Raw genomic sequence first — 57,671 nt, 5'->3', positions numbered from 1 at the left:
AAATAGCTTGGTTTAATGTGTTTAGCGTAAAATAAGAAAGCCCACATCCGTGTTTCGAAACATAAAAAGTTTGCAATTGCGTTTTGTTTGAAAAGCTTGTTAATTGGCCTTGCTATAGCTATATCTGGATCGGTCTGCTGGCTTAAAGCGGACTTTATTGCCAGATACACAGTTATGAGAGCGCTGAGCTCTAAAATTACAATCAAAGCTAAAAGCCCATAACGAGCATGCTCTAAGTAATTCATTAAAAACTTGTTTTGTTCGGGAATGATGTAACTCCCGATTAAAATAGCGAGTGAGCACAATACCACTGCTTTTAAAGCCGCTTCTTTCTTATTTTTAATTAATATTAAGCAAAGTACAGGTAATACTATCAGTGCATCTAGTAGGTATAACCATTCAAAGTTTGCATTCCCAAAGTCATTCAGTGGATGATTTCCTTGGTAATAAATGCCCCAAAAAAGACTAATACTAATTAGAAAAATAAATGGAATTTTTGACTTTATTGATTTGAGCATAGCATCTTCCTTGTAGCTTCTGTCGCTCATATCTTAAACAACAATTTGTTCGTTGTCCCTTTTTATTCTTAAAGTAGTTATTACTTGAAATAAAAAAGCGCACCGGGCAGGGTGCGCTTGAGGGGATCAATCCTGTGTAGCTAAAACAGTAGGATTAATTAAAAACTTGGAGCATATCTCAGAGAAACACCCACTGAGCGACCAATCACACTATAATCACTCACGGTGTTAAAGTGGTTTGCGCCTACCTCAGGTGTTGGCGGTTCACGGTCTAATAAGTTATCGACACCAAAGTTAACAGCAAGTTCCTCATTAACTTGCCATGCAGCGGCAAAATCTAAGTAATTTTGTGCCGAGATTGTTTCTGAACGGTCGACAGCATACTCTACTTCACCGATTCTGCGCCAGCCTAGTTGGAAGTTCATGTTATCTAACTGCCAATCAATGCTTGCGCGGTGTTTATAGTCGGCTTGTAAGATACTCGCAAAGTCACCTGAACAGGCGCTGCCATAGGTTCCTTTACAGTCTACTTCGGCTACAGTGCTGTTGTTTTGGCGTGTTTGTTTAGTAACAAAGTTACCTTGGTAAGAGAATCTAAAGCGACCACCCATTTGCTCTGGCGCATCAATCACATAATTTGCTGCAACATCGATACCTTCTTGTTCGATTGCAGCTAAGTTAAAGTCATTAACGATGGCTGTGCTAATAAAACCAGTGTTTGGATCACGAAGTACCGCACCACACAATGGGTTATTCGGATTTGGATCGTCAACATAACAGCTCTGTAGTGCAGCACCAGGCTGAATTTGGCTTACTGCATCTGTTACGCGAATACTGTAGTAATCGAGTGATAAATCAAAGCCTTCTAAATAGCTAGGTGTATAAACAATACCCAAGGTGTCTGATTCGGCTTGCTCAGGTTTAATATTCGGGTTACCACCATAGGTATATTCTGCCGTGCTTGAATCAAACTCAGTGCCAACAGGTGGTGCACCAAACGCAGCACACTGGGTTGCATCTCCGGTACCTAGTAAACATGGATCGCCGTTATAACGCCCTGCTAGTCTTGGTACAAATTGATCGCTGTTTTGATCGAATAACGATAACGAAAGAGCTGTAATTGGGCTGGCAAACTCACCTAAGTTCGGCGCTCTAAATGCGGTTAAGCGGTTTGCTCGAATACGAATGTCACTGTTAATCGCCCAGTTGATCCCTAACTTGTAAGTATCTTCAGCTTCGGTATTTGAGTAATCAGAAATACGGTATGCACCTTCAAAGCTAAGCTCTTCGGCAAATGGTTGATCAACCAAAATTGGCACCAATACCTCAGCGTAGAACTCTTCTGAGCTAAAACTTGCATCCATATCAAATGCGCTAATAGAAGCAAAGCTAGTACCATTTCTGAATGCATCGCCCGGTGTTTGTTTACCGGTTTCTTTACGGTATTCATAACCGACTGCAAAGTCGATAGCACCAGCAGGTAACTCAAATAAGAACCCAGAATCACCCGATAACGTTGCTGAGATTACGCTTTGTGTACGGTCGCGGGTGGTATAAAGCAGCGGATCACTAAAGCCACTGAAGTCGTGGTTGGGATCAAAAATATCTACAGAGTTTGCAAGGGCAGCAAAGCGGCTATTACCACTGTTATCATTACGGTAAGCGTTATTGTAAATGGTTGCTACTTCGTCAGTTTTTCCGTACTGACCATATATGTCATAGTATAGGTAGTCAGTAATATCGCCTTTTAGACCCAGCTGAAATTGCATTGAATCACGCACAGCTTCGGTGTGTTGTACACCTAAGCCTAAGTTGCGCTCAACATTAACAAGGGCATTACCTTCACTGTCAAACGTTAGTTGATCACGTAATTCATCAGGAATATATGCATTGTCTTGGGTTAGGGTTACTTGCTCGTTAACAAAAATTGGGGTTTGGCCACTTGCGCCAGCACCATTAACGGTAACTTTAGAGTACATTGCGCGACCATAGGCAATGGCACTGTCGCTGACATCAACGTCGAATAATAAACCCGCAGAAAAACGGTCCATCGGTTGAGTTAAATAACGATCAGGAGTGAAATCAGCTGTTGGGCGCTCACTTGTTACAGCACCTGAATCTGCAATACCGATACTGTTGCCAGATGCAACGTCAGTATAATAACCACCGCTGTTTATCATCGCCGTTGAGTTTTCAAGTGCATAGTCACGTTCACCGGCTAATAGCTCTTTTCGTTCGGTATAGCCAATGTAGCCTGTTACATGACCACGGCCATCGGCGATATCACCGCCAAAAATAGCCTCGAAGTTAAGCTTTTCGTTACCGCCGTCGGCACTTTCATAGCTAGTTGAGAACTCGGCGCCAGTAAAATCATCGTCTAGAACAAAGTTAACAACACCGGCTACGGCATCAGCACCATAAACCGCTGCTGCACCACCTGTTAAGACATCAACGCGTTTAATTAACCCGGCAGGGATGGTATTTACGTCAACCGAATTACGAAAACTAAATGGTACGGCGCGAGTGCCGTCAATAAGTACCAATGTACGGTTTTGGCCAAGACCGCGTAAATCTATGGTTGATGAGCCAAATGAGTCACCGACTGTGGCACCTGTGCTGTTTGCACCTGCTGCAGCTTGTGGCAATTTTGCTGTAATATCTTCAACGTTTACAGCACGGTCTAGATGAATTTGTGCTTCATCAACGCTAACCACTGGGCTACTTGAGACCAGCTCGGTACGTTGAATACGTGAACCTGTAACTGTGATCACTTCAGGTTTTTTCGCCTCTGTGGCTTCTTCTGCGTGGGCATAACTTATTACTGAACTTACAGCGAGAGCTAAAGGTGAGAGCAGCAATAGTGAGCGATGCCCTGTAGATGTATTTGCTTTCATGATGATTCCCTTGCGTTTTATCATTTAAATCAACGCAGGTTAGTGTGTGACCTAGACCATTTAGTTAATTTAATGAGTCATACTTTTTGTTATGATGCTTCTGTGTTCTCCTTTTGGGGAGCTCACCGGTACAGTTTTAAAGCAATTTAAAAGTCTTTGCAATAATTATTCTTTAAATCTATTATTTTAAAATATAAACTATTCCACATCATCAACCCGCTTATTTACATCTAATAAGCTGATTTTAAGTGATTTATTTATGCATCAACATATTGAAAAACTGTATTTAAGCGCTAAGAAAGAAAAAAAATTAATAATTGGTCTAATGAGTGGTACCTCGTTAGATGGTCTTGATATTGCGCTGTGTGAAGTATCAGGGCAGGGTATGGACACTCGTGTAGAAGTATTAAAGTTTACTACGGTTGACTACGACGATGATTATAAAATGCGTGTAAAACGCGTATTCGCCAAGCGCGAGTGTGATCTTGAAGAAGTCGTCTTACTCAACCCTTGGATTGGCCAATTACATGGTGAAATGGTTGCCAAAACGTTAGCCAGCTGGGGAGTAGCAAAAGAACTTGTTGATGTGATTGCCAGCCACGGACAAACTATTTATCACTGCCCTAAAAACCAACACAAGCGACAAGAATATGGCAATGCAACTTTACAAATTGGTGATAGCGATCATTTAGCCGTGACTGCAGGCATTACCACCATAGGTGATTTTAGACAAAAACACATAGCAGCGGGTGGTGAAGGTGCGCCGCTTGCTGTATATGGTGATTATTTGTACTTCACAAGTACTAGTGAAAACCGCATATTGTTAAACATGGGCGGCATTGCCAACTTAACCTACTTACCAAAATCTGCTGATGCACGAGCGGTTTTTAGCTCTGATATTGGCCCAGGCAATACCATTATGGATGCCTATGTTCAGCGTTACTTCGCACCACTTCATTATGATAAAGATGCCGCTATTGCAACAAAAGGTACGGTAAATGAAGCTTTACTCAATGCGCTGTGTGATGATGCATTTTTTGGTTTAGGGTTTCCAAAAACCACAGGCCCAGAAGTGTTTAATCTAGACTATTTAGCAGCGGCACAAGCACGTTCAAATACGCAAGCGTTATCGCACTTTGATGTTATGGCAACTTTAGTGCAGTTTTCAGGAGTCATGATTGCCAAAGCAATTAACCAATGCAGTGAAGGCTTAACTGATGTGGCTGTATACGCCAGTGGTGGTGGGGTTCATAATCCATTATTAATGCAAGTTATTTTGGCTCATTGCCCAGAACTTACAGTAATCAATAACACTGATTCGTTGGGTATAAATCCAGATGCAAAAGAGGCTGTGTTATTTGCTATTTTAGCTAACGAATGTTTGTCGGGTGGACAACAACGATTTGGTAATACCAAGCAAGGGATCCCCGATATTACCATGGGTAAAATTAGCTTTGCTGATTAGAGCCTAGAAAAAGGCTAAAAAGCTTGCGCCAATATGACTGATGTAATGGCGTAAGCCATGGTTTTTAGCTTGCTCAGAAGTTAACAGCTCTGGTGACGTGCTCGCTGCAATGCTGACATCAAACTGGGCGCTGTCTTTAAGTGTTGCATGCATACCGTGTAGCATTAATTGCAATACAAATTCACCACTGTGAGTAACGTTTTCTAAGGTAAGCATAATAACGTGCTGTTCTAGATCGTGTTGCGTTAAAGTGTGCGCAGTAAAATACGCTGACTCACGGGCATCAGGGCGTGTTGCACTGATTGAGATCACATCACCTTCATGGGCATCATCTGGCAGCACACAACAAAATACAACACGCTTTTGCTCATTAGCCGCAAAATGCAATTGTTCATATTCCATAGTATGCGCAAGTGCAGCACATAAAGGATCTTCACTAGAGGGGAGTGCAAACGAAAGTTGCACCATGGCACTGTCCATTACTTCTTCATTACGTTAGCTGATTAAATTAGCGTCAATTATTGATCAGTTAAATTACAGAATTATGACTATTGTCATATTACGGATTATTTATTTCAAAAACAGAGAAAAGTTGAATGTTTGATTCGTTTTGTCGGATTTAAGTCTCAACATATTTGATAATGAAATTGCGTTTATTAGTCGTTATTGCGAAAAGAGGCTCTTTCAAAAGCATGTAATTATCGACCATTTAGGCTTTATAAGCCTGATAAATCGCTTTTATCAGGCTATAACTCGTGGTTAGCAAATATGGTATTCGCCACGGGGTTTGTTGCTAAACATAAACGCTTGTAACTCAGATTTAAGAACTTCGACAATGTCGGTCGTAAACGGTGTTCTGATTTCACCTGAATCTAAATATCTAAGTAAATCAATTTCATGTATGAGAGCTGACTTAATAGAGTAGCTAATTGGATAAGTGACCTTAAATTGCTTGCGAGCTATCACATTATCGTGATTTTCAATGTCAACATAGAAAGTTAATTGATCATCTTCTTCGCAAAGGTTGCTGCAAGTTCCTTGCTCACGAATGCAATCTAAGACAATATTTCTGATGAAAATATCAAATTCGTTCATATTAATCCCTCAATTTTAGCCCATCCATTGGGTACAACTAAAATTTAGCAAAAAATAGTTAAATAGCCAACTCAATTTTGGTTCTTTTAGATTAATCCTCTCTGAGTGGGTTAGTTTAAAAGTATTGGGTGAGGATGTAGGGGGTTAGTCGGTAGAGATTTATCTATAGGGGGCGGTTTTAAGGCGCGCGAAACAAGTTTCACGCCTACGTTGTAGCAGCGGCTTTATGCCGCGTCATTGATAAATTTTTACGAGAAACGAGAAACGAGAAACGAGAAACGAGAGGCGAGGTAGACTCGTACCTCAACCCTCGTAACTTTCTTCTTCCCCCTAGAAACTCGCTAACTACTCCTAGAGCTTAAAGCCTAGCCCCTAAAACCTCCCGCCTGACTATCTCTGCGCCTTTACTCAATGCACTGAGTTTGGCACTTGCTATTTGGCGAGGGAGGGGGGCCATACCGCAGTTTGTGCATGGGTAAAGCTTGTCGGCATCAACATATTTAAGGGCTCCGCGTAATGTTTGCGCAACCTCTTCAGGGGTTTCAATTTCATTGCTTGCTACATCAATGGCACCCACCATCACTTTTTTGCCACGTATCAGCGCTAATAGCTCAATGGGGACGCGTGAGTTGTGGCACTCCAACGAAATGATATCAATATTCGACTTTTGAAGTTTTGGGAATACTTCTTCGTATTGACGCCATTCACTCCCCAGTGTTTGTTTCCAATCAGTGTTTGCTTTAATACCATAGCCGTAGCAAATGTGTACGGCGGTTTCGCACTTTAAGCCTTCGATTGCTCTTTCTAGGCACTTAATGCCCCAGTCATTAACATCATCAAAGAACACATTAAACGCAGGCTCATCAAATTGAATAATATCAACACCCGCAGCTTCGAGCTCTTTCGCCTCTTGGTTGAGAATTTTGGCAAACTCCCATGCTAGTTGTTCACGGCTTTGATAGTGGGCGTCATACAAGGTGTCGATCATGGTCATAGGCCCTGGTAATGCCCACTTTATTGGTTGCTTGGTCTGCGAACGTAAAAACTTGGCGTCTTCCACAAACACCGGCTTGCTGCGAGAAACCGGGCCAATTACACTTGGTACACTTGCTTCGTAACGGTTACGAATAGTCACTGTTTTACGTTTCTCAAAATCAACGCCATTTAAGTGTTCGATAAAGGTCGTCACAAAATGCTGGCGTGTTTGCTCACCGTCGCTCACGATATCAACGCCAGCTTGATGTTGCTCTTGTAAGGCAACGCGCAGCGCGTCTTGTTTGCCGTCGATAAGTTCTGCGCCTTGCAATTTCCAAGGCGACCATAAGGTTTCAGGTTCAGCGAGCCAAGCTGGTTTTGGTAAGCTGCCTGCTGTCGATGTTGGTAATAACTTTTTCATTTTTACTCTCTTTAAATCGCGTAGTTGGCAGACCATTTCTCAAGTACAGATTGATAAGGCTTAATAAAGTGTTGCTCAGTAAATTTACCTTGTGCAATCGCCAATTGGCTGCGCTCTTTACGGTCATAAACAATTTGCGTGATAGAGTGATCGGCGTTTTTTAAATTTGGTTGATAGCAACTACCCGCCACGGCATTGGCGTTATAAATTTCTGGACGGTAGATTTTCTGGAATGTTTCCATAGTGCTAATCGTGCTGATCAACTCTAAGTTGGTGTAATCGTTCAGCAAGTCACCAAAGAAATAAAACGCCAGCGGAGCAACTGTGTTTGGTGGCATAAAATAGCGCACCTGCAAGCCCATTTTTTTAAAGTATTGCTCGGTTAATGACGACTCATTTGGTTGGTACTCAGCACCTAAAATTGGGTGTTGGTTTTCTGTACGATGGTACGTTTTGTTATCAGACACACTTAAACAAATAACCGGTGGTTTTTTAAAGTTCTGCTTGTAAGTCTCTGAGTCAATAAAGTATTTAAAGAGTTTACCGTGTAAGTCACCAAAGTTTTCGGGAATGCTAAATTCGCTTTTCTCTTTGTTATGATCTAGCAGCAGTACGCTAAAATCATAATCACGTACGTAAGATGAAAAGTTATTACCAACAATACCTTCGATGCGTTCATTAGTTTGGTGATCAATGATATTGGTTTTCAATACTTCAATTGACGGGAATGCCTCTGTGCTTTGTGCAATTTCTAAATCAACAGAGATGATCTCAAGCTCAACTGAGTAGCGGTTGCCTTGCGGGTTATCCCAGTTTGCTAGCGCATTAAAGCGGCTATCAATCATTTTTAATGCATTACGTAAATTCTGCTGGCGACTTTCACCGCGAGCTAGGTTTGCAAAGTTTGTGGTAAGTCGTGTGCTATTTGACGGATGGTAATTTTCGTCGAGGCAAATGCTTTTAATTGTAAATCTGAAATCGTTGTTCATGGCAATGTATCCAAAAGTCCTGAGATAAATGATTGCTGCTCACCTTCCTTAAATCGCTAGGTCATTAACCTTAGGTTGCTCTGCAGCGCTAATAAATTTATACGTGGTCATCACCATGAAGAAAAACGTTTTTATTTCAGGTAAAACATGAGGCAGATTCATAAATATTTGCTGTTTTAGTAAAACATTTAGGAAGGGATAGTGAAAAAATACTTTAAAGCCACTTTGGACGTCTAGATTTCTAAATTGGTTTGTTAGAGTTGCAGTAATTTCATATAAAACGTGAGTAATATTCACTACTTAACCCTACTTTTGAGAACAACCTCGTACTTTATTGTTGATATACTCGTCTCCCTAAACCAACAACACAGACAAATACCATGAATGAATTAATCGTGCTTATTATCGCTTGCGCCATACTTGGTAGCGGGGTGGGCTTTTTAGCTGGGCTATTAGGAATAGGTGGAGGCCTAGTAATTGTGCCTATATTAAGCATGATCTTGCTGCACTTTCAGGTGTTACCTGCAAAGCAAGTGGTGCTGGTGGCGATTGCTACATCGCTCGCCTCAATTCTTTTTACTTCAACGTCATCAGCTATCGCTCACCATAAAAATGGCAATGTGCCTTGGCAATTGGCCCCGTGGGTGATGAGTGGGGTTGCACTAGGCGCCCTTATCAGTGGCTTTTTGGCTTCGCTATTACCCGCAAATGTGGTGCGAATAGTGTTTGCTGTGAGTGTGGTGCTTATTGCATTAAAAATGATTTTCAGCAGTAAAAATGACAGCCAAACAACACGCTCGCTACCTAATAAAAGTCTTTTAACACTTTATACAACCATCACAGGGGGGCTTTCTGCCATGATTGGCATTGGCGGTGGGGCGGTACTTGTGCCGTTACTGACGTTTTTCTCGGTCGATATGAAAAAAGCCATTGGCTGTGCTTCGGTGTGCGGTATTGTCATTGCGTTATTTGGCTCAGTGGGTTACATCAGCTCGGGCAGTCAGTACTTTACATTAAAAGAGGGCTTTGCTGGTTTTGTTTATTTGCCAGCCTTGTTTGGCATTGTTTGTACTTCGTGGTTTACCGCGCCATTAGGTGCAAAAGCAACGCATCACCTACCTGTCTCCACAATTAAAAAAATCTTTGCAGGGCTTTTGGTAATTATGGCTGTGAATATGCTAGCTAAATAGTATTAACGTATTAATTCGACAAGACGAAAGTCGTTTGTTAATGTCAGTTAAGCAGTTTTTAGGCTGCTTAACTGCCTTTTTTCGAAAGCTGTAGGCGCTATTTAAGGACTATTTTTTAAGGAATATGCTATGGATCGTCGGTGCTCTCAAACAAGAAAAAAAACGCTAAGCTCTTTATTTGTTGCTCTATCACTAATGGCTTTGCCAGTGACTGCTGAGCCAACAAAACCTCTCGAGACTCACCATGCTTTAATGGGGCAAATTCTCAGTGCAAACCAACATCCCCCCCTTACTGGTTTTGCACTTCATGTGATTGTTGATGATGGACATGCTTTTTCAACGGCAAAGCAAAGTAAAGAAAATGCGCCGCAAGTTATTAACCCAAATAGTTTATTTAGAATTGCCAGTGTGACCAAAACCTTCACTGCGGCAACGGTGCTTCGTTTGCATGAAGAAGGTAAATTAAACCTTGATACAACGCTCGATAAATTAATTTCTGGCGACTTTTTTACGCTTCTTGAAAGCGATGGCTATGCCCTTGATAAAATGACGCTAAAACAAGTACTGAGTCATACGGCAGGGTTATACGATCATGCCCAAAGCGAGCAGTATTTAGCTGGCATAATGGCAAATCCACAGCAAGATATTTCGATGCGCGAGCAAATTAAAAGGTGTGTAGAGTGGGGTGACCCAATTGGTAAACCTGGTCAGCGTTTCTCATATTCAGATACCGGTTATGTGTTACTCGGCCATATTATTGAAAGAGTGACAGATTTACCGCTACCTGAAGCGGTTCGACAATACTTAAGTTTCGATAAAAATCATATCGAAAATGTGATCTGGGAACAGGGTGATACGGTTGCTGTGGATGAGTCTCGACGCGTGCATCAATACTTGCATGGCACCGACACCTTTAATTGGAGCCCAACTGTCGATTTATATGGTGGCGGTGGGCTTGTTGCCAGCCCAATCGGTATGGCTAAATTTTATCATGCTTTATTTTCAGGTAAGGTCTTCAAACACCCAGAAACACTTGAACTAATGCTCTCAGATAAAGGTTTACCTGCAGATAGCCCTTATCGTTTAGGTATATTTGCAAAAGAATATAACGACACGCTAGTTTATCAACATGGAGGCTTTTGGGGCACTTTAGTGATGTATGAGCCAACATCGCAGGTAGTGGTAGCAGGCGCGGTTACTCAGCAAAAAGACTACGGCCAGCTTGAAAAAGTGATGAGTGACTATCTCATCCTACAGACAAAATAGTCTTATAAAGCTAGTTAATGCCTCGGCTGTTAGTTTTCGTTGTAGTGAACGTTTGCTTAGTGCTAGGTCTGAGGCAATATGCTAATTTGCTCTTGCGATAAGGTTTTAAACATAACCCTCGACACCTTATCAGTAAGGCTTTGTTCGCTGATAACATCTTGCTGCTTACGTTTAAAATCACTCTCAGATCGCGCCATCATTCTTGCCAAGCGCGCCAAACTAAGAGCCTAATTTAATCTCGTGGCTTAGATTTGTATTGGTTGCGGGATAGCCATCTCATAGAGCCTAATAGAAATAGAGCAAAAGCAGCCAAGCCACTGAATAACCATGTAATACGCCCACTTAAATTAAGAAAACTGCCATCATGTATAGGGTGAAGCCAATTTAAAACTGTGTTGCTGTTGCCTTGCTCTTGGTAAGCAAACACTTTTAAAACTTCACCACTATTGGCGTCTATATAAACATAGCTATGTGGAAAGCGTTGCGATGGGTCTTCTTTTGTTTGCACTCTAATTCGATAATAAAACGGGTTACCCTTCATTGCGGGTGTTTCTATCCATGCTCCTCGAGAATTAGGTAAAACCTCAAGCGCTAAATTCAATGCTGCATTGGGTTGAATAGGGGGGTTATCTGCCAGAACACCATAGTGGTTTACAGGAGTTTCCACAGTATCTATTGGCCCTGTTATTTTTGTTAAAATTGCAGCTGACTCTTTAGGGAGTGCTAGCATAATCCCTGTCACTGTTAAAATGACTAATGGCGCTAAAAAAGTTAACCCTATTAATTTGTGCCAATCGTAAAGCATCCCAATACGAGATGAACGCTTTTTAAACTTAAGTTGTTTTTGCCACTGTCCCTGCTTAGGCCACCATGCAAATAAGCCACTAACTAACAAATATAAAATAGCTAACCCCACGTAACCTAAAAGCCAAGTTCCAGTTTGACCTAGTAGTAAAGTGAAATGCAGGTTATAGAGCCAGGTCATTAAATATTGACCCCAATAATCGCGGCGTAGAATTAAATTGCCATCACTTGAAAGCCATACCATCATCGGAGCAAATTCGAGATGTTCTGTTTCAGGAGGATTGTAATACCGAGCAGGAATTAACTTTGCCTGTGGGGTAACTTCAAAGCGCCAACTACCTTGTTTATCAGGATATTGTTTGCGTAGGGTATCCAGTGCGTTATTAAAGTTAGCAGAAGCGTTGTTTTGCAACTTAGTCGAAGAGATGTTTAAGCCTTGATCAAGTTCATCGTAAAATACTAATAACGAACCTGATAGTGCGATAACACAAAACAATAAGCCAAGGCTCAGGCCAAGCCATTTATGAATACGGCGGTGTAATTTTCGCCAGTTTAGCATTGCAGACCTCTTTAATTACTGGCTTTATTCAACACGCCAATGAATATTATTTCATAAATTGGTTGAGCTGAGCAATGCGACAAAATGTCACAGTTGATCATAAAAAGATCAGATAAGGTTTGCTTTAACAATATAACAAAATTATTATATAAAGAAATTATTATGGAATGGTCATGGAAGTTCTCTTTTTATGTACAGAAAACTCAGCGCGGTCAATTATGGCCGAAGCGTTACTCAAACATCACGGAAAAGGTGAGTTTGAGGTGTTTAGTGCTGGCACAGAACCATTTGCGGTAGACCCTCGCACTCTTGCTGCGATTGATCATTTTGGCCTTAAAACAGATGACTTACACTCAAAGCACTTAAACGATGTGGCTAACATGCATTTTGATTATGTAATTACATTGTGCGACCAAGCGGCGAAAGAGTGTGCCAATCGAGTAAATGGTAGCCAATGTCTTGCATGGGATTTTGTCGACCCTAAAACGCGCCCAGAACCACACGCATTTGAAAAAACTTTGCAAGAGCTCAATGAGCGAATCAAACAGTTCGTTCAATCCCATGGCAAAGAAAAAATCACATCAATTTCGCCAACTTTATTTTATAAAGCGCTTGCTGATGATATTCGCCTAAAAAGTTTATTACTTATTGCGGTTGAGCAAGAAGTTTGTGTATGCGAACTAATGACGGCTCTTAACGAGCATAGTCAGCCAAAGGTCTCAAGGCATTTAGCGCAACTTAAAAAACAGGGCATTTTGTCGGATAGAAAACACCAACAGTGGGTGTTTTACTCTTTAAACCCGACACTGCCTTTGTGGATGAAACAAATAATTACCTCGACAGTTGTAAACGAGCCGAATTTCATTGAAAACGAGCTAGCAAGACTAAATGCGATGGGTGATGATCGCCCAACTCGTGTTGCTCGTTGCTGTAATTAAGGACTGAAAATGGGTGTTTTTGAACGATATTTATCTGTATGGGTTGCTAGCGCAATTGCTATAGGTGTGGGGCTTGGCGTTGTATTTCCGCCTTTATTTGAACTCATAGCCAAAATAGAAATCGCGCATGTAAACATAGTTGTTGCGCTATTTATTTGGGTAATGATTTATCCAATGATGGTGCAAGTTGACTTTTCAACGATTAAAGAAGTAGGTAAAAACCCTAAAGGGTTGATTCTCACTTTAATCATTAATTGGCTAATCAAACCCTTTTCAATGGCCGCATTAGGTTGGTTATTTTTTGAAGGGTTATTTGCTGATTTCGTTAGCCCTGAAACGGCGCAAGAATATATCGCAGGGATGATTTTACTCGGTGTCGCACCTTGTACGGCTATGGTGTTTGTATGGTCACAGCTGACTAAAGGCGATGCAAATTACACACTAGTTCAAGTGTCTGTGAACGACATCATCATGATTTTTGCGTTTGCGCCCATCGCAGGTTTATTACTTGGGGTGTCTGATATTCATGTGCCTTGGTTCACATTGATGATCTCGGTTGTTTTGTATGTGTTGTTGCCACTAATAGCTGGTGTATTAACACGAAAAGCTCTCAATAATTCAGCACAAAATGAAGCTGCTGTGCAGTCATTTTTAGAGAAAATTAAACCGTACTCAGTTGTTGGCTTATTGGCCACAGTGGTCTTGCTGTTTGGGTTTCAGGCAAACACCATATTAGCCCAACCGCTGAACATTGTACTGATTGCCATCCCGCTTGTTTTGCAAACTTACGGTATTTTTGTGATCGGCTATTTTATCGCTCTAAAACTTAAGCTTAAGCACAATATTGCAGGTCCAGCATGTTTAATTGGTACTTCTAACTTTTTTGAGTTAGCTGTCGCAGTGGCTATTTCATTATTTGGTTTGCACTCGGGAGCAGCATTAGCAACCGTTGTTGGGGTGTTGGTCGAAGTACCTGTGATGTTGTCGTTGGTTGCAATCGTTAATAAAACAACACATTGGTTTAAAGAGTAATTGGGGAATCATAATGCACTCACATCCATTTGATATTTTACAGCTAGAAACTGGGGCATTTATTTTTACCCCTTGCCCTGGCACAAAAGGCGTTGGCTTATCACAGTCTGTGGCTGATTTAAAAGCGGCAGGTGCAAAAGCAATTATTACTCTGATGTACGATGAAGAGCTTATTAAAAATGGTGCACAAAAGCTTGCAAGCGAATGTGAGAAAATGGGGCTTTGCTGGTTTCAGTTACCAATTGTTGATGATGACGCTCCTAAGGAGGCGTTTAATCACGCATTTACCAAGCACCTAGACGAGATTCTTGCCATTATAAAAAATGGTGGCAGCGTGGCTGTGCATTGTAAAGGCGGCTCAGGCCGTACAGGTTTAGTTATTGGTTTATTAATGCATGAGCTTGGCTATGCTAAAAACGACATAATTAATCAAGTGCAGGCTATTCGCCCCAAATCGTTGCATAACCCTATACAACGTTCATTTTTCGACAATTTTCAAAAAGTAGGAGCTTAACAATGGCAATTAAATTAGGCATTAATGGTTTTGGCCGCATGGGTCGTTTATCGCTAAGAGCAGCGTTTGCATGGGACGACGTTGAGTTTGTGCAAATTAATGACCCTGCGGGAGATGCAGCGACATTGGCTCACTTACTAAAATATGATTCGGTACACGGTATTTGGCCGCATGAGGTTGAAAGTAACGATAATGCGGTGATCATTGATGGCCACAAAATTAACGTTACGCAAAATAGAGCGATTGCAGATACTGATTGGTCTGGTTGCGATATCGTAATTGAAGCCTCTGGCGTGATGAAAAAAACCGAGTTGCTGCAAGCCTACCTTGAACAAGGTGTGAAGAAAGTTGTTGTCACTGCTCCTGTAAAAGAAGACGGTGTGCTGAACGTTGTGATGGGTGTAAACGATGATTTATACGATGTAGAGCAACACAATATTGTTACTGCCGCATCATGCACTACCAACTGTTTAGCGCCAGTAGTTAAAGTATTGCAAGAAAAAATTGGTATCAAACATGGTTCAATGACCACTATTCACGATATCACCAATACGCAAACTATCTTAGATGCACCGCATAAAGATTTACGCCGTGCTCGCGCATGTGGCATGAGCTTAATCCCAACTACAACTGGCTCTGCAACGGCGATTACACATATTTTCCCTGAACTTAAAGGCAAATTAAACGGCCATGCGGTTCGTGTGCCTTTAGCGAATGCATCAATCACTGACTGTGTGTTTGAAGTCGAGAAGCCGACCACGGCTGAGCAAATTAACCAATGGATGCAAGAAGCCGCAGATGGTGAGCTAAAAGGCATTTTAGGCTATGAAGAAAAGCCACTTGTTTCTATTGATTACAAAACTGATCCACGCTCAAGCATTGTGGATGCATTATCAACCATGGTTGTGAACGAGACACAAGTTAAGCTGTATGTTTGGTACGATAACGAATGGGGTTATGCAAACCGTACCGCCGAACTTGCCCGTAAAGTTGCGTTATCACTGAAAGGGTAAAATGAATGACGCGTTTGGCTAACCTTCCCGCTGATATAAAGCAGTACTTAATTGTCACTGGGAATTACTGGGCATTTACGCTTACAGATGGCGCATTGAGAATGTTGGTGGTACTGCATTTTCATGCGCTTGGCTACTCACCTTTGAGTATTGCCATGCTGTTTTTATTTTATGAGATTTTTGGTGTTGTCACTAACTTAGTAGGTGGCTATTTAGGCGCAAGGCTTGGTTTAAATAAAACCATGAACATTGGCCTTGCCATACAGGTTGTAGCCTTGTTCATGCTGGCAGTCCCTCCTGAATGGCTGAGTGTTGCCTATGTGATGCTGGCGCAAGCGCTGTCGGGGATTGCCAAAGATCTCAATAAAATGAGTGCTAAAAGCTCAATTAAAATGCTGGTTGCCAGTGGCCAAGAAGGCACCTTGTTTAAATGGGTGGCGATACTTACAGGCTCTAAAAACGCATTAAAAGGTGTGGGCTTCTTTTTGGGTGGCTTACTACTGACATTGATGTCGTTTAAAGGCGCAATGCTCGCGATGGCTGCCACTTTGCTGGTGGTGTGGTGTTTTAGTCTTTATGCACTTAAAAATGATTTAGGTAAAGCCAAAAACAAACCTAAGTTTAACGAGATATTTTCAAAAAGCAGTTCAATCAATATCTTGTCGGCCGCGAGGTTGTTCTTGTTCGGTGCGCGTGATGTTTGGTTTGTAGTTGCACTTCCGGTGTTTTTATCACAAGCCTTTGATTGGGACCACTGGACTGTGGGTGCCTTCTTAGCGAGTTGGGTCATTGGCTATGGGACTGTGCAATCTTTTGCTCCCAAAATCATTAAGCTTAATAAGCAAACATCACCAAGTGCAGAAACAGTTAAGTGGGCATCACTGCTTGCTTTAGTCACCTTAGCCATTGCCCTTGCTGTTGGCTTTGGCTGGGCTGTAAAACCAATGCTGATAGGCGGACTGATGTTGTTCGGCGTGGTCTTCGCGATTAACTCATCTTTGCACAGCTACTTAATTGTTAGCATGGCTGATGCCGATGGCGTATCACTTGATGTTGGGTTTTACTATATGGCTAATGCCATGGGTCGCTTAATTGGTACTGTGTTGTCGGGCTTAGTGTTTCAGCTTTATGGCTTAGCAGCCTGTTTGGCTATCTCACTGTTATTTATTGTTATTACCGCCCTTATTTCGACTAAATTGCCAAAACAAATTTAGTTAAACCCAAGGTAAGCAAGAAAGCTTGCTTACCTTGGGTTACTTATCTTTATTAGAGCCAGCGATTAGTTAATTTCTAAGCCTTAATGAGATTGTCAAAAATTAGATGCTGAAAATAAAAACCCCTTTATCTAACAAAATTTCGCTTTAATCTTTGTTTTCTTGTAGTTTACTTGGAAACAAGAGTTGTAAGTAGGTTGTTATGTTTGAGTACGTTGCTGTTAAGCGAGGAAAAAAGCCATTTTTAATAGTGGCTCCATTATTGGTGTTAGGTGTGCTTGTATATAAATATTCTTTTCAAACAGCCGCTCCAATAACAACTAGCTCAGAACAAATAAATGCACATAGTACAAAAGCTCAATATCAGGTTGAGGAGCAAGTAAGCGTACCTGCCACGAGTTTGTTAGCTGATGAATCTGTTGAGCAAGGGAGTGAAGTTAATGACAGCCGTGAACTTATTATCAAAAATGCACCGAAATGGCGTTTTGATGGTGTGTTAATTGACCATTTTACAGAGCTAAAGCAACGCGCTGAGCAAGGTGATGTGGAGGCTAACTACCTCATCGCACAAAATCTTAAGTATTGTTTTAATGCTCCTTTAGATGCTGAGGCGCTTGAAGCAACATTAGCCGAAAGCTATGAGTTTAGCGATGCTGGTGATACGCAAAACCGTGCTTTAGAAAAATATGAGTATTGCCAAGGGGTAGATTTAGCAACGCGGCGGTCTTTTTACCGTTATTTGGTAATGGCAGCAGAAAAGGGCTCTACCTTTGCGCAGCAAACGTTTGCTGCGCTAACTCCCGAATTTTACATGAAGTCGCAATTTCCTGAGAAGTTGTCACGTGCCGAGTTCATCAAAAATCGCGATAGTTTTAAAGAGCGTAAAACCGTATTTTTAGAGCAAGCAGCGAAGCAGGGCAGTGAACAAGCGTTGATGAGTTTAGCGAGCATGTATTACAGCGAACAAGTTGGTGAGCATAGTGCAGCAAAAGCCTACGCTATAAATCGACTCATTATGGAAATCACGCAAAATAACGATATATATAATCGTTATGCGTGGTTTGAGCAAAGACAATATCCAACGCTTTCAGGTGATGAGCTGAGTATCGCGAACAATTTATTTGATCAATGGCTTTTGCAAATAAAGCAAAATGGTACGCTATACCCAAAGAATTAATAACCCAAAGCAAGGATGGCAAGTATGATTGAACCAAACTATGCAAGTTACACACTTGATGATCTGATAGATTGCAAAGCGAATATAGACGCACAAGAGTGGCCCGAGCGTCTAAAAGACATTGAGAATGCGTTAAATGTTTATGCCAGTCAATCTGCTGAGCACGAAAAGCAGTACAAACAAGCAGTGTTTAATGCATATTGTGAGACGTTACGCCACGATCTAACCATCAGTATTGATGATAATATCCTTTGGTTTTTAAGACCGTTTTCTAAGCAAGCTAAAAATATTACCCCCAGTACGTTTGCTGGCGAAGTTTGCCCTCTTTGCGCGGGAAATCTTAGTGCAACCACCTGGGCTGCTGGTTGGGAGTTGAGCTGCGAACATTGTGAAGTAACAGGGATTGTTGTTGAAAAGTTTGGCTATTAATAAAATTAGCTTATTGAGATTGCTGCGTAATTATTCGCAGCAATATATAACAATTTTGATGATGCTATCAGGCTTTTTTTACAAACTTAGCGGTTACCATCATTTCACCTACGCCATCAACTTTACAGTCTAACTCGTGGTCTTTTTTATCTAACACGCGGCGGATAACGGCTTTGGTACCAATTTTAATCACTTGTGAGCTGCCTTTAATTTTTAAATCTTTCGCAACGGTCACTTTGTCGCCATCAGCTAATAAAGTGCCATTAGCATCTTTTACATTGATCACATCATCAGTATCAACCGCATTAGGATCCCACTCATGAGCGCATTCTGGGCATACTAAATTGTTTTGATCTTCATACACGTATTCAGAGTTACATTGTGGGCAAGGAGGAAAAGGCATAAATGGCACCATGGTTGATTTTAAAAGGGTATTTTAATGGCTGAGAGCAAACTATGCGAGTACAAGGCATATATTTTATGGCTCAGACGTTTCGAGTGTTTTGGTAATAGAGAATATTCCTCTTAAATCACCAAGCCGATAGCCTGTGGCTAAATCATTTGGGTAATGCTCGCTAAGCGCTTGCTTTACTTCTGGCGCAATTGTTTGGCCATGACAATTGAGGCAAACTGGCGCGATTTTTATCGCTTTAGCAAAGCGAAATTGACCATCTTTATTGGTTGAAAAAGCCACATTGTCGATGCTTTCAGTGTTTCTGATCATATCGAGTAGCTGGGCGATTTTTTCAGCTTCCCAGTCATCAGGTTGATTATTTTGATTACGGTTTTTAGTGCTTTTGCGCGCTACAGTCCAACCGTCAGTTGATAAGCTCTCGGCAATGGCTGGGGCTTGCATTTTACACACGTTAATTCCTTCAACTAATCCGCCTTGTTTGATTGCGGCTCCCAATGCTGATTTAAGCGTAGTGGCAAACTCAGCTGCTCGCTCAGCTGCTTGAGTTTCTAGGTTAGCTGATTTTGTTTCGGCGTAAAGAGTAGGCGATAGTAACGCGGTGAAGAGGATTAATGTTCTTAAAGCAAGCATAATAAAACCTTATATTAGATATATCTAATATAGTAGTTCGTTTTTACTTTACATGCCAATGTAACCTGCAAAAATAACTATTCTTAGCACAAAGCCTACTGGAGTGTTGCTGCTAAATTGGTTATGGTGAGAAAAATATTTTGAGAACAAAAAAATGAAAAAACTAATTTATATCGCCGCTCTGTTATTTTCAGCTCTCACATTTGCAGGTACCGCTCCATACAGTGGAGAGATAAGTCGTGATGACTTACTTAAAGACTACTCTGCATTTAGTGAAGAGTACGATGAATACACACCGAGCGAGGAAGAGTTAAGCACTATAAAAGCACTGCAAGGTAAGCAGGTTTTAGTGTTTTTGGGCACTTGGTGTCATGACTCAAAACGTGAAGTGCCCCGATTTTTAAAGCTTCTCGATACTGCGAAGGTGCAGTTAGGCTCACTTAAATTAGTGGCCGTTGGCTACGACAAGCTAGACCCTGCAGGGTTAGCAAAACAGTATGACTTAATGTATACACCAACCATTATTGTCCTTGATGGCGAAAAAGAGCTTACCCGTATGATCGAAAAGCCAAAACAAAGCTTGGCTTTGGATCTTACGCAACCGGGTCAAACGCTATAAAATCATCAATAGATAAGGGCATTGAAATTAAGTAACCTTGAATATAATCAATGCCTTTATCACTCACCAACTGCCATTGCTCTGAGCTTTCGACCCCTTCTGCGGTAATCGTTAAATCGAGTTGATGGGCTAAATCACTCATTGTTTGTAAAAATAAACCATCTTTCGGGTTATCTACGCAGTTACAGATAAAAGCCCGATCAATCTTAACGTTATCCAGCGGAAACTGCTGAATCGATGACAGTGATGAATAACCCGTTCCAAAGTCATCGAGAGATAAATTAAAACCCGCTAATTTAAGCTCATGCATAAGGTTTATCGCGTACTGGGTATTTTGAAATAGGGCTGATTCGGTGATCTCAAGGTTTATTTTTTGATTTGCAGGAAATAGTTTGGCTTTTTCTTTACTTAGTCGTTTAACTAAGTGCACGTCAGAAAACTGTTTACGCGACAGGTTTATCGACACTTTAATATGAATGTCGTTATTAACCATGCGATGGCAGTCTTTAGCAACTTTAGCAACAATCCAGCGAGACAATAAATTAATGAGCTCTGATTGCTCAGCAATGGCAATAAACTCCATAGGTGACACAAAGCCTCTAACAGGGTGATGCCAACGTACAAGCGCTTCACAGCCAATTAGTGTGCCATCTAAGGTGTTTACAATCGGTTGATACACCATGCTTAGCTGTTCGTTGGCCGCAAGGGCATGACGTAAATCACTTTCAAGGTTACTTTGTGCAATGAGCTTATCTTTGAGCGATTGGCTGTAGACTGTGAATGGCTTTTGCGTGCGGGGGCATTCATTCATCGCAATAAGTGCAGTATTTATTTGCTCAGCAGCATCGATGTTTTGTAAATGCGGATAGCCCACGCCAATGTATAAATGGTAAAAATGAGCGCTGCCAGCGGTTTCAATAATGCCTCCGACCTGATGCTGAAATTTATCTAATAGGGCAGCGAGCTTGTCGTCAAAAATGGCCTCTTTTAGCAATATTAAAAAACAGCCGGGTTTTATATGCGCGCAAAACGCTTGGAGCAAGTCAGAAAATGCAATTAGCCGGTTAGCAATGGTCGTTTGTAGTTCATTTAAGTAATCTTGACCGTAAATATCTTCTAATTGACGATAGCCTTTGATCTCGGCGCACAATAAAGTAAGGCCACTAGAGTAATGATTTTCTGGGCATATGCTTGCTATATACTTTTCACTGTAACGGCGGTTAGCAAGTCCAGTGACAGGGTCAAAGTGTGCTTGCTGGTATAGTTCGTGCTGACGTTGTTTTTCTGCACTTATGTCTTCAATCGTACCAACTAAGGTGTTGGTTTTTGGGTTCCATTCAGCGTGTTCATGAAACCAGCGTTTTTCACCATTAAGTTTAATTGTGTACTCAATTTCGGTCGGACTGCTTGGCTTAGTATGAATAAAATTTAAAAATGTGTTTTTATAAAAGCTATCGATTTTTTTACAGACATTATCAATTGATTGTTCTTTGGTTTCTTCTTGAAATAATGCCACAGCTTGTGTTGATAACTGTCTAATGCTTTTATTAGGCGATAAGTGCCAACTACCCACACCACTAAGTGATTGAGCTTGTTTAAGCTCAAGCGCTTGCTCTGAGAGCTCTAAAGTTTGTTTTTGTACTAACTTTTCTAGGTTTTGTTCATGTTCTCGTAACCGGTAAGTAATGGTAATTAAATAGCTACTAACCGATGAAAATAGCAGAGCAATGAGTAATAACACTAAAAATTCAACATGCGTGCGATAAGCAAACTCGTCTTTAATGCCGACAACCCATTGTTGATTTTCAACATCGAGGTTGTAGGTTGTCCAATCGTTTTGTTGAAAAAGGTGATTATTTAAAAGAGGGGTGTAACTATCAGCTGTTTTTTGCCAAACTTCATACAAGTGAGGATGAGAAGTCGAGTCAGGTGGTAAATTTGCGATAAACTCTGGAAAGCGCAGCACCACGATTGCAAACCCCCAAAACTCATTTTGATCAAAAATTGGTAATCTTGCTACTAAGCCTTGGCCACCTTGAGCCAACTCTTTTGGCCCATCGATTTGCATTTTTTTAGTATTAATGGCTCTTTGTAATGAGTCTTGAATACTTTGTATTTTGAATAAATCGACACCAATTACAGTCTCGTGACTATTAAGTGGATAGGTATATTGAATTACACCCTTTGGTGCTAGTTGGATGGTTTGACTGCCGTCACTATGAGTTAATATCTCTGTAGCTAGGGTTTCGAATTCAGTTTCAGTGTATGCAAAGTCACGCATTGCCGCACGAACAAGGTAGGGGCCGAGGAATGCGCTATTGAGTGCTTTTTCAAGGTTGCGACTGTAACTGTTAAGTGCTGTAATTTTCTCTATTTCATGCATTTCTTGTCTATCGTAAAACACTTTAAACGTGATAACCGAAAACAAACAGAAACTAAGAAAAAAAGAAGTAAATAACGGTGAAAAATATATAATATTGCGCAATAGTATCTCTATATGAAGTAGATATTTAAGTATTAAACTTACCTTTAAAAATACTAGTTTAGGGTTATCTGGTTGTCTAGCTAAGTGTTAGGAATTAAAGATGAATTTTTAGCATGTTAGAAAAATAATTGTACCTAAATACAATAGATTGCAAACAATATTAAGATAAATGCTATGTACCAAGCCGTTATTAAAGCTATAGATGTAGCGAATGCTGCAGATCCAAATCGTGTTACACAAGACGAACAAGCGCTAGCAAAAGAGTCACTCTATGCGATGCGTATGACCGATATGCTAAACCGTTTCAACCCCCAAGCCGATGAGTTGATGCATATTGCCGCACGAGGTCAACATATTGAGCGTTGGCGCTCTCCTCGGAGCGACTTCCCTATGGGTAAGCAAGGTTATTATCAATGGCGCACTGCTTTATATGACTTTCATGCAGAGCGTGTAACAGCCCTTATGAAAAAGGCGGGTTACTCACCGGAAGAATGCGAGCGTGTATACGCAGCAGTAGCGAAAAAGAATATAAAACGAAACCCAGATAGCCAACTGATTGAGGATATCGCAAGTCTCGTGTTTATAGAACATTACATGCTGGATTTTGCAAGTAGTAAGCCTGATTACGATGAGCAAAAATGGTTGGGTATTATTCGTAAAACCTGGCAAAAAATGTCAAACGAAGCACATGATTTTGTGTTAGCTGGTAACATCAGCTTACCTGAGCCGCTTAAGCCGTTAATAACAAAAGCGCTAAATTAATTGTAAAACAAGGATGTACTATGTTCTGCCCGCGTACTAAAACAGCCCTTGAAGCTGTGAGCATTGGTGATGTTAACGTGTATTTATCAAAAAGTGGTGGGATATTTTTTGATAACCGACAAATATTTCACTTTAGCGATCCGAGTTTAAAGCCAGCGCAAGTGCTGGTGGCTCATTTACAAACCTTGCCAATAGAACAGGTTGATTTAGAAAAGCGAGTTAATTGCCCGAATTGCCCTGACGTGGTGATGATGCGACGCTTTTTCACGCCTTTAAAAGTGGTTGAAATAGACGAATGTCCAAACTGTGCGGCTATTTGGCTTGATCATGGCGAACTTGAAAAGATCCATGAAAATCATTTAACGCCAAAAGAACGTGAAATGCTGCGTATTGATATGGCCAATAATCATGGTTTTATTCAAGTTAAAATTCCTAAAAGGCGTTACTCAGTACATGCTGAAAAGCCTGAACCTAAAGCAACGTCATCATTAGAAAAACTAGCAGAACTTGCGTATTTATCGATTTTGAATGACTGATAACTTATATAAAACACCTGAAGCTGAACTTATTCGCGGATCTGTCTATCTTTCTAAACCTCGCGATTTAAAACTGTTTACAGAGTTGTGATTTATAGGCGATGACATAAACTTTAAACCTAATTAAATAAATTGAACAGGTAACCTATGCTAATAACAATAATATTGGTTTCAGTGTGGGCGCTGTTAATGCTTTATGCTGCTAGTGCTGAATATAAATACTATCAATCGGTTAAATCTTTAGAGCCTGAACTGTGGCAACAACTGGGTGCACCGCGATTTTTAAAAGTACCTATGGTGTTTGTGTCTAAAAAGGGTTTAGCACTTTTAAATTCCACAGAAAACGAAACAGTGCGAGCGAATGCAAGAAAACATCGCCAAGCTGGGATTTTGTTTCTTTCCTATGTGGGGTTGGTGCTTGTATCGGCAATCGTATTTTTTAAACTAGCTTAATAAGAAGCCTGTACCAACTAAGATACAGGCTTTATTTGCATGTTAGGTGTTAAAGCTTGACCAGCATTTTTCCTTTATTTTTACCTTCGAACAGACCAAGAAATGCATCAACGGCATTTTCAATGCCATGGTATACCGTTTCTTCAGATTTAATTTTACCTTCGCTGATCCACGCACCCATTTGTTCAATAAACTCAGGGAACTGATCAAAGTAATCAATCACGATAAAGCCTTGCATGGTGAGCTTTTTCGAGTTGATATAAAATAGGTTGCTTGGCCCTGGCTGTGCGGTGTCATTGTTGTAACCTGAGATCATGCCACATACAGGAATACGGCCGTAATCGTTCATTACATTGAGTGCAGCTTCAAGGTGATCGCCACCTACGTTTTCAAAGTACACATCAATGCCTTGTGGTGCCGCTTGTTCAAGGGCTTCTGTTAGATTTGCTACCGTTTTATAGTTAATTACAGCATCAACACCCAACGCTTTAACCATGTGTGCTTTTTCGTCAGAACCAACCGAAGCAATCACTTTACAGCCTTTTAGCTTAGCAATTTGGCAAACAACGCTACCTACAGCGCCTGATGCAGCTGAAACAAACACGGTATCGGTTTCTTTAAGATTAATTACCTTTGTTAAACCTGCCCATGCAGTTAACCCAGTCATACCCATAGTACTTAAAAATAGTTGGTCTGGTAGTGGCACGTTAGGTAGTAACGTTAAGTCGCTACCATCGCTAATGTGCATGGTACGCCAGCCACTAATATGACTTACTTTGCTTCCTACAGGAAAGTCGTTATTGCGTGATTCAATCACCTCGCCAATAGCACCGGCTTCCATCACTTCGTTTAAGTTAAATGGCGCGATATATGATTTACGATCGATCATGCGTGGGCGCATATAGGGGTCAACTGACATCCAGGTATTTTTAATTAACACTTCGCCGTCGTTTAAATTAGGAAGTGATACTTCGACCTGCGCAAAATTAGCCTGTGTTGGTACACCCGTTGGGCGTGAAACTAAATGAATTTGTTGACTTGTCGCCATATAAACCTCGAGCCTGCTAGATTGGGATTAATTAATATGTCGCACAAAATGTTTGTGCGCAAACTATTTGCGATCAATTTAATGATCTTTACAGTAAAAGGCAATAGATAATAGGAAAATAATTTGCGCGCAAACTAAATTACGGCAATAATAGGGCTGTATTTCAGTTTAGGGTAATAGCATGAGCAATAACTTATCAGACAATGTGTGTTTCACTTTATACAGTGCAACAAATGCGTTGATCAGAGCGTTTCGGCCAATTCTCGAGGCTTATGACTTAACCTATCCGCAATATATTGTGATGCATTCGCTTTGGTATAATAACCAAGTGAGTTTAAAAGAGCTTTCTAATGATACGCACCTCGATTCAGGTACCCTAACACCGATAGTTAAACGCCTAGAAACGAAAGGTTTATTAACACGCCAGGTATCAAGTGAAGATGAGCGTAAAAAAGTAATCTCGTTAACTGAGCAGGGCATGCAACTTAAAGTTGATGCCGAAGAACTAACGGCTAAGTTAATGGCGCGCTCAAACATGAGCTTAGAGCGCATAGAATTACTACGTGAATTAACCCTTGAACTTCACACTGACCTTACCAAAGACTAATCTTCTAATAAACACACTAAGGTGCCCTCAATAGCGCGAACATACGCATAATGCTGGGCATCTTTTTTAGTTGGTGGGCACAATGGTTCAGCACCAGCAAGCACGGCTTTATCATAACTTTCGACTAAATTATGGCAGCTGAATCTTAGCTCAAAACCAAGGGCGGGTTGCTTAGGATGGGCGCGAATATACCCTTGCTTGAAATATGATTGCGCATGCGGGTGGGTCGCAAAAGCAAGCTTAACAGACCCAGTAACAAGTTCACCGTATTCGGCATCGTCACTGATATGGTTGGTATTTAAACCAAATGCTTGATAGTAAAAGTCGAGTACTTCTTCTACGTTATCGACGTAAATAACCTGACTTAAAAATACCATTTATGTTGCTCTATTTATTGTTCGTTTATTAAATAAAGCATAGTTTTAGCAATAAAAAAACCTTGAAAGTCATACTCACAAGGTTTTTTTAATACTTAAAGCTTAGCTGTAGTAGCTACGACTTGTTGCGGTTTTCTTTCGCAAATGCACGAATCTTACGTTTTTGCGATAAGGTCACTTTGTTGGTGCGGCCCGCGTATGGGTTGTCGCCTTCTCTAAATTCAATTTTGATTGGCGTGCCCATAATACCTAATGCTTTACGGTAATAGTTCATTAGGTAGCGTTTGTAACTATCTGGTAAGTCATGAACTTGGTTACCGTGGATCACGATACGTGGTGGGTTATAGCCACCTGCGTGGGCATATTTAAGTTTCACACGACGACCGCGAACAAGTGGCGGTTGGTGATCGGCTTGTGCCATATCCATGATACGACGCAGCATCGCGGTGCTAATACGCTTAGTTGCTGACTCGTACGCTTCATCTACTGACTCAAATAAGTGACCTACACCTGTGCCATGTAAAGCAGAGATAAAGTGTAAACGTGCGAAATCGATAAAACCTAAACGGCGGTCAAGCTCTGACTTAATACGTTCTTTAACGTAATCATCAAGGCCATCCCATTTGTTAACAGCAACAACCAATGAACGTCCTGCGTTTAAGGCGAAACCTAATAAGCTTAAGTCTTGATCAGAAATACCTTCGCGAGCATCAACCACTAGTAATACAACGTTAGCGTCTTCAATCGCTTTAAGGGTTTTGATCACAGAGAACTTTTCTACAACATCGCTTACTTTCTTTCGCTTACGAACACCCGCGGTATCAATAAGAATGTATTCTTTGTCATTACGTGTCATCGGAATATAGATAGAGTCACGAGTTGTACCCGGCATATCGTAAACGATTACACGTTCTTCACCTAAGATACGGTTGGTAAGTGTTGACTTACCAACGTTAGGGCGGCCGATAATTGCAAGTTTTACTGGCTTGTCGGCAAAGGCTTGTTGATTGTCTTCAGCGTCTTCATCTTCGCTGTAAAGATCAACGAGTTCGTCATCACTTTCTTCAAGCTCTTCACTTTCGCCTGCAAGTTCAGCAATAACTGGCTGTAAGGTCGTTTCGAGTAGTTGCGTGATACCACGGCCGTGAGCCGCAGCAATGTGATGCACGTCACCTAAGCTTAGCTGGTAGAACTCAGCACAGTATGAGTCAGCATCAATGCCATCCACTTTGTTTGCCACAACAAAACATTTCTTCTGTTGTTTACGTAGGTGATTAGCAATTGCTTGGTCTGCGGCAGTCATACCTGCACGGGCATCAACTAGAAATAGCACGATATCCGCTTCTTCAATTGCCAGAAGCGATTGTTCAGCCATTTCGGTTTCGATACCTTGCTCAGAACCGTCAATACCACCCGTGTCTACCACGATAAATTCATAGCCATCGTAATCAGCTTGGCCATATTTTCTATCTCGTGTTAAGCCAGGGAAGTCGGCTACGAGGGCGTCACGAGTACGTGTTAAACGGTTAAATAATGTGGATTTGCCCACATTGGGTCGCCCAACAAGAGCGATCACGGGAAGCATAAACTACCTCTTAAAAAAACAACAAAAGGCTTCGCCAAGCGAAGCCTTAGAAAAATAACGTTTACTATTAGTAAGTTAGTTTGGAATTTTAACCGCGCTAACTTCACCATCTCGGGTGTATAAAATCAATTTGTCACCGGCAACAACTGGCTCAATGAAGAAACCTGAGCTGTCAAAATCTTCGCGCGATACAAGCTCGCCCGTTTCTTTGTCTAACCAGTGTAGGTTACCTTCTTGGTCACCCAATGCTAAATACTTACCAGCCACGGTAGGGCCTGTTAAGTACCAGCCGCGTAGAGCTGGTTGGCTCCAACGCTCAATACCTGATGTTTTATCTAGGCCGTAAATAACTCCATCGCTATCAACAACATAGATAGATTGACCATCCATAGATAAGTCACGGTAGCTGCTGTATTCACGTTTCCAAACAACATTACCAGAACGAATATCTACGGCCGCTAAATTACCATTATAGGCGATTGCATAAGCATACGGGCCGCTAATCAATGCTTGTGTATCTACATCAACTAAACGTTCAAACTCAGACGCACCTTTTGGAGAAGCAATTTCAGCACTCCAAGCAGAGTAACCATTTTCAGAAATTAATACGCTTAGTTTACCAGTTTCAAGACCTAGTAATACACCACCATTTGCTACTGTAGGCGAGCTTTGACCACGTAAAGTTAGTGGTGGTACTTCTTGTTCAAAGCTCCAGCGCTCTTCACCGGTATCTGGGTGTACAGCTAATAATTTACCTGAGCCTAAATTTACAAAAATTAGGCCGTCGCCGGCAGCAGGTTTTGCAAGTACTTCGCCAGGCATTGTTTTACGCCAAACTACTTCACCTGTTTCACGGTCAAGCGCGGTTAAATAGCCATGCTCAGAACCAACAAAAATTTTGCCGTAAGCTTGTAAAATACCACCCGATAACTTGGCACTTTCTGTGGTTTCCCAAGGCCAGAAGGTAGGGTTTTCACGCACATCGGTTTCCCAGAGCGTATCGCCATTTTCAAGCGATAGGGCTTCAACTTCACCTTCGCGGTTTGCTACATACACAACATCGTTATGAATAGCCGGCGTTAAGCGCGAGAAATAATGCTGAACACCATCACCAATTGATTCTTGCCAAACCACTTCTGTCTCAAATTGATTAACAATTTCAGGCAGTACCAGCTCATCTTCGTCATCACTTGACGAACACCCAGTAAGGGTTGCGATACACAGAGCAAGTGTTGCCGCTGTTAACTTCTTCATCTTAACCCCTTACGCCGCTGGGCTAGTTTGTGCTAAGTCATCAAGTTTAATTTGTAATAACGGATTGTTTTCAAGGCCGCCATTATCAGCAGCAGCTTGGTATTGGCTACGTGCTTGGTCTTTGTCGCCCTGTGCAGCATAAACATCGCCTTTTAGTTCAGCAACTGCAGCAGAAAATGATGCTGGAAGCTGTGCATTTAGCGTTGTTAGTGCTTGATCATATTGCTTTTGAGCAAGGTGAACACGAGCAAGGCGAGTTGTAGCCGTTGCTTTTAGTTCAGGGTTTTGCTCGTTGGTGATGATCCAGTTAAGCTTTTCGCTTGCAGCATCAAGGTCATTTTTATCAACCGCTTCTTTCGCCGCTACAAATGCTGTTAGCGTGCTGTAGCTTGACTCGCTGTTGTTTTTAATAAACGTATCCGCTTTTTCTAGCACGGTACCGCTCTCAACAAGTTGTGTGAAAGAGTCAGATGCTTTCTCAGCTGTGGTGATTTGGTTTTGGTTATAAGCTTTCCAACCATATAAACCACCTAAACCTGCAACAATACCAATTGCAAGTGCTAAACCATTTTCACGGAAAAAGCGTTTGATCGCTTCTTCTTGTTGTTCTTCTGTTGAATAAATTTCCATGCTTACCTCTGTTGCTAGCTGAGCTTAAATAAGTTCAGCTAGTAGCGTTTTCGCTTCTTCTAGTTTTAAGGTGACTTGTTCTTTACGCTCACGTAAATACTTAATAGTCACAACGCCTTGTTCTAATTCATCTTCGCCGATAATAACAGCTACGAGAGCATCGCTTTTATCTGCGCGTTTTAATTGTTTTTTAAAGTTGCCGCCGCCTGCGTGAACCATTACACGTAAACCTGCAACATCTTTACGTAATTGAGCGGCAATAATTGGCGCTTGAATACTGGCTTTATCGCCCATGGCTGCCAAATATACATCAGCACTACGGCGGATGTCACCTACACATTCGAGTGCTTGAAGTAATAACACTAAACGTTCAAGGCCCATTGCAAAACCAACCGCAGGTGTTGCTTTACCGCCTAGTTGTTCAACTAGACCATCGTATCGACCACCGGCACAAACGGTTCCTTGGGCGCCAAGGCTATCGGTTACCCACTCAAAAACGGTACGGTTGTAATAGTCAAGACCACGTACAAGCTTTTCATTTACCGTGTATTCGACGCCCGCAGCGTCTAAACGTTCACATAAATTTTCAAAATGTTCTTTTGATTCAGCATCTAAGTGTTCAGATAATTTTGGTGCATCAGTTAAAATGGCTTGTACATCAGGGTTTTTGCTATCTAAAACACGTAAAGGGTTTGAATGCATACGACGCTTAGAGTCCTCGTCGAGTACATCAACATGTTGCTCTAAGTAAGCAACAAGCGCATCTCGGTAATCAGCACGGGCTTCATTTGAGCCCAGAGAGTTAAGTTCAAGACGAACGTGTTCGCTGATACCAAACTCTTTCCATAATTGGGCTGTCAGCAAAATTACTTCTGCATCAATATCAGCAGTGGCAATGCCGAATGTTTCTAAGCCAAATTGGTGGAATTGACGGTAACGGCCTTTTTGCGGGCGCTCGTGACGGAACATTGGACCCATATACCATAAACGTTGTTCTTGGTTATACAGTAAACCGTTTTGATTACCAGCACGAACACATACCGCAGTACCTTCAGGGCGAAGCGTTAAGTTATCGCCATTTCGGTCTGCAAAGGTGTACATTTCTTTTTCTACAATATCAGTTACTTCACCGATAGAGCGTTTGAAAAGGTCGGTAGATTCAACAATTGGAAAACGAATTTCTTGATAACCAAACGATGAAACTGTTTCACGTAAAATGTCTTCTACTTTCTGCCAAATTTGCGTATCGCCTGGCAGACAATCGTTCATACCACGAACTGCCTGAATTTGTTTTGCCACTGATAAATCCTAAATACTGTACTTGCGTTGAAAAAACACGCATCAAGAAAAACTAAAAATTGACCCGCTATTATAACGTCTAAGCGGTAAAGGTAAACGGCAAACCCGAGGGTTTACCGACTATAATTCGAATTATTCAACGATTTTGATGTCGATTGGCGTTTCTTTCTCTTTCTTAGCGATAAAGTCACGTACATAGCCTTCGAGTTGTTCGACTATATTATCGTTATCAATACGTGCTTTTTGACGTTCACCGTTGATATATAAGCCAGAGCGGCGATTTGCACCAGCAAGGCCGATATCGCTGACAAGAGCTTCGCCAGGGCCATTTACTACACACCCAATAACAGACACTGACATAGGTTCAACCACGTCTTCTAGGCGCTCTTCTAATTGGTTCATGATGCTAACGACATCGAACTCTTGGCGTGAGCAACTGGGACATGCAATAAAGTTAATACCGCGTGAGCGAATGCGTAATGATTTTAAAATATCAAAGCCGACTTTAATCTCTTGTACTGGGTCAGCAGCAAGTGACACACGTAACGTATCACCAATGCCTTCGGCAAGTAGCATACCTAAGCCAACAGCTGATTTGACAGAACCTGAGCGCATACCACCTGCTTCGGTAATACCTAAATGCAGTGGCTGGTCGATTTCTTTCGCAAGTAATCGATATGCACCTACTGCTAAAAATACATCTGACGCTTTAACAGATACTTTAAATTGATCAAAGTCTAAACGTTGTAAGATCTCAACGTGGCGCATAGCTGATTCAAGGAGTGCCTCAGGTGTTGGCTCACCATATTTTTCCTGTAAATCTCGCTCTAATGAACCACCATTAACACCAATACGAATAGGAATGTTGTGCTCTCTTGCTGAGTCTACAACGGCACGAATACGTTCTTCGCTACCAATATTACCAGGGTTAATGCGTAAGCAATCAGCCCCGTATTGAGCTACTTTTAACGCAATACGGTAGTCAAAGTGAATATCAGTTACCAGCGGAATAGTGACTTGTTCTTTAATGCTTTTAAATGCTTCAGCTGCTTCCATAGTCGGCACTGAAACACGCACAATGTCAGCACCAGCATCTTGAATAGCTTGAATTTGTGCAACTGTAGCATCTATGTCTAAAGTATTAGTGTTCGTCATCGATTGAACGGCAATGGGGGCACCATCACCAATTGGCACATTACCTACGTTAATACGGGTCGATTTTCTTCGTTTAATAGGAGATTCTGAAAACATTGCGGTTACTCTGTTAACGGTAAAGTAAATTTAGCTAAGCGATTTTTGGCAAAATGTGAGGTATCGATGGTTTCGCCTTGAAACGTAATATCAACCACTTGATGTTTGCCTAATACAACATTAAATGGTTGGGGGCCGGTTACTTTCATGATGTAACCTGCTTTTTTAACGCCAAAAGCGATGCGATCGCCGTTGCCATCATGAATTTCTACCCAGCTATCTTCATTGAAGTGCATCACGACTTCACTGTGCTCAGGATCAGCCTTTTCAGTTTGTGGCTGAGCAGCAACTTGGCTTTGTGTTTCGTTGCTGGTTGTAGGCACATCTGCTTCAGGCTGAATGATTGTTTCTTCAGCAGGCGCTGCTACAGCTAAGTCAGGTGAAATATCACTGCTTTCAAGCTGGTTTGGCATCACCGTCGTTACCGGCTTCTCGATATTCTGGTTGCTATTTTGCCACCACCAAAACACAGATGAGCCAATGATCACCGCTAAGATAAAGTAGCTAAACAGCATTAAGCGGCTGTCATTAGCTTCTTTTTCAGTACGGCGAGAAAAGCTCTGCATTTTAGATTTCTTTGCAGGTTCAACGTGCTCTGGTAATAATTCGAGCATCGCTTGGCTATCGATTTTAAGCTCACGACAATAACTTTTGATATAGCCTTTCACAAAAGTTGCAGGGCCTAGTAGTTCATGCTCGTCATTCTCTAATCGTTGTAACTGTAAAACTGATAACTTTAATGCTCCAGCAAGTTGCTCAAGGCTCATGCCTGTGTCTTCGCGGCGCTTTTTTAGTGCTTGGCCGAGCGTTTCTTGCGGTTGTTCTAAATTGTTTTCTTCATTCATAATGCGTATGAGTCTGGATCTACCAATAAGAGTCTATGCCCAGGTTTTAGGGCTACATCTGGGCTCAATTTGTTCCAGCGCATTAACTGATCGATTAATACGCTATGCTGTGTGGCTATGCTATAAAGTGTGTCGCCATCACTGATATTGTGATAAATATTCGGATTGTTTAGAAAAATGCGAGTACCGTTTTGGACTCGGTCTGATTCTTTTAAGCCATTCCACTGCAAAATCTTCTGTAGTTTAACATTGTATCGCACCGAAATACTAAACAGGTTTTCACCATTTTCAATAATATGATACGGGATATTCAGCGCCGGTACATTTGCGTTTAGCATTGGTAAATTAAGCGGCTGATCCGTCACGCTAAAGTCAGTGTTATCTGCTGAAGAACTGCTATATTGACTGCCACTAAATACGTTTGCGTCTTTTTCTGCCTCATAAAACACCACAGTACCAGCATTTTTATTAGTGCTTGGTGTGCTTGCTGGCGTTTGTTGAGCGTTAGGCGTTTGCGGCGCACCAAATGACACGATGGTCACTTCATCACTACTTTGCGCTGTTGTTTGTTTTTGTTGCTTTGCATTAACAGGGGATTGTTTAACTTTACGAGAGGTAACTGTTTGGAAGCCTTCGTCAGTTTGTTCAGTGAGCGTCTTTGGCGTTGTATTGAGCGGTTGTGTTGAGGCTAATGCTTTGGTTGATGGCTTTTCTTCGCTGTCTGAGTTTACCTCAGCTGCTACCTGTTCATTGCTTCTGGCTACGAGTTGTGACTCTTGCTCAGCAGCAGCCACTGACGCCTCAGCAACAAGGGTTTGATTATCAGGAGCTTTTCTTTTCACTATGCGAATTTTTGGCTGATCTTTACTGACGATGCTGCTGTCGCTAGAAATTTTAAGCTCTTCTAACAGCGTTTGACGATATTTTTCACGTAGTATTTCAAATTCAGAACGTTTAGTTTGCCCAGAAGAAATGGCCTTTGCTTCTACTGAACCTGGGTAGGTTTGTAAAATGATTGCTGCGGTTGTTTCGGCTTTTTCAATATGGCCCATACGTTGCTGAATAAGGTAGCTGAGCATGAGTGCACGAGGGGTAACTCGACCAGTTGATTCGTATTTTTCAATCACCTCTTCAGCTTTATGAAGGTCGCTTTTAGCGTAATATAAACCGGCTAGGCTAATCATTGAAGAAGGGCGCTGCGAGCTGTGGTTTAGCGCTGATTTTAGGTATTTTTCTGCATTTTCAAAGTCATCAAATTCAATCGCACATAAGGCTAAGTTTTCGTAACTTTCAGCTACACGGATATAGCTAGGAACTGCGATCGCCTTAAGAAGTTCTTCTGCTGCACGGTCGTATTTGCCAATGCCACATAAAAAGACACCATAGTTATTTAAGGTGTTTGGATCATTTGGGGCGATTTTTAAGGCGCGTTGATAGGCTTTATCTGCTAGATCTGGCTCATCAACTTGTTGATAGTAATAGGCTAAAGAGTAGTGAACTTCAGGAAGGTCAGGTGCAAAGTCTGCGGCACGTTCTAGATTATATTTTGCTTGCGAGTTGTTGCCCGTTTTTAAGTACTGTAACGCAAGAGCGATACGAGTACGAGCAGCACCGGTATTATTAATCTTTTTTTCTACAACGGGTCTGTCGCTTCCGTCGTAGCTGTTTTCTGTAACACACCCTGTTAATGCGAATGCACTAACAGTAATGGCAAGTATAGAACGCATTACCTAATCTCTTCTTTGATTCCGTATGCCTATCTTACCGAAAAGCCTTTGTGTTGCATCTATTATTTTAAAATAACGTGTTTATCACAAAGGCTTATCTTTAAATATTCTGTTTATGCTTGATGAATATTTACCGCAATTGCGTTATCTTCGCGCATTTTCTTTTTCGCTAAACGCTTAGTACGGTCGACAACATCACCCACTAATTGACCACAAGCAGCATCAATATCATCACCTCGCGTACGACGAACAATACAGGTAATACCCGCTGCTTGTAATACTTTAGAGAAGCGGTCGATACGGCTATTGCTAGAACGGCCATATTCGTTACCCGGGAATGGGTTAAACGGGATCAGGTTTACTTTTGAAGGTGTCCCTTTCAAAGTTTTAACCAATTCATGAGCTTGATCTGTGCTGTCGTTAACACCTTGCAACATAACGTATTCGATAGTCACATCTTTGTTTGCTTTAGAGCCATCAATATAACGACGACACGCCGCTAAAAACTCTTCGATTGGGTACTTTTTATTAATAGGTACAAGTACGTCACGCAGCTCATTGTTTGGCGCATGTAATGAAATAGCGAGTGCTACGTCGATTTTCTCTTTTAATAAATCAAGAGCAGGTACCACACCTGATGTACTCAATGTCACGCGACGCTTTGATAAGCCAAAACCCCAATCATCCATCATTAGTTCCATCGCTGGCACTACATTTTTAAGATTAAGCAGAGGCTCACCCATACCCATCATTACCACGTTAGTAACTGGGCGTTTAGTGCTGTCGCCGTTTAAACCAATGTCTTTTGCAACACGCCAAACCTGACCGATGATCTCAGACACAGATAAGTTACGGTTAAAGCCTTGTTGTGCTGTTGAGCAGAAGGTACATTCAAGTGCACAACCTACTTGAGAAGATACACATAAAGTTGCACGGTCTTTTTCTGGGATCCAAACAGCTTCTACTTCTTGGCCACCTTGCAGCATGAGGGCGTATTTGATAGTGCCATCGCTTGCTTCTTGTCTAACTGAGATCTCAGGAGCAACAATTTCACATTCCGCTTTTAGCTTTTCTTTAAGCTTTTTGTTGACGTTCGTCATGTCGTCAAAATTGTCTACACCAAAATGATAAATCCATTTCATCACCTGATCACCACGGAATGGCTTTTCACCGAATGATACAAAAAGCTCTCGCATTGCATCTCGGTTTAAATCTAATAAATTAATCTTTTTTTCAGTGGTCATGAAACAACCTCAATCAGTGACGGTGGTAAAGTAGTTTGGGTGCGCGATTGTATATTATTTAATCGACTTAGTCATTAGCTAAACAGATTTACAATAGGCTTAGCTAATGACTAAAAAAGGGCTCGAAAGCCCTTTTTCTTCTGCATCACAGACTTAGCTGTGAACTCGAAATTAACGAGTACGTGGGCAGATTTCTTCGTCAGCGAAGAAGTATGCGATTTCACGTGCAGCTGATTCAACAGCGTCAGAACCGTGAACAGCATTTTCGTCGATGCTGTCTGCGTAGTCAGCACGTAAAGTACCAGCTAGTGCTTCAGCAGGGTTAGTAGCACCCATGATTTCACGGTTTTTAAGTACTGCGTTCTCACCTTCAAGAACAGTAACCATTACTGGACCAGATGTCATGAACTCAACTAAAGCACCGAAGAAAGGACGCTCGCTGTGCTCAGCGTAGAAACCTTCAGCTTTTTCTTTTGAAAGGTGAACCATTTTAGCTGCAACGATTTTAAGACCAGCCGTTTCGAAACGGTTGTAGATAGCACCGATGTGGTTTTTTGCAACTGCATCAGGTTTTACGATTGAAAAAGTACGCTCTAAAGCCATCTTTATGCTCCAATAATTTTAAATTTAAAGGTTAAATATTAACGGGCGCGAATTATACGCGCTTTACATGAAAATTCCTAATTTTATTAAATAGTCATTTAATGGCATTTTCATGAATGATCAAATTACCTCTATACAAAGTCAAACAGTGACTCAATAATTGAGCAAAAACCTACTGATATTTCAGCAATTCTGCATATTTGGCATTTGATACTCTAACCTTTTCTCGCATCTCGCAAGCTAAGTTGGCGATGGCTTTTGATTTTTTGCAATCTTTTATCAGAGCAATAGTCATGTTTAAGATATGTATGCTAAATGTCTGCGCTGAATCGCAAGGCCCTATTAATATCTTCATCTTCAAAGTTTTGACTAAGTAATGAAATGCTTTTTAAGTAATTTAAAAGCCTTATTATTTTAAGTTGAACTTAATTTTATTTTTACGAACAAGTGATTAACAAATGATGCCAAGTTGTTAATCTTGGGTTCAGTTAAGTTAATTTCACTTGATATTGCAATATCATGTGAAGTTTTAATTTTCCTTATAAATTAATCTCTTATTATATTTTTCTCGTTCGCTTATAGCTAGCCTCAAAAGAAAAGTTCACATAATGCTGTAACCTAAATGTTAATTTTAGTGTACAAAACGCTACATGGTTTTACGTGAATTCCAACTTTTATTCAGTCATAAATTAGCAATGGATTGCTACTTTGTCATTTGCAAAGTCCGATTCTGAGATAACAATTCGAATAATTGAAGGAGATAACAATGAAATTACGCAGCGCGTTTACCAAGCTGTCATGTGCTTCAGCCTTTGCTTTAGGCACGATGATGACACTTTCGCCAGCAGCGAATGCAATGAAATTAAAACAACAAAATTTGCAAGAAATGACAGCTGAGTCACAAAGTATTATTGCTGGTCAGGTGGTAAGTGTAACAGATGGTTTTGATAACAATCGTCCATATACTGAAGTAACTATTAAGGTGTCTTCAGATGCCAAAGGCAAGTTAAAAGGCAACTCTACTTACACATTTCGCCAGTTTGGTTTGATTAAGCCTCGCTCAATGGGCAATGGCAAAGTGTATTTAGGTGCAACACCAGAAGGCTTTTCTAAATGGCGTGAAGGTGAACAAGTGATTGCTTTTATGTATAAACCAGCCTCAATCACAGGTTTTCAAACTACAGTAGGTCTCGCTCAAGGTAAGTTTGTGGTGCGAAATGGAAAGGTAGAAAATCGTTTTGCTAATCATGGTGTTTTTGAAGGGGTGGACACCAGTAAGTTGTCAACTGAACAACAAAACCTTTTAACCACACCTGGTGCGGTTGATGTAGGTGTTTTCATGGATTTAGTGGGTAAATTTTCTGGAGTACAACAATAATGAAATTTTCTAAAATCTCAGCAGCTTTAGTCCTTGCAACTGTTTCAACGGGTGTTTTAGCAGGCGGTCCACTTTATATTCATGAACCGACAATGCAGCCATACAAATGGGACACCTCAAAAGGCAGTATTCCAGTATGGACTGATGGCGGTCAACTTATCAAAGATAAAGATGGTAACGATGTTGAAACCTTCACGGTACTTGAAAAAGGCACTGTATTTAACATTGATGTTACTTTACCTGATGGCACAATAATCCCTGCTAATACAGAGCTTGAACGTGATTATACATTTTTAACAATTGAACAAGCTAATGCGGTAACAGCAAATGCTGTGAAAGAGTGGTCGGATGTAGAGACATCGACTTTTGAGATGTCAGTGCAAGGTACTATTTTTGAGAAAACAGGCATTGCGGATGTAACCGCTGAAAATGTAGACCAAATTTATGGTGTTGAGAACGGTTATGGGTTTTGGGTCAATTACGACACTGATGGCGGCATTTTAGAAAACTATTTTGGTGTGTCCCGCGACTCAGTATTGGGTATTGCATTCCCTGAGTGGGCAGATGAGGAAACTGGTGAGATTATTGAAGCGACAGCTTTAATGAACGGTTGGTATGTAGATATTAATGATACTGATGGCACGCAAGTTGGTGGGGTATTTACCCATGAGTTTGGTCATGCGATCAATATGTCTCACTCGCAGGCTAACGGTCACTTAGTTTATATGTCGGCAAGCTATAGCCCACAATACGATGGTGTACCTGGTTGTACTGGAGTTACTGAATTTACCAGCTCAAGTATGCTTGATTTTTCTGCTATTGAAACAATGTTCCCATTTATTAATGTTCGTTCAAGCGCAGGCTCTAATCAGCACACAATTAATGTAAAAGACGATATTGTTAATATTTCTGACCTTTATCCTACAGAGGAATACAAATCAAAGTTTGGTAGTATTCGAGGAAAGCTTTTTACAAAAGAAGGCGTTGAGTATTCAGGTATTAACTTGATAGCTCGAAACCTTGATAACCCTTATGAAGATGTGATCACTCAACAGTCTGGTAATATGACTCAAGGTCGAATTGGCCCAGATGGCTCATTCACTATTAATGGCTTAACGCCAGGTGCGCGTTATGCACTTTACACTCAAGAGATTAATGCTGGGGGTTACCCAACTCAGCAAACAAATATTCTGTCAGAAGCAGAGTATTGGAATGAAGATGAAAGTGCTAATCCAAGTATCGACAATGCGTGTGCCCTAACTGAAATTGTTGTTTCTGCAGGTGAAACTAAACAAGTTGAGATGTTCTTTAACGGTTATCAAGATGGTATTCAGTATACGCCATTGGTTTCAGCGTTTGTGGTGGATCACGCTAAAAATGGTAAAAAGGCACTAGGAACTACATCATCAGGTATTCCATTTTTATATGACAGTGCGACTAAATCGTTTGATACTCTAGTAAGCCCTGATGGTTACGCCTTATTAAGCTCTACAAACACTGCTATGAATAAAACTGCCACTAAAGCAGCTATTACAGCACACTTTAATGATAACGGTATTATGCAAGGTGGAGTATGGGATATTAACTCTGGCCATGTATCAATGCTTGAAGATTTAACTGGTAATAGCTGCACATTATCGAGTCAACAAGGTGATAGCTCGCATAGCATCTGGGATATGGATGATGCAGGTAAACTTGTCGTTGGTAATACACGTTTCCCATATGATGGTACGAACCGCTGTGCAGAAGGTGAAGGCGCTAGATCTGTAGGAATTCCAACCGTATGGGATGTTAAAACAGGCAAAGCGAACTTATTACCAGGTACTAAAATGGTTGATCGCTCCTATAATTCTGGTAAAGAAATCGCTTTAGTGGATGGTGATACAGAGATCCGTCGCACAGCATGGGCCCGTGCTGATCGTATTTCGGGTAATGGGGAAACAATTACAGGCTCAACAAATGGTTTTACTCAAATTGCTTGGGTTAATGGTGAGTTTGTAGATACCTATACTGAGTTTGGTGCAATCGACAATTCAGTTATCTCTGAAAATGGTCGTTATGTTGCCTTTGGTGCTATCGAAAACCGTCGCTCTGCTGGCGTTAAACTATGGGATACCGTATCTAATACAACGCAGAAAATTGGTAGTTTACGTTGGTGTGACAACATTCCTGCGGTAAGTTTTTGGACAAACTATTGTGACTTAGGCTACAGCCATGAAGAATTAGTTGAATTAGGCTTTGGCTTACCTTCAATCATTGTACTTGATGCAAACGACGACTTGTCAGTAATTACTGGCCGCGCTGGTAGTGGATTAGCGGGCGGTTTTGTTGGCGCTATTTACCTTGAAGGTATCGGTTGGATGTCAACAGAGGAATTCTTTGGGAAACAAGGTGTAAGCGAGGCAAAAGGTATCTTAACTGATAACATGTTTGGCTTAAGTGCGAACGGCTCTGAGATTATGGCCGGTGTAGCAGGACTAACATTGTCAATAGAAGTTGATGCTAATAAAGCCTTCGTATGTGATAACGGGCGCGACCGTGAGCTTAGCTTCCCTAAGCAAGTAGTTGAAGCTGTTAAACTTGGTGCTGAGTTTGGTCGCTGCGCGCATTTAGATGACTAATACTTTGTCGTGTTAATAATTAAAGGCCCACTTAGTAACTTAGTAAGTGGGTCTTTAATTTAACTATATTAAAGAGTCTTCATGTTAAAAAAAATAATATTAAATGCAGTCGCTTTGTTGCTTTTAAGCTTTATTTCTTATCAAACTAGTTCACAAATAAATCAAGTTTCAAACTCACTAAACAAAAGTTTAAGCGCGCCAGAAGAGTTATTGACCACATGGGAGCTAGATGAAGCAGCTTCAATTGAATATGCAAAAAAGTCAGCTAATTGGAATGAACATATCGCTGATTTAATGCCGAAGCTAATCGCAACAAATAAACAAATAAAATACCGCTTTAATCAGGATGAAATGGTAACTATTCATGCTAAAAAAGAGCACGAGATTGCAATTAGCTTGATTAAGCAAACTCCCAAGTCATTACAGTTCAAATTTGAACTCGATGATAAGCCAAAGCACTTGCAAGTTATAAAAGCTGCAGGTGGACGAATCAATATACAAGCAGACGGCTTGCTTGGTTATCAGTTCTTGTTGTGGAAAAAAGGTCGAGAGCGCCTAACCGGTGTGTAAAAACTTTTTGTTAAGAATTTTGCAGTTAACAATTGCAAATCCAAACCAATTACCCTGGATAGTTAATTGAGTTTGATCTTAAAAGGTGGCCATAGGATTGGTCACCTTTTTTCTTTTTATAGGCTCATAGTTAGTTTGCTGAGTTTTCATCAATCATGATCTAGATCAATAAAATTACTGGGCAGATTATTATACTGCCGCGCTTCATTCTTGTATTAATTCATGCAACCGACTTGTACTCGGTTCGATGTGTGGAGCTTTCATGTCGTCACCTATTTTGACCCCTCGTCCTTTTACGCCTGAGTTGTTATCACCTGCGGGTAGTTTAAAGAATATGCGTTATGCCTTTGCTTATGGTGCAGATGCTGTTTACGCTGGCCAACCTCGTTATAGCCTTCGTGTTCGTAACAATGAGTTTGACCTAGATAACCTGCAGATTGGTATCAACGAAGCGCACGCGCAAAATAAAAAATTGTATGTGGTGTCGAATATTGCTCCTCACAATGCCAAAGTAAAATCGTACTTACGAGATATTGAGCCAGTCATTGCTATGCAGCCTGATGCGCTGATCATGTCTGACCCTGGGCTAATCATGCTAGTTCGTGAAAAGTGGCCAGATATGCCGATTCACTTATCGGTGCAGGCCAATGCGGTTAACTATGCCACGGTGAACTTTTGGGCTCAGCAAGGTATCGAGCGAGTTATTTTATCGCGTGAGTTATCGCTAGAGGAAATCGCTGAAATTCGCGAATTATGCCCAAATACAGAGCTTGAAGTATTTGTTCACGGTGCACTTTGCATGGCGTATTCAGGTCGTTGTTTGCTATCAGGTTATATCAATAAGCGTGATCCAAACCAAGGTACTTGCACTAACGCATGTCGCTGGAATTACGATGTGAAACCAGGCACCGAGAATGAAACTGGCGAAATGGTGCATAAAATCGACCCTAAAGCGGTGATCCCAACTCTCGGTGATGGTGCACCAAGTAACGAAGTGTTCATGCTTGAAGAGCAGGGCCGCCCTGGTGAGTACATGCCTGCTTTTGAAGACGAGCATGGCACTTACATCATGAACTCAAAAGATTTACGTGCAGTTCAATATGTTGATCAGCTTACTAAAATGGGCGTGCATAGTTTAAAAATTGAAGGCCGTACCAAGTCTTTCTATTATGTTGCTCGTACTGCACAAGTGTATCGTAAAGCTATTGATGATGCTGTTGCAGGCCGTCCATTTGATGCCAACTTATTTAAAACCCTAGAAAACTTAGCTCACCGCGGTTATACCGAAGGGTTTTTAAAGCGCCATGCGCATCAAGACTATCAAAATTATGAGTATGGTCATTCTGTATCAGATAAGCAGCAGTTTGTTGGTGAAGTATTAGGGCGCACTAGTAATGGCTTGGTTGAAATTGATGTGAAAAATAAATTTTGTACCGGTCATTCACTTGAGCTTATGACACCTAAAGGCAACATCAACTTCAAGCTAGATTTTATGGAAAATAAAAAAGGTGAAGCCATTAGTGATGCGAAAGGCTCAGGACATATTGTGAAAATTCCTTTGCCAGAAGACCTCGATTTAGAGCATGCTATTTTGATGCGTAACCTAGATGCAGATCAAGACACCCGTAATCCATTCAATAAAGCTTAACTGAAAGATGCGCTAAGTCACTCTTAGCGCTTTTACTTCATCTTTTTTTAGTAATTCTCTGTCGTTACTGGTTATTTTTACTATCCTTTTTTCTAGGGTATTAATAAAACATAATCAAAAACTATAGTGAAATACGTCGTTCATCCATCACATCAAAGAGAGCTTTTACATACAGTACCTTTTATTGCGGTAGGTGTATTGCTGCTCGCCATTGTCTTGCTATTGGAGCAATTAGGTCTTATTGCTGCTATTCCTTTTTATATAGCGATGCATACCTGTGTCGAATTGTTCTCAGTTGTGATCTCGTTTTTAATTTTTGCTATTGGCTGGAATACTTGGCATTTCACTAATAACTACAAACTGTTACTGCTTTCTTGCACCATGCTTTGCGTAGCTATTTTCGACTCATTGCACTTTTTAGCATTTGACAGCATGCATGAAGGCGATGCTGATATGAATCTAGTTATTAGCCTTTGGTTAGTTGCACGGCTCTTTAATGGAGCTGCATTTTTAATTATTGCAGCAGGTATTTGGGTCAAATATAAGCCGTTAAATGCGCGTGCTTTACTTACCTCTTTGCTGCTATTTAGTTTATTCATTGCGAGCTCACTTTTTTATTTTCCAGAGCTACTGCCAGAAATATATATTGAAGGAGTGGGTGGTAGCCATATTAAGTTTTTAATTGATTTGCTTGTTTTTGCGCTTTATGGTGCAGCCGCTGTAATGTTTGCAATACAGCTTCGCGAGCCTAGGAAAAACTTAAATATTGCTGGTAAAACAATCGTTTGTTTATTAGCTATTTTAAGTGAGGTCTGTTTTTTGGTTTTAAATGATGCGTCGCACACTACCAACACCTTTAATTTTTTTGGCCATGTTTATAAAGGGCTAACTTATTTTTTATTGTATAAGGTCCTCTTTGTTGAGACTGTAACAAAGCCTTATACAGCTCTAGATAACTTTTCTAAACAGTTAAAAGCAACACTCACGGCACTGCCTGATTCTGTTTTTGAACTTGAAAGAGACGGTACGTTCCGTGAAGTCTTCAGCGATAACTCAGATGGTCATATATTTACTAAAGGTATGGTCGGTCAAAATATTAGCAGTATGTTTGAGCAATCAGATGCAGATGACTTTATGCGTATGCTTATGGAGACTAAAAAGTCCGGTGTGTGTTTGGTAAATACCTTACCGATCACCATAAATGGCAGATGTATTCATTTTGAGTTTTCGATAACTTTGTTCGATCATGAAATTGATGGGCCAACATATCTGATTAATGCTCGCGATGTATCAGATAAAGTAGGCCGTATGGCAGCACTTGCACAGCAAAGTAAATTCAATCGAGGATTGTTACGGCTTACCGAAATTTCGTTTCAAGACGATCAAGATATTTTATTGAATTTTGCGGTAAATCAATCGCTTGAAATCACTAATTGCGATGGAGCAGCTTTGTTTCTTTGTAACGAACAAAAGCAACATTCCTATCGAGCAGAGCCAGGCACTATCTTTGATGTATGCACTGAGAAATTACAAGCTAAAATAGCGGCAGGTGAAGCTGTTATTGTTAACTATAAACATGCTAAAGAGTATGGCTTACCAAGCGACTCAAGCTCATTATTGGTGGTGCCGGTGATGCGCCATAGTCAATGCCATATGGCGATAATTCTTCAGCACCAAACGAAGGTTTTTAGCGAGCATGATAGGCGAATGCTGACTGTATGGGCCGAGTCTGTATGGCAGTGGTTTCATAAAATTAATCTAAATAAACGCATGCATATATTGTCTCAAGCGGTTGAGCAAAATCCACACCCAATTATGTTTACAGATACAGATGCAAAAATTGAGTACATGAACCGCGCTTACTTAGAGATGTGCCAGTACGACTATGATGAACTAATAGGCCAAAGGCCCGATAAAATCAGTGCAGGGCAAACTGATTCCAGTGTTTACGAAAATATGTGGGAGCATTTAAAAAAACGAAAAGCGTGGGTTGGTGCATTGGTTAATAAGACTAAGCATGGCAAAGTGATTGTTGAGCAAACCACCATTTACCCATTGATGGATAAGCAAGGTTCGGTAACAAACTACATTTCATTTCAGCATGATGTAACGAAAGAAGTCGAAAGTGAAACGCTTATACATCAATTGTCTTATTATGATCAGCTAACAGGGCTTGCAAACCAAAACAAGCTGCAGATTGAATTTGAACAAACAATTAAACTTCAAGAAGATGTAAAAGCAGCTTTTATTTTAGTTGGTTTAGATAATTTTAAAATTCTAAATAAAGCACTAGGAATGGCTAACTGTAACCTTGTGCTGCAGAACTTGAGTGCACGAATTTGTAATTTTATGGGTGAGCATATTATAGTTGCTCGCTTGCAAGGAGACCGCTTTGCATTTATCACACCTTATACTTCAACAGGTGCAATAAATAAGAGCTGTCACCACTTATTAAAGGTGATCAGTGAACCTCTTACGATTAATGATGATTTAATCGTTGTTACAGCTTCTGTTGGTGTTGCCTTGTATCCAATTGATGGGCAAAATTTTGAGCCTCTATTACAGATGGCTGAGTCAGCGATGTTTGAGGTTAAGCGACTAGGTCGTAATAATGCCTTATTTTACGCCGAAGAAATGAATAAATCTGGGCTCAGACAATTACAAATCATTAATGCACTTAATTTCGCTCTTGAAAATAATGAGTTTTATTTGGTATTTCAACCGCAAATTGATATTGCATCTGGCCATGCGGTGGCTGTTGAAGTATTACTACGCTGGCACTCAGCAACACTAGGTAATGTATCTCCTGCTGAGTTTATACCCATTGCTGAAAGCAGTGGCCGCATTAGTGAAATTGATGACTGGGTATTCGAACATACCGTTAAAACAATTCGTCAATGGCGAGATGACAGCATGCCGCGTCTCACTTTTGCAATAAACTTGTCTGCAACTAAGTTTGTTAATAAACACTTACTCGGTGATTTAATATCGGTATTACAAACTTACTCCATTGAGCCTGAATGTATTGAACTTGAGTTAACTGAAACAATAGCAGTAGGGAACCCCAAATTTGCATTAAACACTATAACAAAATTGCGTGAGGCAGGTTTTAAAATGTCGATTGATGATTTTGGTACGGGCTATTCGTCGATGAATTATTTAAAAGATTTTTCCCTTGATAAGCTAAAAATCGACAAATCGTTTATTGATGATTTAGAAACCCCCAGCGATGCAGACACTGCAATCGTTAAAGCTATGATTGATTTAGCCAGCGCATTAAGTATGGAGTCAATTGCAGAAGGAGTCGAGACAGAGCAACAGCTGAAAATACTTAAACAGCTTGAGTGTTCACAAGTACAAGGTTATTACTTCAGTAAACCGTTGCCATTAGAAATGCTTTACACGTTTTTTGAGAATATTAAAAATTAAGTGTGCGGAAAAGTAGTAAGAATACTTTGTTCCTATTGTAGGTTGTATAATATAAAAATATTAATAAGTTTAGTTTTTTGTGGGTTGTTTTTTTTATTTATATTGATCTAAATAAATTTTTTAAGTAACATTCACGCCATAAAGGATGAGTTGTCAGTGGGAAGACGGCAAGTAACTAGTATTGTTTTATTACAAGGTTACTTAAATTGAAAAAAGTTGAATCCAATCAATTAAAAAAAGGTATGCAAGTTAGGGTCAATAAACATTGGCTTAAAACGCCTTTTTTAACAAGTAAAGTAAAAATAAAATCAGAACAAGATAAATACAAACTCAAGCAATTTGAGGGGGCTTTATATGTTTCTGAAGAAAAATCCATCACTGAGTTAGGTAAAGGTTTATCTATCCTAAAAGTTGCAGTCGAAGACTGTAAACAATCACAAGTATTAGACAATAAGTCAATAACTAAAGCTGTAGCGAATATTGTTTTATTTGTTTTAAACGATGCTAGTCAGCTTGGGGTTATTTATGAAAAAATTAGTGAAGACTCTCAAACGTTTAGAGAGTCAGTGAGATTATTAGTATTAATAGCTTTGTTCTCTAAAGAAATTCGATTAAGAAAAGATAAACTCATTCCATTTGCAAAGTCAGCCTTTTTAAAAGACATTGGTATGTCTTTAATTAATTTCGATTATAAACATGAGAAACAGTTATCAGCTAAAGGGCTCAAAAGCATTCATGAGCACGTTGAACTCGGTTGTAAAGCTTTAATCTCTCAAGGTGTAGAGCAGAATGTAATTAAAATTATTAAGTGTCATCATGAAAACTGTGATGGCTCAGGTTACCCTTATGGCTTAATAAAGTCTGAAATCCCACTTGAAGCACGTATAATCCGTATTATTGACACATATGTTGCCTTAACATCTAAGCGTCATTATCGAGAAGAGTTTTCTAGAGTAAACGCAATTGAGACAATTTACCACTCTGCGCAAATTGGAAAGTTTGATCATATTCTAACTGCAAAGTTTATAAACTTCATTCGGCTGTATCCGAAAGGAATTCAAGTTGAACTGCGAGATAAGTCACATGTTTTTATTAATGAAGACTTAAATAATGGCAAAGTGAAAGTCGGTAAAAATATACCTCCGGTTCAGTCAGTTGTTGATAAGGTAAGTATAGCTAAATGCCTTTGGTTTTTATAAGTACTTAATTTCCTCCTCTTTTTAAATTTCATAGAAGTTAATAACCTACATTCTCTATAAAGGTACTTTTAAATTTTAACTGTTCTTTGAGATTAAAATGGTACTCATTTTATGCGAAGTAATTTGCCTGTAAGTAATATAGAAATAACATTTCCAGAATCAAAAAAATTAATATCAGTCACGGATGTTAATGGCAACATTGTTGATTGTAATGATCACTTTGTTGAAATAAGTGGTTTTGATAAAAGTGAATTAATTGGGCAACCTCACAATATTGTTAGGCACCCTGATATGCCCGAGGTTGCATTCAAAAACATGTGGAAATATCTAAAGGATGGCAAGCCATGGATGGGCTTAGTTAAAAATCGATGTAAAGACGGCCGCTTTTATTGGGTAGACGCATATGTAACCCCCATTTGCCATGAAGGGGTAATAACCGGTTATGAATCAGTTCGTTCTTGCCCTAAGCAAGAAGATGTTATGCGTGCACAAAAAATTTATCCAAAACTTAGGCATGAGAATTCTACTTCTAAAAGTAATTTAAATAATTACTATTGTGAAATTACAGCTTTTTTTGTTTTTATTCTCGCAATTTTATTAAATTATATAGAGCATAAACATCTTGCTATTACTTTATTTATATTAAGTTTTACTATTAATTTTTTTTGTTCAATAAAATCTAGACGTCGGATAGTCAATGACTTGTTGGAAAAGCTTGGAAGTAGTTTTAAAGATGATTTAGCCGTAAAAACTTACACGAATAAATCAGGAGACTTAGGCAAGTTAGAAGTCGCAATAATAAGTCAATTTGCTCATTTAGGTGCTATTTTGACTAGAATAGAAAATGCGGCCTTGGCTGTATCGGAAGAGTCTCATAGTTGCCTTATACTTACTGAGCAAACATGTAGTGAGTTGCAAAACCAGCAATCAGAAACAATTCAAGTTGCTACGGCCATGAATCAAATGACCACAACGATTGCTGAGGTGGCACGGCATATTTCCGAAACGGCTAATCAGGCTGATACTGCTTCCAAATTATCAACTTCTGGTAAGCGTTTTTCAGAAGTCACAATGACTTCGATTAACCAATTACAAAATACAGTGTCACAAATAGGAGAGTCTATTACAGACGTTTCAATTCAAACTGAGCGTATCTCAAATGCAGCCCAATTAATTGAGCAAATTGCGGATCAAACAAATTTACTTGCACTGAATGCTGCTATAGAAGCAGCAAGAGCAGGTGAACAAGGGCGTGGATTTGCTGTTGTTGCAGATGAAGTTAGAACACTAGCCCAGAGAACACAGTCTTCTACAAAAGAAATCTACGATATTATTCACAACTTAATAATTAAGGCGAGTAGTGCTGAAGAAAAGGCTAAGTTGGGCAATGATGAAGCAAAGCATGGAGTATGCAATGTGAATGATAACGCTAAGATGCTTGATGGCATAGTCGTCGCTGTTGATCAAATCGCTCATATGTCTACCCAGATGTCCGCCGCTGTTGAGCAACAAGTTCATGTTGCTGAAGATATAAACCATCAAATTGTGAATATTTCAGAATTAGCAAATGTTGGAGTTACAAATGCAGATAAAGTTTCCCAGTCGATAGCTAAATTACAAGCAGTATCGAATGAATTACACGAATTGGTCGTTAGGTTTAAAAGGTAACAAATTATGTTTAATCTTGCTTTTGAACTTCAGAAGGAAAGGAACGGTCATCTTAAATCAATATCGATACTTATTATGTTCTTTTTATTGAGCTTTTGGGGATTGGAACAAATAAATATCATTCCACAAAAAGGTGGAATAGTACTTCACCTTACATTAGAGCTATTGCCTATATTTGTGTTTTCATCGATCGTATTACTTGAATTTCAGAGGCTTGACGGGCGCTATATTGAACAGAGTAATATTATTATTTTTGGCTTTAGTATTATTGTAATAATGGATTACATGAATGCCATTTCATTCTCTGGTATGCCTGCATTTATTTCTGAAAGCTCGAGCCAAAAGTCAATCTTTTTTTCTATACTCGCTCGAACATTTGAGTTAATTACATTTGCTGCTATTGCTTTATCAATTTTGCTGCCAGGTAAAAAACTTCTTTGGTTATGCTCAGGTGGTATCGTATCTTTAGTGTTAATGTCTTGTGGAAATTTATACGAGTCATACCTTCCTTTATTCTTTATAGAAGGCAAGGGAGTAACAAATACAAAAGAAGTAATAGAGTATTTCCTACTCGTGGGGTATGTCATTGTTGCGATGCTGTTCTATGGAAAGTATTCAAATGAGGGAAAACGAAGATATTTTTATTTTACGTTATCCTCTATGTGTATGGCGTTATTTTCATTATTAGTGACTCATTATCAATCCCTATCTGACAGTTACCTTGTAATTGCACATTTGATCAAATTAGTTAGTGCGCTGCTTATCTACAAAAGTATTTTTATTGAAGGAGTTTCTTACCCATATTTTCTAGCTGGGCAGTCAGAAGCATATGCATCAAAGAAGAAACAAGAGTTGAATAACATACTAGATAATATGGGTATAGGAGTACTAAGACTTAGTATCGATTTTAAATTAAGTTACTTTAATAAGAATGCCCTAGATACATATTATTACTTAGATAAAACATCTAGAGATCAGCGTATTCAAGATATTTTTCCACAAGATATTGTAGATAAAGTAATGCCTTATTTGATAAAGGTATGTCAAGGTGAGCAAATTAGATTTTCATTGAATCACTTAGCCTTTGATGGCTCACAGCTATATAGAAATATTATTGCTATACCGGAAAAGAATTCAGCATGTGAGGTGTTAAGCTTACTTTGTTTGATTGAAGATATTACTGAGGTAAAACTTGCTGAAAAAGAAAATGAGGAACTTAATAGAAGTCGAGCTGAATTAAAAAAAGCACTAGATCAACATGCAATAGTTGCTACCACCGATAGTCAAGGAGTTATTACATGCGTTAATGAAAAGTTTTGTAATATTTCACAATATTCAAAAGCTGAGCTTATTGGGAAAACTCATTCGTTAGTTAACTCAGGAACTCATCCGCCTAGTTTTTTTAAGGGGATGTGGAAAACAATTCGTAGTGGTCAAGTTTGGTCTGGGGAAGTATGCAATCGCGCTAAAGATGGCAGCTTATATTGGGTAAACTCTACAATAGTCCCTTTTATGGGCGATAATAATAAACCACAAAAGTATATTGCTATTCGTGCCGATATTACTGATCGGAAACTTGCAGAGCAAAATGTACATAGGTTAGCTATGTATGATGAACTGACTAATTTACCTAATAGGCGTCACCTGAAAGATAAAGCAAAAAGCTTGAAGCTAAAAGCATCGGAACAATATTATGCTTTACTTTTAATAGACCTAGATAATTTTAAAATGGTCAATGATACATTAGGTCACGGTGTGGGTGATTTATTACTTAAAGAGGTATCTCGACGCTTGGAAGGAATTGTCTTTTCTCCGAACTTAGTCGCCAGATTAGGGGGGGATGAATTTGTCATTTTGTTAGATGAACCAAAATACGCAAGCGACAGTGATTTCCTTTTAATTGATACTTTTGCACAAAATGTACGTAGTGTTATTTCGCAAAGTTTCTTCTTAGATGGATTTGAAGTGAATACCACACCAAGTATAGGTGTGACAATTTTTAAAAATCACGATTTTGATTTATCTGAAGCCCTTAAAGAAGCCGATATTGCAATGTACCACTCTAAGGAAAAAGGTAAAAATACAGTTAGCTTTTATGATCCAAAATTACAAGCGTCGATTTTGGAACTGAACGAAATAACTCAAGGTTTACTTAATGCAATTCCAAGAAATGAATTAAAAGTTTTATATCAGCCAATTCATGACACTGAAGAATCTTTAGTTGGTTATGAAGCATTACTTCGTTGGGATAGCTCGTTACTTGGCAGTATTTCACCAGATATATTCATTCCTGTTGCTGAGGAGTCGAAACAAATCAATCGTATTGGCTTATGGGTACTCGAGCAAGTATGTAAAGATATGAGAGACGGTAAAATACAAGGTAATAGTAGTGTTGCAGTTAATGTGAGTTCATTACAATTTCAGGATCCACAGTTTGTGGAACAAGTATTTGAGGTTATAGGAAGATATTTGATATCACCTTCACGCTTAAAATTAGAATTAACTGAGGGAGTAATTTTAATGGGAACGGAACGACTAATTAAACGGATGAACAAACTTAGAGCGATAGGTATTAAGCTTTCCTTGGATGATTTTGGAACAGGCTACTCGTCATTAAGTTACTTGACTCGATTCCCAATTGATACGTTGAAAATTGATAAATCCTTCATTGATAAAATGCTGACTAGCATTGAAGATGCATCAGTTGTAAAAGCAATATTGACCTTAGCTGATGGGTTAGGCAAGAATGTTATTGCTGAAGGAGTAGAAACTGAAGAGCAATTTATTTATCTAAAAAACTCTGGTTGCCAGTATTTTCAAGGGTACTTGTTTGGTAAACCAATACTCTTGAATTAATTTCTATGAATTTGACCTACGAGTTTGTGAAATCGCCAAATACTCTAAAGCAGGATTATTGAAATTGACTGGCAAGCTCTGCAAGAGAAACTTCAGCAAATCGTTTTAATAATAGCGATTCTGCGTCATCCATCGCGTTTTGTATGGCGCTATTTACTGCATGTTCGATAGGGCAATTGCTGTGCTCATCGGTTAGACCTATAACAAATAGGTTCTTTTCGCCAAGCGCTTGGTGAATATCAAATAAGGTGATCTCAGTTAAGGGAGTTGCAAGTAGCCAGCCGCCATTGTGACCTTTAATAGCTGATACATAACCTGCTTGACGTAGTAATGCCATAGTACGGCGCACGACCACAGGATTGGTCATTAACATGTTTGCTAATGTCTCTGATGTGACAGGTTGGCTGTAACTGTCTAAATGGATCAGCACATGTAAAACCCGCGATAGTCGGCTGTCTTTTCTCATGTTAAATCGTCAAAATGCGTTTTTTGCAGTGTACCACGAACTGCTTAATATTGACCGTTTGAATTACCAAACTAATGCTCACTAAGCCAATCCCAAGCCAGCCAATTTGCTGAAATTGTTCATGTAAAATCACAATAGCAAGTATGGTGGCGATGATAGGCTCAAGCAAAGTAATGAGTACGGCTTGGCTGGCAGCGATGGTTTTTAAGCCAATACTAAATAGCCAATAACCTAAAAACATCGGCACAATGGCCATGTATAGTGCCACGCTGGTATTGGTAATTGTGGCAAACAGCGTATCCCCTGTAATTAATAATGATGGCAGGAGTACACAGGCTGCGCCACCAAATAGGCTAGCCATGGTCGCTCTTGAATGAACGCCGTTGCTAATTAAACGTTTGGCAACCCATGAATAACCGGCATAGGTAAGCCCTGCAATTAAGCCAAGTAAAATGCCGATGTTTTGGCTAAACAACCCCTCTGCAGCAGAGTTTGACTCTTTACCTAACGCGATTAAGCCTATGCCTATAGCGCCAAAGCAAAAGCTGACTAGCCAGCGAGTTGCAACGGGCTTTTTCTCAATTAAGTATTCCAATAAGACGGTAAATAAAGGTGCGCTGGCAATCGAGACAACGGTGCCTATTGCCACACCGGCACTATTCATTGAGGTATAAAATGCCAGCGGATAAATAGCCACACAAGCTGAACCTAATAGGATTAGGCGGTAATGTTGACTCAGTTTATTAGCATCATCTATCAGTTGTTTTATTGCGGTTAGGCAAAGTAGTACGCCGCCAAAACCCATTGCAAAAGCACCAATTGCAAAAGGGCTAATGTCTGGCGCAAAACTTGCGGCAGTGCCTGTTGTGCCCCAAAACACACTGGCAACTAACACGGCAATTGTAGCGATAGCGTGGTTCATCGATGATTCGCTTTGAATTTAAGGTATAAAAAGCATAATAAATATCGGCGCAAAAATTTTGACAAAAAGGACGGTTTTGTTAGCGTTAAAAACCAAAGTTACTTTTTGAATTTGCTTGGTGATATACCAAAGTACTTTGAAAAACTGCGGCTAAAAGATGAAAGCTCATTGTAACCAACTAACTCACCAATACGCTGTAACGGGTAGTCGGTATGGCTTAGCAAGGCTTGGGCTTTTTCCATTCGCTGTTTAGTTACATAGTTCATGGCAGTCAATCCTGTTTGTTGCTTAAACAGCAGCTTAAATTGTGTTGGGCTTAAACAGGCAATGCAGGCAAGGTGTTTGATGTGAAGAGGAGTGCTTAAGTGACTGTCAATATAAAGCAGTGCATCGCTAATTCGGCTGTCGAGCTTTGGTAGCATAACTTGCTCAGCTAACAGTAAATTAAAGGTATTAAACATGGCATGTTCTAATTCATTATTAACGGCTTGCTCTAACTGTTTTGACACAAATTGTAAAAATGCCCAAAGTGATTGATTAATGGCAAATACGCAGCGCTCAGCGGTGGCAAGGTTATCCGGTAGCTTTGGCATATCGGCCACAACAAATCGAGCCTCTGGCATGGCGGTAAAAAGATGCACTTGCGTGGCTTTGACAACCACGCATTCACCCGGGGCGACTTTACCTTGAAAATCACCCACACTAATAGCTATCACTCCTTTTAAGGGCAGTACAAGTTGATGATAGTCATGGCTATGACTAACAGGCTTAGTACTGTATGAACGGATTGATAGGTTGCCTTGCATCGTTTTGTAATAACCATTTGGAGAATAACGCTATTATGCCTGTTTGCTAAGGATGATCAATTTTATGCCAATAAAGGTGTAAGTACATGCTCGTAGGCAATCATTAGTGCGACATAAACTAACAAAACAGCCATTAGTTTATTAAACACATTAAAAACACCCGGCCGTGATACTTGTTTGCCAAGCACTAAGCCCGCTAGCGAGTAACTTGTAGGAGCACCAAAGGCAAGGATGGCTAAAATAAAAGACCAAAATACGATTGCAGCTCCGGTAATATCCGCGCTTGGGAACTGAATCGTAGCAATAGGTAAAGTGGCTACCAGCGCTTTTGGATTTAAAAGCTGCATAAACAGGCCATCGAAAAAGCTAAGTGAGGCATCCGCTGAGCTATCACTCACCTGTACTTTTGCTTTTGCGACCTTCCAAGCAATATACAAAATATAGCCGCAACCAATTAAGCTCACATAAGGCAAAAACTGCGGGTTGATCACTTGTAAGCCAAGGTAGCCAAGCAGCACAAATAAGATAAACATCGCGCTACCCACGCCGATAAAAAACCCAAGGTGTGAACGTGTTTGTTTATTTAAGCCACTGCTTAAACCGAGTAAATTGATTGGCCCAGGGGTGTACATAATGCCAATAGCATATGCAAAAATATCTGCCATAACAGCTCCAAATCAGTAATTTAGCTCTATCTACGAGCCCATTGCAGTTGAAATTGTTTTGGTGTCATACCGAATACTCGTTTGAAGTTACGGTTGAGGTGGCTGGCATCTGCAAAGCCAGATTCAACCGCTACGCTGGTGGCATCGCGGCCAACCTGTAACGCTCTACGGGCATAATTAATACGACAGTTCAAAACATATTGATGTGGAGTAATACCGAAGTGCTCGCGAAAGCGGCGGATAAAATGAAACTTCGACATAGTGGCAGCATGGGCAATGTCATCAATAGCAATGTCATTGTCGATATTTGCCAAAATATAGTCTTTTGCTCTCAGCAGTAAGCTATCAACACGGGTGCTTAAAGTCGGTAAATCAAGGCTGCCGTTGAGCCTGACTAAAGACTGCGCCATTTGCAATAGTGCAGCTTCTCGCTCTATTTTGTTCGTGCTATTGGTTTGTAAAAGCCTAGATAAGTTAATCACTTGATTACGCAGTAATGGATCTGCATACAAGGTGTTTGCCATACGTAATGTACAATCTTGCTTATACCCTAGCGCTTTGAATAAAGGCTGAAATTCATCAGGATGAATGTACAGCATTAGATACTCTAGGTTTTGCTCCGTGCCAGAGTGACCATCGTGAATATCTTCAGGGTTAAACAAAATAACATTGCCAGGTACGCTTTTATAAAACGCATTACGACAAAAAAAATCTTGCCGCCCCTGTAGAGTTATGCCAATTGAATACTCTTCGTGAGCATGCTTTGCATATGTAAAATCACTCATAGTCGCAGTCAACATCGAGATGCTCTGATGCTGTTCGTTGTTGATGTACTTAAAGTGATTGTCTTTGCTCACAGATGCTCCTGAAGGTTGTGCGCTTCGTTATTATTCCTACGCCAATATAGCGAAGCAAGCAACCTTAAAACTTGAACAAAATTGCTGATATTGAATTAAAGAGATTTATTTTTGCCTAATTAACAGCAAATAACGGCAAATAGCAGTGATACTTATATCGATTTTTCAATTGCTTATACAAATCTCTTCTCAGACTTTTCTTATATTTTATTTTAGTGTGAATGTTTTTATCCCTAACTATGGTCTTTTAAACAATCAGTAGAAAGGGGGTTGTATGAATTTACGTACATCAAATAATTTAGTGATTGCACTTATCACCATCAGTTTTTCGCTATTGGGTTTGTCATTTATCTTGGGAGCAAACCCCAATGCCATTGGCAGTATCTTTTCGTTTTATAAATTAGACTCTCAGGTGCCAGCTCACATCATGAGTATGATCGCAGGCTTTGCATTTTGCTTTGTTGGCATTACCAGCCTTCATTCTCATTTAGGGTTTATTAATAGGGCACTTCCGACCATCACTGCATTTGCTATATCACTGATCTGTTTGATTACGTTGTTTGGCGCTAATCGTTGGCTTGCAAGTGAAGGGGGCTTTCCTGTGATTGGTTCAGGGCAGGGGATCATTAAGTATTTTGCTGTAATTCCGCTATTTTTATTTGTGTTTTACAAAGATGCTTTAAGTGATAAAGCGCATATTACCTTGAATTATGCTTCAGTGGCTTTAGTGCTGGTTTGGATAGGCGCAATGAAGTTTTTTGCTTTTGAGGCAAAGGGGATTGTAACGCTTGTTGAAACATCACCATTCATGTCGTGGTTGTATCAGGTTTTTAGTGTGCAGGGCGCATCGAATGCGATTGGCGTGTTTGACATTGTTAGTGTGCTGTTGCTTTGTGTTGGCTTATTACTCAAAAATAACAAGTTAATAGTGTTGGCAGGGCTTTCCTGTTGCGCTGTTTTTATTATGACGCAAACATTTTTAGTTACCGCGCCGAATGCGCTTAGCAGTACGACGGTTTTAGCTGGACTTGGTCAATTTGTGATTAAAGATCTGTGGTTTATTGCGAACTTAGTGATTATTTACCACCTAGCGGTGATCAATAATACAACTAATGAAATAGCACAATAATTTAGATAGGCCTCACTTTAACCATAGTTTAGGATTAATTACCAAGATCCCACTGTGGAGCAATTTCACGAGTTGTTTGTCTGCCACCCCATAAGATGCATCTATTAATTTTGCGATTGCAGAAAACTACTTAGAGAAGCCTGATTAGGTCCAAGCGCTAAACTTTGCAAATACAGCTTTAACTTTCGCGGAACAAGCAGCAGATGATGAATTACAGTTAGAAATTAATGAACCTATTTTTAAAGTTAATTCCTTACCATGATATTAAAAATAAAAACGCCAGTGCAATGCACTGGCGTTTTTGAAATTACGGAAAAGAGTAGCGCACAATCCGTTTTACAACAGAAAAGTACTGGCGAAAGAAGCCGCCTGTATTGTAATTGATGCCGTGCTCTTTAAAGATAGCTTGCACCTTAGGAGCAATCTCACGATAACGTTTTGCAGGTAAATCAGGGAACAAGTGATGCTCTATTTGATAGCTCAAGTGCCCAGTCATTACATGAAACAGGTTACCCCCTTTGATATTTGATGAGCCTAACGCTTGGCGGTAATACCACTGGCCTTGCGATTCATTTTCGCAGTCTTGCTGTTTAA

51 protein-coding genes (2 of these 51 running past the window's edge) are annotated in these 57,671 nt (G+C 40.2%); 24 read left to right on the top strand and 27 right to left on the bottom strand.

Annotated elements, in window-relative coordinates; all coding sequences use genetic code 11:
• On the bottom strand, nt 1-518 hold the 5' portion of the coding sequence (locus EVU92_RS20060) for a hypothetical protein (RefSeq protein WP_130052912.1). The gene continues 478 nt to the left of window position 1, outside the view; 518 of the gene's 996 nt are visible here — the first part of the coding sequence; it begins with the start codon at nt 516-518; the stop codon falls past the left edge of the window.
• Between the two features lie 158 nt (nt 519-676).
• Entirely contained in the window at nt 677-3,412 is a 2,736-nt protein-coding gene (locus EVU92_RS20055; RefSeq protein WP_130052911.1) for a TonB-dependent receptor, read from the bottom strand.
• 259 nt (nt 3,413-3,671) lie between these two features.
• Between EVU92_RS20055 and EVU92_RS20050 the strand changes: the two genes are divergently transcribed.
• Complete coding sequence (locus tag EVU92_RS20050; protein ID WP_130052910.1) at nt 3,672-4,877, top strand: anhydro-N-acetylmuramic acid kinase; 1,206 nt, start codon at nt 3,672-3,674, stop codon at nt 4,875-4,877.
• A gap of 3 nt (nt 4,878-4,880) precedes the next feature.
• Here the strand turns inward: EVU92_RS20050 and EVU92_RS20045 are convergent, their stop codons facing one another.
• The 4 genes from EVU92_RS20045 to EVU92_RS20030 all read right to left on the bottom strand — a co-directional run bounded on the left by EVU92_RS20045 (nt 4,881) and on the right by EVU92_RS20030 (nt 8,357).
• Nucleotides 4,881-5,357 (bottom strand): hypothetical protein, encoded by a 477-nt coding sequence (locus EVU92_RS20045; RefSeq protein WP_130052909.1) that lies wholly within the window; start codon nt 5,355-5,357, stop codon nt 4,881-4,883.
• Between the two features lie 279 nt (nt 5,358-5,636).
• Complete coding sequence (locus tag EVU92_RS20040) at nt 5,637-5,972, bottom strand: hypothetical protein (protein WP_130052908.1); 336 nt, start codon at nt 5,970-5,972, stop codon at nt 5,637-5,639.
• A 358-nt stretch (nt 5,973-6,330) separates the two neighbouring features.
• Nucleotides 6,331-7,368, bottom strand: coding sequence for a methionine synthase (locus EVU92_RS20035; RefSeq protein ID WP_130052907.1), 1,038 nt, complete (start codon nt 7,366-7,368; stop codon nt 6,331-6,333).
• 11 nt (nt 7,369-7,379) lie between these two features.
• A complete protein-coding gene (locus EVU92_RS20030) occupies nt 7,380-8,357 on the bottom strand; it encodes a DUF1852 domain-containing protein (protein ID WP_130052906.1) in 978 nt (325 codons plus the stop codon).
• A gap of 380 nt (nt 8,358-8,737) precedes the next feature.
• Between EVU92_RS20030 and EVU92_RS20025 the strand changes: the two genes are divergently transcribed.
• Together EVU92_RS20025 and EVU92_RS20020 are read left to right on the top strand one after the other, a co-directional pair.
• Nucleotides 8,738-9,547 (top strand): sulfite exporter TauE/SafE family protein, encoded by an 810-nt coding sequence (locus EVU92_RS20025; protein ID WP_130052905.1) that lies wholly within the window; start codon nt 8,738-8,740, stop codon nt 9,545-9,547.
• A 129-nt stretch (nt 9,548-9,676) separates the two neighbouring features.
• Nucleotides 9,677-10,813, top strand: coding sequence for a serine hydrolase domain-containing protein (locus tag EVU92_RS20020; RefSeq protein ID WP_130052904.1), 1,137 nt, complete (start codon nt 9,677-9,679; stop codon nt 10,811-10,813).
• Between the two features lie 232 nt (nt 10,814-11,045).
• Here the strand turns inward: EVU92_RS20020 and EVU92_RS20015 are convergent, their stop codons facing one another.
• Nucleotides 11,046-12,176 carry a PepSY-associated TM helix domain-containing protein gene (locus EVU92_RS20015; RefSeq protein WP_130052903.1) on the bottom strand — a complete coding sequence of 377 codons (1,131 nt, stop codon included), beginning with the start codon at nt 12,174-12,176 and terminating at the stop codon, nt 11,046-11,048.
• A gap of 173 nt (nt 12,177-12,349) precedes the next feature.
• On the opposite strand from EVU92_RS20015, the gene EVU92_RS20010 reads away from it, so the two are divergent.
• The 7 genes from EVU92_RS20010 to EVU92_RS19980 all read left to right on the top strand — a co-directional run bounded on the left by EVU92_RS20010 (nt 12,350) and on the right by EVU92_RS19980 (nt 18,493).
• Nucleotides 12,350-13,114 carry a metalloregulator ArsR/SmtB family transcription factor gene (locus EVU92_RS20010; RefSeq protein ID WP_130052902.1) on the top strand — a complete coding sequence of 255 codons (765 nt, stop codon included), beginning with the start codon at nt 12,350-12,352 and terminating at the stop codon, nt 13,112-13,114.
• 9 nt (nt 13,115-13,123) lie between these two features.
• Nucleotides 13,124-14,146, top strand: a complete 1,023-nt coding sequence (arsB, locus tag EVU92_RS20005; protein WP_130052901.1) for an ACR3 family arsenite efflux transporter — start codon at nt 13,124-13,126, stop codon at nt 14,144-14,146.
• Between the two features lie 13 nt (nt 14,147-14,159).
• Nucleotides 14,160-14,660, top strand: a complete 501-nt coding sequence (locus tag EVU92_RS20000; protein WP_130052900.1) for a dual specificity protein phosphatase family protein — start codon at nt 14,160-14,162, stop codon at nt 14,658-14,660.
• A gap of 2 nt (nt 14,661-14,662) precedes the next feature.
• On the top strand, nt 14,663-15,673 hold the full coding sequence (locus tag EVU92_RS19995) for an ArsJ-associated glyceraldehyde-3-phosphate dehydrogenase (protein WP_130052899.1): 1,011 nt from the start codon (nt 14,663-14,665) through the stop codon (nt 15,671-15,673).
• A gap of 5 nt (nt 15,674-15,678) precedes the next feature.
• Entirely contained in the window at nt 15,679-16,887 is a 1,209-nt protein-coding gene (gene arsJ, locus EVU92_RS19990; protein WP_130052898.1) for an organoarsenical effux MFS transporter ArsJ, read from the top strand.
• Between the two features lie 202 nt (nt 16,888-17,089).
• Nucleotides 17,090-18,064 carry a hypothetical protein gene (locus EVU92_RS19985; RefSeq protein WP_130052897.1) on the top strand — a complete coding sequence of 325 codons (975 nt, stop codon included), beginning with the start codon at nt 17,090-17,092 and terminating at the stop codon, nt 18,062-18,064.
• Between the two features lie 24 nt (nt 18,065-18,088).
• Complete coding sequence (locus tag EVU92_RS19980) at nt 18,089-18,493, top strand: hypothetical protein (RefSeq protein ID WP_130052896.1); 405 nt, start codon at nt 18,089-18,091, stop codon at nt 18,491-18,493.
• 67 nt (nt 18,494-18,560) lie between these two features.
• Here the strand turns inward: EVU92_RS19980 and EVU92_RS19975 are convergent, their stop codons facing one another.
• Both EVU92_RS19975 and EVU92_RS19970 read right to left on the bottom strand, forming a co-directional pair.
• The gene (locus EVU92_RS19975) at nt 18,561-18,896 is read right to left on the bottom strand and encodes a zinc ribbon domain-containing protein YjdM (RefSeq protein ID WP_130052895.1); all 336 of its coding nucleotides are present in this window, start codon (nt 18,894-18,896) and stop codon (nt 18,561-18,563) included.
• A 75-nt stretch (nt 18,897-18,971) separates the two neighbouring features.
• On the bottom strand, nt 18,972-19,538 hold the full coding sequence (locus tag EVU92_RS19970) for a DUF3365 domain-containing protein (protein WP_130052894.1): 567 nt from the start codon (nt 19,536-19,538) through the stop codon (nt 18,972-18,974).
• Nucleotides 19,539-19,692: 154 nt separating this feature from the next.
• Here EVU92_RS19970 and EVU92_RS19965 point away from each other — a divergent pair, with 154 nt between their 5' ends.
• Nucleotides 19,693-20,157, top strand: coding sequence for a thioredoxin (locus tag EVU92_RS19965; RefSeq protein ID WP_130052893.1), 465 nt, complete (start codon nt 19,693-19,695; stop codon nt 20,155-20,157).
• Here the strand turns inward: EVU92_RS19965 and EVU92_RS19960 are convergent.
• The gene (locus EVU92_RS19960) at nt 20,132-22,540 is read right to left on the bottom strand and encodes an EAL domain-containing protein (protein ID WP_136374532.1); all 2,409 of its coding nucleotides are present in this window, start codon (nt 22,538-22,540) and stop codon (nt 20,132-20,134) included. The two genes, EVU92_RS19965 and EVU92_RS19960, sit on opposite strands and share 26 nt — an antisense overlap.
• A 276-nt stretch (nt 22,541-22,816) precedes the next feature.
• Here EVU92_RS19960 and EVU92_RS19955 point away from each other — a divergent pair, with 276 nt between their 5' ends.
• From EVU92_RS19955 to EVU92_RS19945, 3 genes are all read left to right on the top strand, one after another.
• Nucleotides 22,817-23,404, top strand: a complete 588-nt coding sequence (locus EVU92_RS19955) for a DUF4202 domain-containing protein (protein WP_130052891.1) — start codon at nt 22,817-22,819, stop codon at nt 23,402-23,404.
• A gap of 20 nt (nt 23,405-23,424) precedes the next feature.
• The gene (locus EVU92_RS19950; protein WP_130052890.1) at nt 23,425-23,940 is read left to right on the top strand and encodes a zf-TFIIB domain-containing protein; all 516 of its coding nucleotides are present in this window, start codon (nt 23,425-23,427) and stop codon (nt 23,938-23,940) included.
• Nucleotides 23,941-24,087: 147 nt separating this feature from the next.
• On the top strand, nt 24,088-24,393 hold the full coding sequence (locus tag EVU92_RS19945) for a hypothetical protein (RefSeq protein WP_130052889.1): 306 nt from the start codon (nt 24,088-24,090) through the stop codon (nt 24,391-24,393).
• A 49-nt stretch (nt 24,394-24,442) separates the two neighbouring features.
• Here EVU92_RS19945 and EVU92_RS19940 read toward each other — a convergent pair whose 3' ends face one another.
• On the bottom strand, nt 24,443-25,441 hold the full coding sequence (locus EVU92_RS19940) for an NADP-dependent oxidoreductase (protein ID WP_130052888.1): 999 nt from the start codon (nt 25,439-25,441) through the stop codon (nt 24,443-24,445).
• A 181-nt stretch (nt 25,442-25,622) separates the two neighbouring features.
• On the opposite strand from EVU92_RS19940, the gene EVU92_RS19935 reads away from it, so the two are divergent.
• On the top strand, nt 25,623-26,048 hold the full coding sequence (locus EVU92_RS19935) for a MarR family transcriptional regulator (RefSeq protein ID WP_130052887.1): 426 nt from the start codon (nt 25,623-25,625) through the stop codon (nt 26,046-26,048).
• Here EVU92_RS19935 and EVU92_RS19930 read toward each other — a convergent pair.
• The 10 genes from EVU92_RS19930 to ndk form a co-directional block, all read right to left on the bottom strand.
• The gene (locus EVU92_RS19930; RefSeq protein ID WP_055022061.1) at nt 26,045-26,425 is read right to left on the bottom strand and encodes a VOC family protein; all 381 of its coding nucleotides are present in this window, start codon (nt 26,423-26,425) and stop codon (nt 26,045-26,047) included. The genes EVU92_RS19935 and EVU92_RS19930 overlap by 4 nt on opposite strands.
• A 115-nt stretch (nt 26,426-26,540) precedes the next feature.
• The gene (gene der / locus EVU92_RS19925) at nt 26,541-28,010 is read right to left on the bottom strand and encodes a ribosome biogenesis GTPase Der (RefSeq protein ID WP_130052886.1); all 1,470 of its coding nucleotides are present in this window, start codon (nt 28,008-28,010) and stop codon (nt 26,541-26,543) included.
• Nucleotides 28,011-28,085: 75 nt separating this feature from the next.
• Complete coding sequence (gene bamB, locus EVU92_RS19920) at nt 28,086-29,264, bottom strand: outer membrane protein assembly factor BamB (protein WP_130052885.1); 1,179 nt, start codon at nt 29,262-29,264, stop codon at nt 28,086-28,088.
• A 9-nt stretch (nt 29,265-29,273) separates the two neighbouring features.
• The gene (locus tag EVU92_RS19915; protein ID WP_130052884.1) at nt 29,274-29,894 is read right to left on the bottom strand and encodes a tetratricopeptide repeat protein; all 621 of its coding nucleotides are present in this window, start codon (nt 29,892-29,894) and stop codon (nt 29,274-29,276) included.
• Nucleotides 29,895-29,918: 24 nt separating this feature from the next.
• Entirely contained in the window at nt 29,919-31,193 is a 1,275-nt protein-coding gene (hisS, locus tag EVU92_RS19910; RefSeq protein WP_130052883.1) for a histidine--tRNA ligase, read from the bottom strand.
• A 132-nt stretch (nt 31,194-31,325) separates the two neighbouring features.
• Nucleotides 31,326-32,444: a flavodoxin-dependent (E)-4-hydroxy-3-methylbut-2-enyl-diphosphate synthase gene (gene ispG / locus EVU92_RS19905; RefSeq protein ID WP_130052882.1), complete on the bottom strand. Its 1,119-nt coding sequence runs from the start codon at nt 32,442-32,444 to the stop codon at nt 31,326-31,328.
• A gap of 5 nt (nt 32,445-32,449) precedes the next feature.
• Entirely contained in the window at nt 32,450-33,289 is an 840-nt protein-coding gene (locus EVU92_RS19900; RefSeq protein WP_130052881.1) for a RodZ domain-containing protein, read from the bottom strand.
• Nucleotides 33,286-35,016 carry a type IV pilus biogenesis/stability protein PilW gene (gene pilW, locus EVU92_RS19895; protein ID WP_130052880.1) on the bottom strand — a complete coding sequence of 577 codons (1,731 nt, stop codon included), beginning with the start codon at nt 35,014-35,016 and terminating at the stop codon, nt 33,286-33,288. The genes EVU92_RS19900 and pilW overlap by 4 nt, the downstream gene beginning before the upstream one ends.
• 113 nt (nt 35,017-35,129) lie before the next feature.
• A complete protein-coding gene (locus EVU92_RS19890) occupies nt 35,130-36,260 on the bottom strand; it encodes a bifunctional tRNA (adenosine(37)-C2)-methyltransferase TrmG/ribosomal RNA large subunit methyltransferase RlmN (protein WP_130052879.1) in 1,131 nt (376 codons plus the stop codon).
• Between the two features lie 171 nt (nt 36,261-36,431).
• A complete protein-coding gene (gene ndk, locus EVU92_RS19885; RefSeq protein ID WP_036972405.1) occupies nt 36,432-36,863 on the bottom strand; it encodes a nucleoside-diphosphate kinase in 432 nt (143 codons plus the stop codon).
• Between the two features lie 766 nt (nt 36,864-37,629).
• On the opposite strand from ndk, the gene EVU92_RS19880 reads away from it, so the two are divergent.
• From EVU92_RS19880 to EVU92_RS19845, 8 genes are all read left to right on the top strand, one after another.
• Complete coding sequence (locus tag EVU92_RS19880; RefSeq protein ID WP_205987952.1) at nt 37,630-38,241, top strand: hypothetical protein; 612 nt, start codon at nt 37,630-37,632, stop codon at nt 38,239-38,241.
• On the top strand, nt 38,241-40,862 hold the full coding sequence (locus EVU92_RS19875) for a hypothetical protein (RefSeq protein WP_130052878.1): 2,622 nt from the start codon (nt 38,241-38,243) through the stop codon (nt 40,860-40,862). Before EVU92_RS19880 ends, EVU92_RS19875 begins: the two co-directional genes overlap by 1 nt.
• An 81-nt stretch (nt 40,863-40,943) precedes the next feature.
• Nucleotides 40,944-41,432, top strand: coding sequence for a hypothetical protein (locus tag EVU92_RS19870; protein ID WP_130052877.1), 489 nt, complete (start codon nt 40,944-40,946; stop codon nt 41,430-41,432).
• Between the two features lie 262 nt (nt 41,433-41,694).
• Complete coding sequence (gene yegQ, locus EVU92_RS19865; protein ID WP_130052876.1) at nt 41,695-43,080, top strand: tRNA 5-hydroxyuridine modification protein YegQ; 1,386 nt, start codon at nt 41,695-41,697, stop codon at nt 43,078-43,080.
• Between the two features lie 126 nt (nt 43,081-43,206).
• Nucleotides 43,207-46,509, top strand: coding sequence for an EAL domain-containing protein (locus EVU92_RS19860; RefSeq protein ID WP_130052875.1), 3,303 nt, complete (start codon nt 43,207-43,209; stop codon nt 46,507-46,509).
• A 206-nt stretch (nt 46,510-46,715) separates the two neighbouring features.
• The gene (locus tag EVU92_RS19855) at nt 46,716-47,708 is read left to right on the top strand and encodes an HD domain-containing phosphohydrolase (RefSeq protein WP_130052874.1); all 993 of its coding nucleotides are present in this window, start codon (nt 46,716-46,718) and stop codon (nt 47,706-47,708) included.
• Nucleotides 47,709-47,819: 111 nt separating this feature from the next.
• A complete protein-coding gene (locus EVU92_RS19850) occupies nt 47,820-49,376 on the top strand; it encodes a PAS domain-containing methyl-accepting chemotaxis protein (protein ID WP_130052873.1) in 1,557 nt (518 codons plus the stop codon).
• Between the two features lie 6 nt (nt 49,377-49,382).
• A complete protein-coding gene (locus tag EVU92_RS19845; protein WP_130052872.1) occupies nt 49,383-52,232 on the top strand; it encodes an EAL domain-containing protein in 2,850 nt (949 codons plus the stop codon).
• Between the two features lie 55 nt (nt 52,233-52,287).
• Here EVU92_RS19845 and EVU92_RS19840 read toward each other — a convergent pair whose 3' ends face one another.
• From EVU92_RS19840 to EVU92_RS19820, 5 genes are all read right to left on the bottom strand, one after another.
• On the bottom strand, nt 52,288-52,698 hold the full coding sequence (locus tag EVU92_RS19840; protein ID WP_130052871.1) for an Rrf2 family transcriptional regulator: 411 nt from the start codon (nt 52,696-52,698) through the stop codon (nt 52,288-52,290).
• 1 nt (nt 52,699) lies between these two features.
• Nucleotides 52,700-53,620, bottom strand: a complete 921-nt coding sequence (locus EVU92_RS19835) for an EamA family transporter (RefSeq protein ID WP_130052870.1) — start codon at nt 53,618-53,620, stop codon at nt 52,700-52,702.
• A gap of 98 nt (nt 53,621-53,718) precedes the next feature.
• Nucleotides 53,719-54,426: an AraC family transcriptional regulator gene (locus EVU92_RS19830; protein WP_130052869.1), complete on the bottom strand. Its 708-nt coding sequence runs from the start codon at nt 54,424-54,426 to the stop codon at nt 53,719-53,721.
• Between the two features lie 62 nt (nt 54,427-54,488).
• On the bottom strand, nt 54,489-55,091 hold the full coding sequence (locus tag EVU92_RS19825) for a LysE family transporter (protein ID WP_130052868.1): 603 nt from the start codon (nt 55,089-55,091) through the stop codon (nt 54,489-54,491).
• 26 nt (nt 55,092-55,117) lie between these two features.
• The gene (locus tag EVU92_RS19820; RefSeq protein ID WP_130052867.1) at nt 55,118-55,948 is read right to left on the bottom strand and encodes an AraC family transcriptional regulator; all 831 of its coding nucleotides are present in this window, start codon (nt 55,946-55,948) and stop codon (nt 55,118-55,120) included.
• A 274-nt stretch (nt 55,949-56,222) separates the two neighbouring features.
• Between EVU92_RS19820 and EVU92_RS19815 the strand changes: the two genes are divergently transcribed.
• Nucleotides 56,223-57,077 carry a DUF417 family protein gene (locus EVU92_RS19815; protein ID WP_130052866.1) on the top strand — a complete coding sequence of 285 codons (855 nt, stop codon included), beginning with the start codon at nt 56,223-56,225 and terminating at the stop codon, nt 57,075-57,077.
• Nucleotides 57,078-57,384: 307 nt separating this feature from the next.
• On the opposite strand, the gene EVU92_RS19810 is transcribed toward EVU92_RS19815, so the two are convergent.
• Nucleotides 57,385-57,671, bottom strand: the 3' portion of a protein-coding gene (locus EVU92_RS19810; protein WP_130052865.1) for an acyl-CoA desaturase. Its footprint extends 775 nt past the window's final position; 287 of the gene's 1,062 nt are visible here — the last part of the coding sequence; its start codon lies beyond the right edge, outside the window; it ends in the stop codon at nt 57,385-57,387.

Origin of the sequence: Pseudoalteromonas sp. MEBiC 03485 (genome assembly GCF_004195145.1) — a bacterium.
GTDB classification, from domain to species: Bacteria; Pseudomonadota; Gammaproteobacteria; order Enterobacterales; family Alteromonadaceae; genus Pseudoalteromonas; species Pseudoalteromonas apostichopi.
The sequence above is the reverse complement of the archived record's forward strand: the minus strand, read 5'-3'. Positions and strand labels throughout refer to the sequence as shown.

Coding starts and splice junctions, on each gene's coding strand:
- arsB (WP_130052901.1), top strand. CDS start 13,124: ATGGGTGTTTTTGAACGATATTTATCTGTATGGGTTGCTAGCGCAATT.
- EVU92_RS20030 (WP_130052906.1), bottom strand. CDS start 8,357: ATGAACAACGATTTCAGATTTACAATTAAAAGCATTTGCCTCGACGAA.
- EVU92_RS19880 (WP_205987952.1), top strand. CDS start 37,630: ATGAAATTACGCAGCGCGTTTACCAAGCTGTCATGTGCTTCAGCCTTT.
- EVU92_RS20055 (WP_130052911.1), bottom strand. CDS start 3,412: ATGAAAGCAAATACATCTACAGGGCATCGCTCACTATTGCTGCTCTCA.
- EVU92_RS20035 (WP_130052907.1), bottom strand. CDS start 7,368: ATGAAAAAGTTATTACCAACATCGACAGCAGGCAGCTTACCAAAACCA.
- ndk (WP_036972405.1), bottom strand. CDS start 36,863: ATGGCTTTAGAGCGTACTTTTTCAATCGTAAAACCTGATGCAGTTGCA.
- der (WP_130052886.1), bottom strand. CDS start 28,010: ATGCTTCCCGTGATCGCTCTTGTTGGGCGACCCAATGTGGGCAAATCC.
- EVU92_RS19970 (WP_130052894.1), bottom strand. CDS start 19,538: ATGCTTGCTTTAAGAACATTAATCCTCTTCACCGCGTTACTATCGCCT.
- EVU92_RS19835 (WP_130052870.1), bottom strand. CDS start 53,620: ATGAACCACGCTATCGCTACAATTGCCGTGTTAGTTGCCAGTGTGTTT.
- EVU92_RS19870 (WP_130052877.1), top strand. CDS start 40,944: ATGTTAAAAAAAATAATATTAAATGCAGTCGCTTTGTTGCTTTTAAGC.
- pilW (WP_130052880.1), bottom strand. CDS start 35,016: ATGCGTTCTATACTTGCCATTACTGTTAGTGCATTCGCATTAACAGGG.
- EVU92_RS20015 (WP_130052903.1), bottom strand. CDS start 12,176: ATGCTAAACTGGCGAAAATTACACCGCCGTATTCATAAATGGCTTGGC.
- EVU92_RS19940 (WP_130052888.1), bottom strand. CDS start 25,441: ATGGCGACAAGTCAACAAATTCATTTAGTTTCACGCCCAACGGGTGTA.
- EVU92_RS19815 (WP_130052866.1), top strand. CDS start 56,223: ATGAATTTACGTACATCAAATAATTTAGTGATTGCACTTATCACCATC.
- yegQ (WP_130052876.1), top strand. CDS start 41,695: ATGTCGTCACCTATTTTGACCCCTCGTCCTTTTACGCCTGAGTTGTTA.
- EVU92_RS19915 (WP_130052884.1), bottom strand. CDS start 29,894: ATGGAAATTTATTCAACAGAAGAACAACAAGAAGAAGCGATCAAACGC.
- EVU92_RS19945 (WP_130052889.1), top strand. CDS start 24,088: ATGCTAATAACAATAATATTGGTTTCAGTGTGGGCGCTGTTAATGCTT.
- EVU92_RS20050 (WP_130052910.1), top strand. CDS start 3,672: ATGCATCAACATATTGAAAAACTGTATTTAAGCGCTAAGAAAGAAAAA.
- EVU92_RS19965 (WP_130052893.1), top strand. CDS start 19,693: ATGAAAAAACTAATTTATATCGCCGCTCTGTTATTTTCAGCTCTCACA.
- EVU92_RS19995 (WP_130052899.1), top strand. CDS start 14,663: ATGGCAATTAAATTAGGCATTAATGGTTTTGGCCGCATGGGTCGTTTA.
- EVU92_RS19890 (WP_130052879.1), bottom strand. CDS start 36,260: ATGACCACTGAAAAAAAGATTAATTTATTAGATTTAAACCGAGATGCA.
- EVU92_RS20040 (WP_130052908.1), bottom strand. CDS start 5,972: ATGAACGAATTTGATATTTTCATCAGAAATATTGTCTTAGATTGCATT.
- EVU92_RS19845 (WP_130052872.1), top strand. CDS start 49,383: ATGTTTAATCTTGCTTTTGAACTTCAGAAGGAAAGGAACGGTCATCTT.
- EVU92_RS19840 (WP_130052871.1), bottom strand. CDS start 52,698: ATGAGAAAAGACAGCCGACTATCGCGGGTTTTACATGTGCTGATCCAT.
- EVU92_RS19985 (WP_130052897.1), top strand. CDS start 17,090: ATGTTTGAGTACGTTGCTGTTAAGCGAGGAAAAAAGCCATTTTTAATA.
- EVU92_RS19980 (WP_130052896.1), top strand. CDS start 18,089: ATGATTGAACCAAACTATGCAAGTTACACACTTGATGATCTGATAGAT.
- EVU92_RS19950 (WP_130052890.1), top strand. CDS start 23,425: ATGTTCTGCCCGCGTACTAAAACAGCCCTTGAAGCTGTGAGCATTGGT.
- EVU92_RS19900 (WP_130052881.1), bottom strand. CDS start 33,289: ATGAATGAAGAAAACAATTTAGAACAACCGCAAGAAACGCTCGGCCAA.
- EVU92_RS19935 (WP_130052887.1), top strand. CDS start 25,623: ATGAGCAATAACTTATCAGACAATGTGTGTTTCACTTTATACAGTGCA.
- EVU92_RS19930 (WP_055022061.1), bottom strand. CDS start 26,425: ATGGTATTTTTAAGTCAGGTTATTTACGTCGATAACGTAGAAGAAGTA.
- bamB (WP_130052885.1), bottom strand. CDS start 29,264: ATGAAGAAGTTAACAGCGGCAACACTTGCTCTGTGTATCGCAACCCTT.
- EVU92_RS20000 (WP_130052900.1), top strand. CDS start 14,160: ATGCACTCACATCCATTTGATATTTTACAGCTAGAAACTGGGGCATTT.
- EVU92_RS19975 (WP_130052895.1), bottom strand. CDS start 18,896: ATGCCTTTTCCTCCTTGCCCACAATGTAACTCTGAATACGTGTATGAA.
- EVU92_RS19825 (WP_130052868.1), bottom strand. CDS start 55,091: ATGGCAGATATTTTTGCATATGCTATTGGCATTATGTACACCCCTGGG.
- ispG (WP_130052882.1), bottom strand. CDS start 32,444: ATGTTTTCAGAATCTCCTATTAAACGAAGAAAATCGACCCGTATTAAC.
- EVU92_RS20010 (WP_130052902.1), top strand. CDS start 12,350: ATGGAAGTTCTCTTTTTATGTACAGAAAACTCAGCGCGGTCAATTATG.
- EVU92_RS20025 (WP_130052905.1), top strand. CDS start 8,738: ATGAATGAATTAATCGTGCTTATTATCGCTTGCGCCATACTTGGTAGC.
- EVU92_RS19960 (WP_136374532.1), bottom strand. CDS start 22,540: ATGCATGAAATAGAGAAAATTACAGCACTTAACAGTTACAGTCGCAAC.
- EVU92_RS20020 (WP_130052904.1), top strand. CDS start 9,677: ATGGATCGTCGGTGCTCTCAAACAAGAAAAAAAACGCTAAGCTCTTTA.
- EVU92_RS19875 (WP_130052878.1), top strand. CDS start 38,241: ATGAAATTTTCTAAAATCTCAGCAGCTTTAGTCCTTGCAACTGTTTCA.
- EVU92_RS19850 (WP_130052873.1), top strand. CDS start 47,820: ATGCGAAGTAATTTGCCTGTAAGTAATATAGAAATAACATTTCCAGAA.
- EVU92_RS20045 (WP_130052909.1), bottom strand. CDS start 5,357: ATGGACAGTGCCATGGTGCAACTTTCGTTTGCACTCCCCTCTAGTGAA.
- EVU92_RS19830 (WP_130052869.1), bottom strand. CDS start 54,426: ATGCAAGGCAACCTATCAATCCGTTCATACAGTACTAAGCCTGTTAGT.
- arsJ (WP_130052898.1), top strand. CDS start 15,679: ATGACGCGTTTGGCTAACCTTCCCGCTGATATAAAGCAGTACTTAATT.
- EVU92_RS19955 (WP_130052891.1), top strand. CDS start 22,817: ATGTACCAAGCCGTTATTAAAGCTATAGATGTAGCGAATGCTGCAGAT.